The sequence below is a fragment of the Flavobacterium sp. W22_SRS_FP1 genome (assembly GCF_052113685.1).
Lineage (GTDB): Bacteria > Bacteroidota > Bacteroidia > Flavobacteriales > Flavobacteriaceae > Flavobacterium.
The window spans coordinates 57,672-107,380 of the sequence record NZ_JBGQOE010000011.1 but is presented as its reverse complement, the minus strand read 5'-3'; the positions used below and the strand labels follow the sequence as shown (position 1 = coordinate 107,380).

At 35.3% G+C, this 49,709-nt stretch carries 43 protein-coding genes, 1 tRNA gene and 1 pseudogene (1 of these 45 only partly in view); 25 read left to right on the top strand and 20 right to left on the bottom strand.

Annotated features, from left to right (window positions below; genetic code table 11):
* From ACEN2H_RS08470 to ACEN2H_RS08405, 14 genes and pseudogenes are all read right to left on the bottom strand, one after another.
* Positions 1-817 (bottom strand): carboxypeptidase-like regulatory domain-containing protein (locus tag ACEN2H_RS08470; RefSeq protein ID WP_441731899.1); only part of this gene is annotated, 817 nt, incomplete at its 3' end.
* 513 nt (positions 818-1,330) lie between these two features.
* Positions 1,331-4,159: a hypothetical protein gene (locus ACEN2H_RS08465; protein ID WP_441731898.1), complete on the bottom strand. Its 2,829-nt coding sequence runs from the start codon at positions 4,157-4,159 to the stop codon at positions 1,331-1,333.
* Between the two features lie 414 nt (positions 4,160-4,573).
* Positions 4,574-5,025, bottom strand: a pseudogene (locus ACEN2H_RS08460) (N-formylglutamate amidohydrolase).
* A gap of 76 nt (positions 5,026-5,101) precedes the next feature.
* On the bottom strand, positions 5,102-5,497 hold the full coding sequence (locus ACEN2H_RS08455; RefSeq protein ID WP_441731897.1) for a hypothetical protein: 396 nt from the start codon (positions 5,495-5,497) through the stop codon (positions 5,102-5,104).
* A 263-nt stretch (positions 5,498-5,760) separates the two neighbouring features.
* Entirely contained in the window at positions 5,761-6,417 is a 657-nt protein-coding gene (locus ACEN2H_RS08450) for a hypothetical protein (protein ID WP_441731896.1), read from the bottom strand.
* A gap of 93 nt (positions 6,418-6,510) precedes the next feature.
* Complete coding sequence (locus ACEN2H_RS08445) at positions 6,511-7,170, bottom strand: ATPase (protein ID WP_441731895.1); 660 nt, start codon at positions 7,168-7,170, stop codon at positions 6,511-6,513.
* Positions 7,154-8,005 carry a transcriptional regulator gene (locus ACEN2H_RS08440; RefSeq protein WP_441731894.1) on the bottom strand — a complete coding sequence of 284 codons (852 nt, stop codon included), beginning with the start codon at positions 8,003-8,005 and terminating at the stop codon, positions 7,154-7,156. The genes ACEN2H_RS08445 and ACEN2H_RS08440 overlap by 17 nt, the downstream gene beginning before the upstream one ends.
* 80 nt (positions 8,006-8,085) lie before the next feature.
* Complete coding sequence (locus ACEN2H_RS08435; protein WP_441731893.1) at positions 8,086-8,388, bottom strand: helix-turn-helix domain-containing protein; 303 nt, start codon at positions 8,386-8,388, stop codon at positions 8,086-8,088.
* 292 nt (positions 8,389-8,680) lie between these two features.
* A complete protein-coding gene (locus ACEN2H_RS08430; RefSeq protein WP_441731892.1) occupies positions 8,681-9,520 on the bottom strand; it encodes an RteC domain-containing protein in 840 nt (279 codons plus the stop codon).
* 115 nt (positions 9,521-9,635) lie between these two features.
* Complete coding sequence (locus ACEN2H_RS08425) at positions 9,636-10,880, bottom strand: site-specific integrase (protein ID WP_441731891.1); 1,245 nt, start codon at positions 10,878-10,880, stop codon at positions 9,636-9,638.
* 271 nt (positions 10,881-11,151) lie between these two features.
* Positions 11,152-11,239: transfer RNA gene (locus ACEN2H_RS08420), tRNA-Ser, on the bottom strand.
* 61 nt (positions 11,240-11,300) lie between these two features.
* On the bottom strand, positions 11,301-12,329 hold the full coding sequence (locus tag ACEN2H_RS08415; RefSeq protein ID WP_441731890.1) for an asparaginase: 1,029 nt from the start codon (positions 12,327-12,329) through the stop codon (positions 11,301-11,303).
* Positions 12,313-13,455 carry a 1-acyl-sn-glycerol-3-phosphate acyltransferase gene (locus tag ACEN2H_RS08410; protein ID WP_441731889.1) on the bottom strand — a complete coding sequence of 381 codons (1,143 nt, stop codon included), beginning with the start codon at positions 13,453-13,455 and terminating at the stop codon, positions 12,313-12,315. The genes ACEN2H_RS08415 and ACEN2H_RS08410 overlap by 17 nt, the downstream gene beginning before the upstream one ends.
* Positions 13,456-13,516: 61 nt before the next feature.
* Complete coding sequence (locus ACEN2H_RS08405; protein ID WP_441731888.1) at positions 13,517-14,284, bottom strand: TatD family hydrolase; 768 nt, start codon at positions 14,282-14,284, stop codon at positions 13,517-13,519.
* 93 nt (positions 14,285-14,377) lie between these two features.
* On the opposite strand from ACEN2H_RS08405, the gene ACEN2H_RS08400 reads away from it, so the two are divergent.
* On the top strand, positions 14,378-14,818 hold the full coding sequence (locus ACEN2H_RS08400; RefSeq protein WP_441731887.1) for a retropepsin-like aspartic protease: 441 nt from the start codon (positions 14,378-14,380) through the stop codon (positions 14,816-14,818).
* Positions 14,819-14,899: 81 nt separating this feature from the next.
* Here ACEN2H_RS08400 and ACEN2H_RS08395 read toward each other — a convergent pair whose 3' ends face one another.
* The 3 genes from ACEN2H_RS08395 to ACEN2H_RS08385 form a co-directional block, all read right to left on the bottom strand.
* Positions 14,900-18,499: a T9SS type A sorting domain-containing protein gene (locus ACEN2H_RS08395; protein ID WP_441731886.1), complete on the bottom strand. Its 3,600-nt coding sequence runs from the start codon at positions 18,497-18,499 to the stop codon at positions 14,900-14,902.
* Positions 18,500-18,879: 380 nt separating this feature from the next.
* Entirely contained in the window at positions 18,880-20,121 is a 1,242-nt protein-coding gene (odhB, locus tag ACEN2H_RS08390; RefSeq protein WP_441731885.1) for a 2-oxoglutarate dehydrogenase complex dihydrolipoyllysine-residue succinyltransferase, read from the bottom strand.
* A 182-nt stretch (positions 20,122-20,303) separates the two neighbouring features.
* A complete protein-coding gene (locus ACEN2H_RS08385; RefSeq protein ID WP_441731884.1) occupies positions 20,304-23,081 on the bottom strand; it encodes a 2-oxoglutarate dehydrogenase E1 component in 2,778 nt (925 codons plus the stop codon).
* Positions 23,082-23,197: 116 nt separating this feature from the next.
* Here ACEN2H_RS08385 and ACEN2H_RS08380 point away from each other — a divergent pair, with 116 nt between their 5' ends.
* On the top strand, positions 23,198-23,743 hold the full coding sequence (locus ACEN2H_RS08380; protein ID WP_441731883.1) for a hypothetical protein: 546 nt from the start codon (positions 23,198-23,200) through the stop codon (positions 23,741-23,743).
* 24 nt (positions 23,744-23,767) lie between these two features.
* Here ACEN2H_RS08380 and ACEN2H_RS08375 read toward each other — a convergent pair whose 3' ends face one another.
* Together ACEN2H_RS08375 and ACEN2H_RS08370 are read right to left on the bottom strand one after the other, a co-directional pair.
* Positions 23,768-24,121: a hypothetical protein gene (locus tag ACEN2H_RS08375; protein WP_441731882.1), complete on the bottom strand. Its 354-nt coding sequence runs from the start codon at positions 24,119-24,121 to the stop codon at positions 23,768-23,770.
* 45 nt (positions 24,122-24,166) lie between these two features.
* Positions 24,167-25,141: a polyprenyl synthetase family protein gene (locus ACEN2H_RS08370; RefSeq protein WP_441731881.1), complete on the bottom strand. Its 975-nt coding sequence runs from the start codon at positions 25,139-25,141 to the stop codon at positions 24,167-24,169.
* A gap of 158 nt (positions 25,142-25,299) precedes the next feature.
* On the opposite strand from ACEN2H_RS08370, the gene ACEN2H_RS08365 reads away from it, so the two are divergent.
* From ACEN2H_RS08365 to ACEN2H_RS08345, 5 genes are read left to right on the top strand one after another with little or no spacing between them, the layout of a single operon-like run.
* A complete protein-coding gene (locus tag ACEN2H_RS08365; RefSeq protein WP_441731880.1) occupies positions 25,300-25,824 on the top strand; it encodes a YceI family protein in 525 nt (174 codons plus the stop codon).
* A gap of 15 nt (positions 25,825-25,839) precedes the next feature.
* The gene (locus ACEN2H_RS08360; protein WP_441731879.1) at positions 25,840-26,439 is read left to right on the top strand and encodes a TetR/AcrR family transcriptional regulator; all 600 of its coding nucleotides are present in this window, start codon (positions 25,840-25,842) and stop codon (positions 26,437-26,439) included.
* Positions 26,439-27,782 carry a TolC family protein gene (locus ACEN2H_RS08355; RefSeq protein WP_441731878.1) on the top strand — a complete coding sequence of 448 codons (1,344 nt, stop codon included), beginning with the start codon at positions 26,439-26,441 and terminating at the stop codon, positions 27,780-27,782. The genes ACEN2H_RS08360 and ACEN2H_RS08355 overlap by 1 nt, the downstream gene beginning before the upstream one ends.
* A 4-nt stretch (positions 27,783-27,786) precedes the next feature.
* Positions 27,787-28,854, top strand: a complete 1,068-nt coding sequence (locus ACEN2H_RS08350) for an efflux RND transporter periplasmic adaptor subunit (protein ID WP_441731877.1) — start codon at positions 27,787-27,789, stop codon at positions 28,852-28,854.
* A 55-nt stretch (positions 28,855-28,909) separates the two neighbouring features.
* A complete protein-coding gene (locus ACEN2H_RS08345) occupies positions 28,910-32,083 on the top strand; it encodes an efflux RND transporter permease subunit (RefSeq protein ID WP_441731876.1) in 3,174 nt (1,057 codons plus the stop codon).
* 145 nt (positions 32,084-32,228) lie between these two features.
* Here ACEN2H_RS08345 and ACEN2H_RS08340 read toward each other — a convergent pair whose 3' ends face one another.
* Complete coding sequence (locus tag ACEN2H_RS08340) at positions 32,229-32,582, bottom strand: toxin-antitoxin system YwqK family antitoxin (RefSeq protein WP_441731875.1); 354 nt, start codon at positions 32,580-32,582, stop codon at positions 32,229-32,231.
* Positions 32,583-32,814: 232 nt separating this feature from the next.
* Here ACEN2H_RS08340 and aspS point away from each other — a divergent pair, with 232 nt between their 5' ends.
* From aspS to ACEN2H_RS08250, 18 genes are all read left to right on the top strand, one after another.
* Positions 32,815-34,560 carry an aspartate--tRNA ligase gene (gene aspS / locus ACEN2H_RS08335; protein WP_441731874.1) on the top strand — a complete coding sequence of 582 codons (1,746 nt, stop codon included), beginning with the start codon at positions 32,815-32,817 and terminating at the stop codon, positions 34,558-34,560.
* Between the two features lie 130 nt (positions 34,561-34,690).
* Positions 34,691-34,885, top strand: coding sequence for a cold-shock protein (locus ACEN2H_RS08330; protein ID WP_007137066.1), 195 nt, complete (start codon positions 34,691-34,693; stop codon positions 34,883-34,885).
* 241 nt (positions 34,886-35,126) lie between these two features.
* Positions 35,127-35,492: an NADH-quinone oxidoreductase subunit A gene (locus ACEN2H_RS08325; protein WP_441731873.1), complete on the top strand. Its 366-nt coding sequence runs from the start codon at positions 35,127-35,129 to the stop codon at positions 35,490-35,492.
* A gap of 77 nt (positions 35,493-35,569) precedes the next feature.
* The gene (locus tag ACEN2H_RS08320) at positions 35,570-36,118 is read left to right on the top strand and encodes an NADH-quinone oxidoreductase subunit B (RefSeq protein ID WP_441731872.1); all 549 of its coding nucleotides are present in this window, start codon (positions 35,570-35,572) and stop codon (positions 36,116-36,118) included.
* A 4-nt stretch (positions 36,119-36,122) separates the two neighbouring features.
* Positions 36,123-36,644, top strand: a complete 522-nt coding sequence (locus tag ACEN2H_RS08315) for an NADH-quinone oxidoreductase subunit C (protein ID WP_441731871.1) — start codon at positions 36,123-36,125, stop codon at positions 36,642-36,644.
* A 32-nt stretch (positions 36,645-36,676) separates the two neighbouring features.
* The gene (locus ACEN2H_RS08310; RefSeq protein ID WP_441731870.1) at positions 36,677-37,915 is read left to right on the top strand and encodes an NADH-quinone oxidoreductase subunit D; all 1,239 of its coding nucleotides are present in this window, start codon (positions 36,677-36,679) and stop codon (positions 37,913-37,915) included.
* Between the two features lie 83 nt (positions 37,916-37,998).
* On the top strand, positions 37,999-38,529 hold the full coding sequence (locus tag ACEN2H_RS08305; protein ID WP_441731869.1) for a complex I 24 kDa subunit family protein: 531 nt from the start codon (positions 37,999-38,001) through the stop codon (positions 38,527-38,529).
* A gap of 1 nt (position 38,530) precedes the next feature.
* Entirely contained in the window at positions 38,531-39,898 is a 1,368-nt protein-coding gene (nuoF, locus tag ACEN2H_RS08300) for an NADH-quinone oxidoreductase subunit NuoF (protein WP_441731868.1), read from the top strand.
* 74 nt (positions 39,899-39,972) lie between these two features.
* On the top strand, positions 39,973-41,016 hold the full coding sequence (locus ACEN2H_RS08295) for a 2Fe-2S iron-sulfur cluster-binding protein (protein ID WP_441731867.1): 1,044 nt from the start codon (positions 39,973-39,975) through the stop codon (positions 41,014-41,016).
* Positions 41,017-41,019: 3 nt separating this feature from the next.
* Positions 41,020-42,072 carry an NADH-quinone oxidoreductase subunit NuoH gene (gene nuoH, locus ACEN2H_RS08290; RefSeq protein WP_441731866.1) on the top strand — a complete coding sequence of 351 codons (1,053 nt, stop codon included), beginning with the start codon at positions 41,020-41,022 and terminating at the stop codon, positions 42,070-42,072.
* Between the two features lie 107 nt (positions 42,073-42,179).
* The gene (locus tag ACEN2H_RS08285; RefSeq protein WP_441731865.1) at positions 42,180-42,725 is read left to right on the top strand and encodes a NuoI/complex I 23 kDa subunit family protein; all 546 of its coding nucleotides are present in this window, start codon (positions 42,180-42,182) and stop codon (positions 42,723-42,725) included.
* The gene (locus ACEN2H_RS08280) at positions 42,725-43,237 is read left to right on the top strand and encodes an NADH-quinone oxidoreductase subunit J family protein (protein ID WP_441731864.1); all 513 of its coding nucleotides are present in this window, start codon (positions 42,725-42,727) and stop codon (positions 43,235-43,237) included. Before ACEN2H_RS08285 ends, ACEN2H_RS08280 begins: the two co-directional genes overlap by 1 nt.
* Position 43,238: 1 nt before the next feature.
* Positions 43,239-43,559, top strand: a complete 321-nt coding sequence (gene nuoK, locus ACEN2H_RS08275; protein ID WP_441731863.1) for an NADH-quinone oxidoreductase subunit NuoK — start codon at positions 43,239-43,241, stop codon at positions 43,557-43,559.
* Between the two features lie 6 nt (positions 43,560-43,565).
* Entirely contained in the window at positions 43,566-45,449 is a 1,884-nt protein-coding gene (nuoL, locus tag ACEN2H_RS08270; protein ID WP_441731862.1) for an NADH-quinone oxidoreductase subunit L, read from the top strand.
* A gap of 9 nt (positions 45,450-45,458) precedes the next feature.
* Complete coding sequence (locus ACEN2H_RS08265; protein ID WP_441731861.1) at positions 45,459-46,901, top strand: complex I subunit 4 family protein; 1,443 nt, start codon at positions 45,459-45,461, stop codon at positions 46,899-46,901.
* A gap of 13 nt (positions 46,902-46,914) precedes the next feature.
* Positions 46,915-48,285 (top strand): NADH-quinone oxidoreductase subunit N, encoded by a 1,371-nt coding sequence (locus ACEN2H_RS08260; protein WP_441731860.1) that lies wholly within the window; start codon positions 46,915-46,917, stop codon positions 48,283-48,285.
* A gap of 187 nt (positions 48,286-48,472) precedes the next feature.
* Positions 48,473-49,189, top strand: coding sequence for a DsbA family oxidoreductase (locus ACEN2H_RS08255; RefSeq protein ID WP_441731858.1), 717 nt, complete (start codon positions 48,473-48,475; stop codon positions 49,187-49,189).
* Between the two features lie 35 nt (positions 49,190-49,224).
* Positions 49,225-49,709, top strand: the start of a protein-coding gene (locus tag ACEN2H_RS08250; RefSeq protein WP_441731857.1) for a Gfo/Idh/MocA family protein. The gene runs 502 nt beyond the window's last position; 485 of the gene's 987 nt are visible here — the first part of the coding sequence; the start codon lies at positions 49,225-49,227; its stop codon lies beyond the right edge, outside the window.

Genomic DNA, 49,709 nt, shown 5'->3' with positions numbered 1-49,709 from the left:
TTGCATTTAATAAGCCTTCATTTAAAACCTCGCCATATTCAGCAGAGGTTAAATACTCCGGAAAAGAGGTGAAAGAAGTAAAAGTAAACTGATTGCTATAGGTAAGTTTTGGCTTTCCTAATTTACCCTTTCTGGTTTGAATTAAAACCACACCGTTACCACCTTGCACACCATAAATAGCTGCAGCAGCAGCATCTTTTAAAACCGAAATACTTTCAATTTCATTAGGGTCTAACTGATTTAAGTCACCAGGAGCTCCATCAACAATAACTAATGCACTACCAAAGTTTCTTACTTCAAAGCTTGAATTACTAAAACCAGGTTCACCAGAACCTTGTCTAACAAACAAACCGGATGCTAATCCTTCTAAAGCATTACTTAAATTTGCTACAGGCTGCTTTTTCAAAGCTTCAGTATCTACCGTTGAAATAGAAGAAATCAGTTTTGTTTTCGACTTACTTCCGTAACCAACCACAACAACCTCATCTAAAGTGTTTGTTGATTCTTTAAGTATTATGATTATGCTTGTTTCTTCAGTTAAAGTTACTTCCTTGCTGATAAATCCAAGATATGAAATAATAAGAATATCTCCATTTGTTGCTTCAATGGAAAAATTACCGTCAAAATCTGTCTGGGTATTTTTATTAGTTCCTTTTATAATGATACTGGCTCCTGGTAGGGGCTGCTCCCCTATATCATTAACTGTTCCTTTTACAGAAACCTGAGCCATACCGACTCCAAAACATAAAAATAAGGCTAGGGCAAGAAGTGTCTTTTTTCCTCGTTTTATTGAATAATTTAAAAGCTGTTCCTTCATAATAATTGGTTTTAATTTATTGGTTTTAGCACCTCAATAATTTGAGATATAATTAATCATGCATCGTCGGTTATCCAATACACGAATGATATTGTATTTTTTTATTCATTTTCGAATAGCTAATTCTATCGTGCTATATATTTCATAATGACTTATTACATTCTGCCCTGTGCCATAATAAAATTTTGTATCGAGTAACTTTTTGCTACTAGTCAAAAGAATCATTATTAAAAAAACTCGTCTCTTCAATATTTAGTTTTGAGTATAAATACGTTAAACATTTTTTGACTCTAATACGTATGGCATATATTTGAATAATCCTTAATGGAAAATTAAAAAAGATTTAGAAAACCTTTTTTTTACATTACAAATATTGATTAAATTTGGTTGAAAGCACGGTGATCATACACCTACAAAAACACATATTAAGCTATAAGCACCTCTACAAAACCTCTACAATTTTTTTTTAATTAATTGGTTTTAATATACTTAAGCATTTTTAATAGTGATGATTTAAAAGGTCTGAATGTAGTTTACTAAGCTCCCATCTTGGGGTAAGTTTAGCTTTTTTCTCAGGCGATAGCGACTTTGCTCAACACTTCTAATTGATATATGCATCAAGGAGGCGATTTCTTTTGAAGAAAGATTTAGTTTTAAGTAGGCACTTAATTTTATTTCAGCAGATGACAAATCTGGATGTTTATCTCTTAATTTTTTAAAAAAATCAGTATGTGCATTTCTAAAATTAAGTTCAAAAGTCAGCCAATCATCTTTATCTACAAGATGATAGTTAATTTTTTTAATTATTTTTTTAATAGGTGAGTGAAGTGATTTATTAAGTACTTCCTTATCAATTTTCTCTATATCTTCTATCAAGTTTAAAAGCAGTTCGTTTTTCTTAATATTATTTAGTGTGGAACTTGCTAATTCTGAATTTTTCTTTTTTATTTCAAGGCTTAAGTTTTCTTCTCCTAATAGCAGGATTTCTTTTTCTATTTTTAGCTTGTCTCTTTCAAACTTTTCTTCCTGGCGATTCCTTTTTTCTTCTTCTGCAGATTTCATCAAAGTGAGCTGTTTTTTATTCTTTTTTCTGAAATAATTTCGATAAAAAACATTAAATAATATAAGTAAAGAGCCGTATACAGCTAATGAGACATTACTAAAGTACCAAGGACGCAATACTTTAAATTCAAGTTTTACAATTTTAGAATTAATTGTATTTTCTCCTCTAGATCTTATCTCTAAAGAATAGCTACCAGGTGATAGACCAGGAAAAGTTAACTCAGTCATATAACCCCAATCAGACCATTCATTACTTAACCCGCTAAGTTTGTACTGAATCTTTAAAGAATTCGCAATAGGTGTTTTTGGTAGAGCTATTCCAATCGAAAGAAAACTATTTCTATATGGAATTTCTATTACTCCTTTATAATTGATTGGAGCAATGATGGTATCATTTGTACTGATCAATTTAACATAACGAATTGTTATTGGATCATTTTGCTTATCTTTTTGCTTATTACCAATATTATGAAAAACCAAACCATTACTGATACCGATAGCAAAAACAGAATCATTAATCCTCTCGAATTTGTTGAAGTCGTCAAGATGTTTTTTTCTAATCGAAAAAAACTGTTCGGTATAATTATTAAAACTAGTCCCGTTTCTAAAAACATAACCTACAGATTTTGGAGTAGAATACCAAAAGATGTTTTCACATTGAAAAACACTATTTATTCCCTTAATCCTTTTAAATAGCTCTGATGGATATTTTGACTTTGTGAATGTGTTTTCAATAGGGTCATAATTAAAATAACCTTTTGGGTTATAGAAAACTAAGTCATCGTCAATTTTACATAAATAGGCATTAATCTGTACATACTTATTGGTAACACCATAAAATTCATGTTCTTTTAGCTCCATACCATCTTCAGACAAACGTAAGCGATAATAACCTTTAGTTGGATGAGCGACCCACAATTGGCCATACTTATCAAATTCAATAAACCTAGAAGACTCGCCGTATGCATCCCATTTTTTTTGAAATTTCCATTCACCACCTATCATTTTAAATACAGCTATACCGGAATAAAAACCAACATACATTATATCGTCAAGCTTTGGATTTTTTATAAAATTCCAAGCGCCACCCTCAAGATGAACCACTTTAAGAGTTTTGTAATCGATTCTATAAACACCTTCATGCGCACCTACTAATAACTCGTTATTAACCTCTTCAATATCCCAGATCTGCCCAATTCCTTTTTCGATTAATTCTGGTTCAGATTTTAAATTTGTAATGTTCTTAACAAAAAGACCTTGATTAGTTCCTAAGTAAAGTAGAGAATCTTTTAAATAGCAGGTATAAACAGTTCCTAATTTACCTTCAGTATCAGTTAAATAATTTGTGTAACTATTCGCTTGGACGTAACTTATGCCCTTCTCCATTGCTAACCACAAATTATTGTTTAAATCAGCAAAGACCCTTTTCACAGCATTGTTTAATAACCCTGTATTTTTTTCTAAATGCAAAAGTATTTTTCCTTCAGAAGAGACAACATAAATACCATTTCTAACCGTACCAATTATAAGCTTATTCTTATCAAAGTCCTGAATATCGTTAGTCAGATATTCTTCAAGAATAGTATTTAAACCCCATTCCAATTTTGAAAATATTTCATTTTTCCATCGCCAAACTCCGTTCTCTTTAGTAACTATTGTCAACTCATTCAAACCGTTAACTGATACACCCGAAATATGAATATTTTGTTTCTCAGTACCTGCAATTAAAACACGACTATTTCCTTTTATCTCGAAAAGTCCCATCCCAGAGTCTTGGATAAATGCTCTCCCTTTTGATGAGAACAACAAATTAAATCCTTTATAAGCTGAAATCGAATCTAACTTATCAAGTAGTGGGTCATAGATAAATATTTGTTGAAAAGTTTGAAAATAAATTTTCCCATCAATTTCCGTAATTCTTGAAAAAACAGGAAGTAATGTGTCGTGCTTTAAAGGTTTCTTGAAAAATAAACTTCTGTATTTTAAACCGCCCTTTTCATTATTCGACCAATATCCAAAACCACCATGTCCGGAAGTATATATATGCTTATCATCTTTATAAAACACTGCACGCAAATCAGTTTCTTGGCCAGCAGTATAACTATTCCAACGAACTCCATCGTACTCTAGCAGAGCTTTCGGAGTTGCAAAATACATTATACCGTTTGCATTTTGTGACATGCCAAAAACTGTTAACTCATAATTCACGTCCTCTTCTGTGAAATTTTTTATGAATGGAATTCCAGGCATCTTGAAACCCTGCGCAAACGTAGAGTTCATAATCAGCAAACAAAAGACAAATATTAATTGCCTATTAATACTATTATTATTTCTATATTGAATATTAGCATTATACTTTTTAATAAACTTTATCAAATCCTCATTTTTTTTTAAATAAAATCAAATATAAACAAAAAAAAATGACAATATATTGTTAACAGATACTACAGAACATTACTCTTGTTTTATAGGTGTCAAGAGAAGGACAATCTCCCATTGAAATAGAAGCCCATTTAATCAATCGAAAGTCTCTATTTTAGAATTTCCGATAGTTTAAAGTCATGACTAAAAATTAAACTTTTACTTATATATAGTCCCATTCGATTTCTCTTTTCAGTACGGATTAAAAATCTTCTTTTTTATCATGCAATTATGAAACTTCTTCGCCCAAAATTCAGTTAAAATGTCATTGTCTCAAGACTCTTTTATTAAATTTTGAGGAGTATTAAAGCCATCCGTACCAATATTAAAATCAGGACGATTTGGATTTTGATCTAAATCGCGCACAACAGGATTTGAAGGATAGGATTGACAATCAACAATTGTTACGGTACTGTTTTTTGCCAATTGATTTTTCACGGCATCTGAAAACCGATTGTGATGTTTCCAATAATAATTGTCTACAACTTGAGTGCGCAACTCAGCAGTTACTTTTCTTAATGATTCTCCGGAATCTGTTTTTTTATATAAAACTCCCATACCGTATTGTGCCATCACTTCAGGCTGTCGTCGGAAAAGCGTTCAGTATCGCAAAATATTCTTAAAAAAGGAGCTTTGATGCTGGCATCTTCGTTATTTTCAAACAAGTCATCGGTACACCAGTCGGTGAGCTTGAGAATTTCCTGATTTAAAATAGTTTCAGACACCAAATAGCCTTCGGTGAGAGGAATATTCGTCGCAGCATGCGGAATATGTAAAATAAGTCATTTCATAGGTTTTCGCTTAGAAGTTTATTAATCTATAAAAACATTTTTTTCTTAATTCAATAGGTATATCGTGTCGTTGTCCATCATACATCCATATCGCTGTCTCTCTTATATTAGTTCTGATCAGATGCAGGTTTTGGTTTTGCGGTGTTATTTCGTATCGACGATACGGACAGTTGGAATCTGCTGATTTACATTTTACATATACTTCTTGTAATTTTACATCGAGAATATGGAGAATTTCGACAATAGTGCATTGTTTTACATCAATTGACAACTTTTCGAGTTCTTTAATAACTTCTTGGTACGAAGAATGTAGAGCTAATTCTTCTTTTACTTCTTCTTCAATAGCAAAGATTTTATCCATTAAAGAATGACTCATTCTACGGATGGGGTGGGCTCCAAATAACATATATGCTAAATTTAGGTTACTGATTAATTAGTTTTGGATTTTTATATCTTCTTGAAATAAGCTGCTTTTATTTATTCGAAAGAATGTTTGCAGAAAGGCTGGTGATACTATTGGTTTTGCTTTTTGATATTTTATAATTATTGAACATTGATAGTTGATATGATTTATAAAAATAAGTTATTAGTCCTTTTTTTGCTCTGGGCAAAAACTTTATTTTCCTATTAATAGAAAATGTGGAGAAAGGTAACCCATGGATCTGTTAATTATTTTTTGTCTATTTCATCAATGTACAATTGCAGTTCATACAAGTAGATCAATTGCTCATCATTATCCCGTATACCCTTTCTATGCTCTTTATCACTCGAGTGTGCCAGATGAATCAAATTGATATTTTGGTACAATGATTTTTCTCCTAGCAGATCTTGGAGAATGATAAAAATAGCTTGTTTTAATGTTTTGGTGTTACACTGCAAAGTGGTGTTTTTTAGAAAAATTATAATATCCAATTTGTTAGTATTTTCATCATATTCTAAAGTTATAAATTTGAGTTCACTTGCTTTTAATGTAATCTCATGGAAGATGTATGGTTCATCAAGGCCCTTCATGAGTTCCTCAATTTTCTCGGTTGGCTGGATAAACGCGGTGAATTTCCAATTTTTTAATTGTGGAGCTTTGTCGACTAAATCAATTACTTGATTAAAGTATTCTGGGTTGCCATTGGCGGTCATAATCAGTTCGATTTTTCCATTGCAGACTTTTGGATAGACAATCATAAAGTCGATTTCTTTGCAATAATAGCCAAGGTTTTTGCTTAGCCAAAAGCTGATGTGTTTTTGGTTTAAAGGGGTTTCGTTGATTAAGTTTTTGATGGTTTGATTGTTATCTTGGAACCAGTTCCAGAAGGTGTTGATTTTTTTCATTTAAATTTTTAATTTAAGAATTAGTCTTTACATCCTCAGCCGTCGGGCACTCCCCCTTGTAGAACCTGACAGGCTTTACGAAAGAGGGGAATGTCATCGTTTGTCTTTTGATGATGAGGTAAAGGCGATTAGGTTGAACATATTACGCATTCTTGAACGAACCCGGTTCCCGTATAAATCTTCCAATTCTGAGGCAGATAGGTTTGTGGTGGTGTGAGTGAAAGTATTATTTTCTACATAATGATCGTAACGGCTGAGGAGGATTTCGGCCATTACGTTACAGTCGTTTCCAAAATGTTTGATTTGTTTTTCGCTTCCTAAGTCATCAAAACAAAAGGAATTGAGCCGTTTTTGCAAAGGAGACTTATTGGTGTATGAACCTAGACTTTCAAATCCATTGGCTCCAAATTCAAAGGCAATTTCCCGACATGGTTTTACCTTAAATTCATATCCTCTTCGGGAAAATAAATTACAGAGATTCATCAATGTCGTTTTACCGCAGCCAACCGGGCCCGAAATCAAAAGTCCTTTGTTGATATTGAGGTTTAGTTTTTTGGCGTTTTCTTCATCTCTAATGCAATAAATTATCAATTTGTATATTAGTTCCATGTCCTCCGGAAAAGTCCTGAAATTAGCCCCATAAAGAAACTGTCCTTGTACTTCAAGAAATTGTACACATTTGCTGAAATCATAGATTTTTACGTTTTTTTGAATATGAAATGTTGACCGGATATCACTACAATGGTTCTGCATAGTTTTTGTGAATTGTGGTTTTAAGATTGCCCGGCGTTGGGGTGTTTTGTTTTGTTATAGAATTGAACTTTTGAGCATTAATTATCCAATTTCGCGCTGCCGCTTTCCAGTCTTTCATTTTTGATTTCCCTCCCACTAACCAGCCGTTACTTTGAAAATGATTGAAGAATTTTTCGGCTTCGATATTGGAATTATTTTTCTCTTTAAAAAAAACCAAAATATCAGTCCAATCTGGTGGGATTGTGTCCTTTTTTTCCCGTGCTATTTTTTTTGCATCTCCTCCCTCAGCATCTTCCTGGACACCTCGCCCGCTATCACAATCATCTTTCAAAATGAAGTTCGCATTTTCATTATTAAAATTTTGTGTCTGTTCATTTACGTTTAAACCGTTTATACTGTTTGTATTGTTTATACTGTTTATAGAAGATACCAGCGCTTGTTCAGTGCCTGTATCACTACTTGTCTGTTGCTTGTTTACTACTTGTTCAATTGTTTGTTCATTTTTTAACACTTTGCGGTCTTTTTTTTGAACTGGTTTTAAGTCATCTGAAAAATTGATCAGGTGCACTAGACTTCCGCGAAATGGATTATACGACGGCTCATATTTTAAATACCCTTTATCATGCATTTCTCTCATGCATTTGTGATAAGTTGCTTTAGAACATATTTTACTAATTCGCATAACCTCATCTCGGGTAATGCTGATGGGATTCTGAAAACGGTTGAGGTTCCAAAACTGGAAAATGGAAATGTACAGACTGATATGTGTAGGATTGAGAGAGTTGTCCGAGACAACTTTATCAAAAAATCCTGTTAGGTGTTTGATGTAGTTCATGTTTTTTTTTGTAGATAGTTAAAATTGCAACTGTATCGCAACTGCAGTCGCGATGACTGTGAAAAGTGAACGATTATAAGTTAAGGGCTAAGAATTTTCAAGATTTCCTCGTATTTGTAATAAATGATGCTGCCAATTTTGGTGAAGTTTAGTGTTCCGTTGATACGGAGATTTTGTAAAGTACCAGGAGAAATTTTGAGTAGTTTTCGGACTTCAGATGATTTTAACCATTGCGCCGGCTGTTCTTGCCTACCGACCATCTCTTTGATTTCGGAGAGCATCACATTACTGAAATTTAGCAGGTCTCTTTTGGTTATGGGTTGGTGGTTGAGTAGTTCTAAATTCTCTACTCCAGGAAATAATTTTTTAGGATGTAAGTTCATGTCTAAATGAATTAAATTGTTAGATCACAAATTAATTTCATTTGTTTGACATTTAAACCCAAGGTGAACCCAAGTTGGGTGCTATTTTACCTTAAATTACCTTAAATCCCTTTGTTTATAGTAGTTTTTTTTTCAAAACATGAAAAACTCCGTTTTAACAAAATTAGAAAATTAGTGGTTTTTGGGCCAAAAATGGTGTTTTTGGAGTATAAACCCAATACGACCCAAGCTTGGGTAATGAATTCTTACAAAACTAATATTTATCTAAAAAAAAGCCCTGCAATTGCTAGGCTTAGTCAAATTCGTTGTTGATATTTTCATCTAAATTCAGAGAAAGTCCGTTTAGAAACTTCCCTTTTGGATCAGGTCTGTTTTTAATGTCACTAAAGCAACGATAGATACTATTGTCCAATTGTATGTTGAAAGCTCTACTAAACTCTTCCGCAATTTCTTTAATTTCGACTTTTCCACCGTTAAATATTTTTTGGTAATATAGCGAATAAATCAATTCTACCATTTCAATTTTTGTACCCGTCCATATAAGTTTTGATTTTACTGCAGAATGCTTTGTATTACAACTGTTGCTTATTTGCTCAATTTTTTCTTCCAAGTAAATTTCTAGGATATCATTTGCGATGATAGTAGCCAATTTCAAATCATGAGACGTACACAATTTTTTATCGAAATTTATTAAAATTACATCTGAATTAATTATCTGTTTACCTAAGTTTCTTATAAAGTACAAATGATCATTGTAACTGCTACCAGATCGGAAATATTTATAAAATTCCTTGTCTTTTTTAGAAAATTGATAACAAATATCAAGTGCTTTTTTGAGATGCCGTATTTTAAGTTTTTTGCTATTGGAAGGAGATTTCAACTCGATTTCCAATATTTTTTTATACAAGATGTATTTTGAGGTAATCTTAATTTTTAGTTCTTTAAAAAAGTGAATTTCATCTTCAACAGAATTGAATATATATTTCTTCAACCATTTAAAAAGCTCTTTAAGCTTTAATTCAATATACTGAATTACTTCTTTCGCCTGACAGATAGGATCGATAGTTTTATTTTTAATTTTTTCAATCTCCAATTCAAATTCACAAAAGAAAGTCGAGCAATATATTTGCATATATACGTTTTAGTTTACAAAAATTAAACTAAAGTATACTATTATTGTAAAGTTAAATCTTATAAAAAAGTTAATTATTTGATAATACCTTACCGAATTTTAGTGATGTGTTGATTTAATTAGTCTTGTCGAGCTTTATTTGATTCGTGATTTTGAACTTTTCTTTTAGAATCATCATATCGCTACTAATTTTCTTATCCAGAATCTTAGCATAATGCTGAGTAGTTTTTAAGTTGGTATGGCCCAGCATTTTACTTACGGTTTCAATAGGTACCCCATTAGAAAGTGTTATTGTTGTGGCAAAAGTATGTCTGGCAATGTGAAAGGTAAGTTCTTTATTAATTTCGCAGACATCAGCAATTTCTTTTAAATAGGCATTCATTTTTTGATTGCTCAAAATAGGCAACAGTCTATTTTCATTTACACAGGTTGGATGATTTTTATATTTATCGACAATTTCCATAGCCATGGGCAACAATGGAATCTTAGACGTAATATCCGTTTTTTGACGGTTCTTAAAAATCCATTTGTCTCCATCTATACCCAAACTAATATGATTTTTAGTTAACTGTTTAACGTCAATATACGCCAAGCCAGTAAAGCAGCTAAAAATAAATATATCACGAACCATCGCTACTCGTTCTATTTTGAAATCCTTATTGATAATATTTTGAATTTCCTCTTCTGTCAAATATACCCGCTCCACTTCTTTAACCTTGGATTTGTAATTAAAAAACGGATCCTTGCTTAGCCATCCATTGGCTAAACATTGATTGATTATTTTGTGGAAGTTTTTGATGTATTTTACCGCAGTATTGTTCGCGCAATTCCGGACGCTTCGTAAATAAAATTCGTATTCAGTAATGAAGGCGTAATCTATTTTGGAGATTTCAATATCGGACACTTTGTATTTCCATAGTAAAAAGTCTTTGGTATGACTGAGGGACGTTTTGTATCGCTCCAGTGTGCCAGGTGCATATTCAATCCCGACAAGTTCTTTCATTTTACGATTGTGTTCTACAAAAATAGGAAGGAGCATTCGACCACGTTCTTGGATGCCCAGAAGTTTGTTTTTGAAGACTTCAATTGTGAGGATTTCATTTTGATGTATCAATTCCATTTGGATGTCGAATATTTTCGATTTAACCAAATTTAGATATTCATTTAATGAACGGGCTTCTTCCGTACTGCCCTTCATTTTTGACATTTCCGGAGACCATTTACTGGAATCAATAAATTTTTTGGTACTGAACTCCATTCGTTTGCCATCAACGGTTAATCGCACATAGATTGGCAACTGTCCAGCTGCATTAGGTTTTGTGCTCTTCGCATAAAAGTGCAATGTGATTTTTGTTTTCATAGTTGGTAACCTTTTAATTAGTAATCAATTTAAATTTCTATACCAAACCAAACAAGATGTTCAAATGATGAACACTTCAACAAACATGTTGCTGAACCCTTTATTTGTATGGCTTAAGCCAATTTAGCGAGACCCTAGATTGGATATTTTTTTGGGTCTCGATTTTGACTCTTAAAAGATGAGATTTGATGACTAATTTGACTATGTCGTAAAAGTAAAAACCCCGTAAATCATAAGATTTACGGGGTTTTTATACCATTTGTTTTTATATTGGTAGAGAGAAAGGGATTCGAACCCTCGATATGTTGCCATATACACGCTTTCCAAGCGTGCGCCTTCAGCCACTCGGCCACCTCTCTGTTTTTATTTCAGGATGCAAATAACACACAAAAAACTGACTTACAAAAGTAAAAAGCGATATTATATCATTTCTCCTCGCAAAGATGTTTCAAAGATCATTTTAAACTCGGTCGCAGCTATATTCTGGCCCAATAGATACATCAGTTTTGTAATTGCCGCTTCTGTCGTAATATCCTTGCCAGAGATGACACCTATCTCTTTCATCGCAGTACTAGTATCATACTGCCCCATGTTTACACTACCGGCAGAGCATTGAGTTACATTAATGATATATATGCCTTTGTTTATGGCCTTTAAAAGCAGCGATATAAACCAATCTTCTGTCGGTGCATTTCCAGAACCATAAGTTTCAAGTACAATTCCTTTTAAGTTCTGGATATCCAGAATTGCGGCTAGAACTGTTTTACTCATTCCAGGAAACATTTTAACTATAACTACGTTATTATCTAAGTTTTCATGAACTACCAATTCTTTGCCTTGCTGCATAGGCAACAACAATTCGCGTCTGATCTTTAGGTTGACACCGGACTCTACTAATTCAGGATAGTTTGGTGAAGTGAATGCCTTAAAGTGCTCCGCATTTATTTTAGTTGTTCTGTTTCCCCTATACAATTTGTATTCAAAATAAAGACAAACCTCAGTAACAACTGCCTGACCATTTTCTCGTAAAGAAGCAATTTGGATAGCTGTAATCAAGTTTTCTTTGGCGTCGGTACGTAAATCTCCAATTGGCAATTGAGAACCTGTGAATACAACTGGTTTTGATAAGTTCTCTAGCATAAAACTCAATGCAGAAGCTGAGTAAGACATAGTGTCCGAGCCGTGCAATACTACGAAGCCATCAAATCCCAAATAATTGTCTCCAATAACAGAAGCTATTTTAGCCCACTCTTGAGGGTTCATGTTAGACGAATCAATCGGCTCCTCAAATGAAATGGTTTCAATCTCGCACTCCAATTGTTTCAATTCAGGAATCCTATTCAATAACTTGCTAAAATTAAATGCTTTTAAGGCACCGGTATCAAAGTCTTTGCGCATCCCTATGGTACCGCCGGTATATAATAAAAGTATTTTAGCCTTTGAGTTCATTATGGTATTTTAATTTATTAACCACTGGATTAGCATACATTGACAGCAAGCCTTGCAACGCTATAGGGTTTTCTGCATCTATTCTCATTTCTAATCTACGCTCAAAAAGCGATTTTTCTTCTTCAGTATATAAATGGGAATACACAGCTCTATTATTCAAAATATCATAAGCGATATAATTAGTAGGCCATAACTTATAATTACTCAATATTGAATCATCAATTACTTGCGCCAAGGCCAATATTTGTTTATTAGGCTTATCAAATTCTTCTTTGATTTTATCAATTTCAGTATTTAGCACATCTCCTATATGCATGTGTATTCTTTTTTTCTGTCCCATCACACCACTAAGAAGCGTCATAAAATCTTCGTTTTTTTCCTTAATGTATATTTCATTATTAGCCTCGGCCAGTAATTGGGGGATTTTCAGGACGTCAGTAGGATCGTACTCATAGGATAGTGAAACCGGGACCACTTTGATGTTTTTGAAATAATCCATGAGATCCATTCCATCAGAAGCCATTCCTACCATTTTCAGAACTCCAGGATTCGTGGCGTCATTCCCGTCTTTAGTTCTTCCTTCACGTTGCGCAATCCAAACGGAGCGGCTTTCCTCTAATAACAAATGACGGATATATTCTGACAATGTCCTTGAACTTTCTAACATCTCTCTTGGTGTCAAGCCTCTTCTAACTAGAAAATTTCGATTCATCTTTGCCAATACGTTAAGAAAATCTTTTTTAACTAAATTATCACCAATCGCAGATGCAGTCATCACCAAGCCATGCTCAAATAATGCCGTATTTAACAGGGTGGTATCTAAAAGGATGTCTCGATGATTGGATACAAATAAATAAGATTTCCCCTTTTCTAATTTTTCAAAACCAGAAGTCGTCAAACCATCGGAACTTTTTTCAATGATTTTACGCATAGAGTGATAAATAAAATTACATTGAAAATCACGAATAGATTGCGTTTTTCTCAATTGCTCTTTCCAAACAGAATCTTCTACCTGCGGAAAAGTAAAATTCATCAACGCCTTCATCATAGGATGATTAATCACTTTCAATATGGCATCGTTTATTTCGGCATCAAAAAATGGCCGAATAGTATCAAATTTTTGCATTTTTAGTAATTTATGGTGCGCAAATGAACAAAAAAAATATTAAATTATAATGAATTCTGTTTTAAATACCGAAAATTTCCTTAGAATTTTCAGTTGTCGCAGTTGCAATATCTTCTGCCGAAAGGCCGTAAATATGGACCAACTTGTCCAATACATTAATCAAGTAACTACTTTCATTTCTTTTACCTCGAAATGGAACCGGAGCAAGATAAGGTGAATCCGTCTCTAAAACGATATGCTTTAAATCAATTTGGCTCAAAAACTGATCAATCTTTCCGTTTTTAAAACTAACTACTCCACCGATTCCCAATTTCATATTATAAGATATCGCCAACAAGGCCTGCTCATAAGTCCCAGAAAAGCAATGAAATATCCCAAACAAATCATTTGATTTTTCTTCCTCCAAAATCTCAAATATTTCATCAAAAGCTTCACGACAATGGATTATGATGGGGAGCTTATGTTTTTTCGCTAATTGAATCTGCTTTCTAAAAGCGTCTTGCTGTTCCTTCAAATGCGTTTTGTCCCAATATAAGTCGATCCCAATCTCACCGATGGCATAGAACTTTCTTTTATCGAGTTCCTCTTCTACATGTTGCAGCTCCTCAAGATAATTTTCTTTTACATAAGTAGGATGTAGTCCCATCATCAGGAAAACATTGTCTGGATAATTTTTTTCCAAATCATACATAGCTTGAGTACAAGAAGAATCTATCGCTGGAATAAAAAACCGAGTAACACCCGCTTGAATTGCTCTTTGCATCATTTCATCACGGTCCTGATCAAATTCCTCTGAGTATAAATGGGTATGCGTATCTGTAATTGTCATTGTTTTCATTTAAAGAAGCAAAGTTAGCATTTTGAATTGTTGTTTTTTAGATTCACAGTAATTTAGATTACTTTTGATTTTCAGCTTTGAATTATGAAAAACCTACACGAATTCCTCCAAAAAGAAAAATACAAAAAAATAAAATTTAAAATCACCAAGACACATCACCTTTTGATAAAAGCAAAAATCAATGGTGTGGTTGGTAAGTTCATCCTAGACACAGGAGCATCAAATAGTTGTGTAGGATTTGAAAGTGTAAGCTTATTTCAACTCGAAGCAGAAGATTCGAAAACAAAAGCCTCTGGTGCTGGTGCAACAGGAATGCAAACACAAACAGCTTCAAATAACACTCTTCAATTAGGTTTATGGAAAGATCTGGGATTTAATTTAGTGATTTTTGATTTGTCTCATGTAAACGAAGCATTAATTCAGCATAAATCAAAACCGGTACATGGCATAATTGGTGCCGACGTATTAATGAAAGGAAGAGCGATTGTAGATTATTACAATCATTACTTATACCTACTTAAATAAAATAACACTGAATAACTTATAAACAAAAAGCGCATCGGGTTATCGATGCGCTCTTTTGAACTACTACAAACTCTATTAAACTTATTCTTTTATTATTTTAGAAGCTGACACTTTTCCGTCAATTTCCGTTTTAACAATATATATTCCTTTTTGCAAGTTGCTAGTTTGCAAAGTTGCTGCATTAGCACTTGGTCTAGTTGTTAGAACTTCTTGACCTAGGATATTGTAAACAGAAACTCTTTCAATAGTACTGTTTGCTTCTATTGTCAAATTGTTTTTAACCGGGTTAGGATACATTTTTACATTCGAAATTTCAAATTTAGTAGTTCCTAAAGTAGTCTTACCTATCACAACTTTTCCTAATGCTGCTTCATCAGCAGGATTACCATTTAATCCTTTTATCGTAAAACCATACTGAACAATTAATCCTGCAGGAATAGCTGTAGTTGTCGTAATACTGAACGCTTGGCCAGCTATTAAGGGAGCCGTAATTCCAAGAACATCTGTATAACCATTGTTCGGATCTAATCCCTTTATAAAAGCAATTGCAGTGTACCCATCAGCTAAGGTATTACTAGCAACATCACCATTAAAAGTAAGTATTTGACCCGCTAATGCACTATTCTCAATAAATGAGTTTCCTTCTATTATTTTGTTCCCTTTTCCTGCACCGTCTGACCAATAAGAATCAGTTGCATTATATGTACTAAAGTTCGGAGAAAGCGAAACAGTATCAGCTGTAGCATCCGAAACAGTTTTTACGTCTGCTATACCCCACGCTGAACCACTAGCATAAGATCCGTCTTTGTTAAACCAATTTAAATATCCAGTTAATTCCGATGAACCGTCTATTGTTACTGTTGAGGATGGCTCAGACACAGCAATCTTACCTATCACAACTTTTCCTAATGCTGCTTCATCAGCAGGATTACCATTTAATCCTTTTATCGTAAAACCATACTGAACAATTAATCCTGCAGAAATAGCTGTAGTTGTCGTAATACTGAACGCTTGGCCAGCTACTAAGGGAGCCGTAATTCCAAGAACATCTGTATAACCATTGTTCGGATCTAATCCCTTTATAAAAGCAATTGCAGTGTACCCATCAGCTAAGGTATTACTAGCAACATCACCATTAAAAGTAAGTATTTGACCAGCTAATGCACTATTCTCAATAAATGAGTTTCCTTCTATTATTTTGTTCCCTTTTCCTGCACCGTCTGACCAATAAGAATCAGTTGTATTATATGTACTAAAGTTCGGAGAAAGCGAAACAGTATCAGCTGTAGCATCCGAAACAGTTTTTACGTCTGCTATACCCCACGCTGAACCACTAGCATAAGATCCGTCTTTGTTAAACCAATTTAAATATCCAGTTAATTCCGACGAACCGTCTATTGTCACTGTTGTTATGCTTTCACAACGATCACCAACAGTGTATTTGAAATTTTTAGTTTGAGCTACACCACCAGCTGCATATGGAAATTTAGCAGCTAAAGAAAGTTCTGCACCAGGATCCTGCCCCATTATAGTTACTGTATACTGCTGCCCAGAAACCAAGGTCATAGGAGTAAAGGTAGAAGGACTGCGAAACAATTCTACGTTAGCAATACCCTCTTTGTCAGTATCTAAAACCGTAAAAGTAATTTTCACATCAGTTCCATTTGCTAATGTTTCAAATTTATAGGTATAGCCCTCAGAAAATGACCCGTCAAAAGCTTCTTTAGATGTTCCCTCGCAATCTGTACTAGCGTCTAAAGTAAAAGACACCGTATATTGTGAAGTTATAGTTCCATCTTCCGATGTAACGACTACATTAGCATCCCCTGGAAGCGCAGATGCTTGAGTTATAGCTATCGATGCTAAACTATTTGTTGTTGTTACTGCAGTAATTTGCGGTATTGTTGTTGTCCCCTTTGGAAGTACCAAAGAATAATTTAATTTATCCGCTGCAAAACCAGCTACTGTTTGTGCATCAACTTTAAGGTCAGTTAACGTAGTAACTTTAACACCACCATTACCAGCACTGCAATTATCACCAACAATGTATTTGAAATTTTTAGTTTGAATTACACCTCCTTCTGCATATGGAAATCTACCAGCTAAAGAAAGTTCTGCGCCAGGAAGTTGCCCCGTAATAATTGCTGAATACTGCTGCCCAGAAACCAAGGTCATAGCAGTAAAGGTAGAAGGACTGCGAAACAATTCTACGTTAGCCATACCAGGCTTGTCAGTATCTAGCACCGTAAAGGTAATTTTTACATCAGTCCCATTTGCTAACGTTTCAAATTTATAGGTGTAGCCCTCAGAAAATGCGGTGCCATTAGTTGGCACCTCTTTAGATGTTCCTTGGCAAGCTGTACTCGCGTCTAAAGTATAAGACACCGTATATGTTGCAGTTACAGTTCCATCTTCCGATGTGACGTCTACCGTAGCGTCACCTGGAAGTGCTAATGCCTGAGTTATAATTTGCGTTGCGGCACTGTTTGTTGTTGTTACTGCTGTAATCTGAGGAATCGTTGTTGTTTCCTTTGGAAGTACTACAGAATAATTTAATGTACCAGCTGCAAAACCAGCTACACTTACACCGTCCACTTTCAAGTCACTTAAACTCGCTATTTTTACTGGATCTGCAGCAGCTGGCTTATAAAAATAAACATTGTCAACGTACATCGTAGTACCCGCATTTGTAACAGGAACAATCCATTTTAAATGAGCTAAATCAACTCCTGGGTACGTACTTAAATCCAAATCATAAGAATTCCATGCTCCTTGTGTTTTTGCACCGACAACTACTATCTCTTTAGCTGCCTTATTAACATCTTCAAACTTAATGCTGAGTGATGTAAAGTTTGGAGAATAAACATCTATGTGAAATTTTGTCATTGTCGACACATCAACATCTCCACCACCGATACCTGAGTAATTGTGATTCGTGTATTTTTTAACAGTATTACCGTCAGCTAAAATAAGGTCATCTATAGAAGTTGAAGTCCCAAATTTATCGAAAATAACTCCAGCTAAATTAGTGTATTGTGGAGCAACAGGACTTGCAATACCATTGTAAAATGATACGTAATCACTCGTGCTTCTTGCTGGTGGATTAGCTGGTCCAGCTGAAATTTCAGCTGCCGCTACAATAGCTGCTCCTGCTATAGCTTTAACGTTGTCAACATAAGTGGTTGTTACTGCTAGAGCGTTAAAACCACCACCAAGCTTCCACAACGGAAAGAAAAGTATTCTTGCATATTCACCATTTGCAACAGCTGTCCCATCTTTTGGAGCACTGAAATTAAAACTAAGTGTTTCCCAGCCACTACCGGTATGAGCAGCTTCTGCAGCAGACTCTGGACCTGATTTACCATCTACAACTTTCGCAAGCATAGCAAAAGCAGTAGTTGAATAAACATCAACAGTAACCACTTTAGTAGTGCTTAAATCAATATAATTTGACTGCATGTACAGTTGAGCGTTTTGCCACGGATTAGCACCTGCTGCATTAGAGGTGATTATTTTCCCTGCTAATCCATTAGGACTTAAAGTTTCTGTAGTAGCAGAACCTAATCCTTGATCTCCTTTCCAGTTTGAAGTAGTAATTCCAGAACTAAAGTTCTCTAGGACCACCTGCGAATATCCTAATGAAAAAGTCAAGAGGAAAAATAATAAAGTAATTTTTTTCATAATATTAAGTTATTGGTTCTTTCCAAATTTAGGAATGTTATACACTACTACTTTAAAAGTCAAGTATTTAAAAACTATACAATACTACGATGAAGCCGTTTTCTATTAGAAGCAGTAAATAAGCCTATTTGCATGCATTTACAATATTTAAAGCGAAGTGTTGAAAATGACAAGCAGCTTAAATGTTGTGGTAATGTAATGGCAGATTCTTATTTTTAAGCAATAAAATTTGCATCATTAATTATTTTTTAAGCACATAAAAATAAAAACCGCATAAAAAAAGATAAAAAATTACATTAATATTATTTATCAATTCAAAAAAAATCCCTTGTCAGTTTTATAACTGATAAGGGATTCATTAATTTTGAGGTCTTTATTGTTTAAAGCTCAAATGCTTTTTTAGGATTGTTGTCTAACAATAACTCCATTGGATTCTCTAGAGCATCTTTAATGGCAACTAGGAAACCAACTGACTCACGGCCATCAATAATTCTGTGGTCATAAGAAAGCGCCACAAACATCATTGGGTGAATTTCCACTTTTCCGTTTACTGCAATAGGACGTTCGATAATGTTGTGCATACCAAGAATTCCTGATTGAGGAGGGTTGATGATTGGCGTACTTAACATACTACCAAAAACACCACCATTAGTAATGGTAAAGGTACCTCCAGTCATGTCGTCAACGGTAATTTGACCGTCACGTGCTTTTATTGCTAATCTTTTGATATCAGCTTCAACACCACGGAAAGTAAGGTTTTCAGCATTACGAACCACGGGAACCATTAATCCTTTTGGTCCAGAAACCGCAATTGAAATATCGCAAAAATCGTATGCTATTTTATAATCCCCGTCCATCATAGAATTTACGTCAGGATACATTTTCAATGCTCTGGTAACCGCTTTTGTAAAAAACGACATATAACCCAGACCTATTCCAGCGTGTTTTGCTTTGAACTCCTCTTTATATTGATTACGAATCAAGTTAATTGGCGTCATATTAACTTCGTTAAAAGTAGTCAACATTGCAGTTTCATTTTTGGCGCTAACCAGTCTTTCTGCTACTTTACGACGCAACATCGACAGTTTTGAACGTACAGAACTGCGGCTTCCTCCTGTAGGAGTACCCATAGAGGGCGTTGCATTTACGGCATCATCTTTAGTGATTCTTCCTTCTTTACCAGTTCCTTTTACTGAAGCTGGAGCAATATTTTTTTCATCTAATATTTTCTTTGCCGCAGGAGATGGAGTACCTGAAGCATAAGTTGCTGCTGGAGCTGCTGGAGCCGGAGCTGCTTTTGGAGCTTCGGCAACTGGAGCCTTTGTTGGAGCCTCTTCCGCTGTTGGAGTCTCTTTTGCAGCTGCAGTTGAATCAGCTGGTTTAGTTGCAGATGTATCAATCAAACAAACTACAGCTCCTACTGCCACTGCATCACCTTCTTCTGCTTTTAATGTGATAGTCCCGCTTGCTTCAGCTGGTAATTCTAGTGTTGCTTTGTCAGAATCAACCTCGGCAATTGCTTGGTCTTTCTCTACATAATCTCCGTCTTTTACTAACCAAGTTGCAATTTCAACTTCCTTGATAGATTCCCCTGGTGATGGGACTTTCATTTCTAAAATCATCTTTTATAATTTTTAAATTATGAATTTTTATTTCCGAATTGTACTAAAAACAACTTCTTTCTTGTGCACTTCATTTTCTAGCCCCAATAGTGGCGGCGTATTCTTTTGTCTCACTTATTCAAAACCCAAAATAAAATTCTGGATATGGAAAATATAGCTAGCAATTAAAATAGCTGCTTATTTTATGAAAATAAGTTTTTGTCAAAAACCATTCTAATGGCATCTGCGTGACGTCTTTTAGCTCTTGTATAACTTCCTGAAGCGGAAGCGGAATAAGCTCTTAATGACGCAAGTCTAAACTTCACTAAATTGAAATTCATCGACATAAAACCATAAGCCCCCATGTTCTTGGGTTCCTCCTGTGCCCACACATAATCATCGACATTTGGATACCTAGCTATAATTGCTTTTAACTGCTCTACCGGCAAAGGAAATAATTGCTCTATCCTAACAACCGCAACATCATTACGACCAATATTTTCTCTTTCGGCAGTTATGTCATAATAGAATTTACCTGTACAAAATACCAGTGTTTTAACCTCTTCTTTATTCACTGTTTCGTCATCAAAGGTTTCCTGAAAACTTCCTGTTGCAAATTCCTCTACAGTTGAAACTACTCTTGAATCACGCAATAAACTCTTTGGCGTAAACACGACAAGTGGCTTACGGAATTTTGTTTTCATTTGTCTTCTTAACAAGTGAAAGAAGTTAGCGGGAGTTGTACAATCCGCAACAAACATGTTATGTCTAGCACAGAGTTGCAAATAACGCTCCATCCTTGCAGAGGAATGCTCAGCACCTTGCCCTTCATATCCGTGAGGCAACAGCAGTACGATTCCGTTCTGACTGTTCCATTTGTCTTCTCCACACGAAATATATTGGTCAATAATAATTTGGGCTCCATTACTGAAATCACCAAACTGAGCTTCCCATATGGTAAGTGTTTTTGGACTTGCCAAAGCATAACCATAATCGAAACCTAAAACTCCATATTCAGATAAAGGAGAATTGTAAATACTGAATTTTCCAGTATTCTGCCCTTCTAAATTATTTATTAAAATTACCTCTTCTTCAGAATCTTCGACTTTTACAACGGAATGACGATGTGAAAAAGTTCCACGCTCTACATCTTGTCCAGAAATACGTACGTCATATCCTTCCTTCATCAGTGAACCATAAGCCAAATGTTCGGCCATAGCCCAATCCAACTTGTCAGTTTCAAAAAACATGGTTTTTCTATCGTTTATCAATTTTTGAATTTTATTGATAAACTTCTTGTCTGTCGGCAAATTACCAACTGCATTCACAACAATCTCTAAATCTTCTTTTGGATAGGATGTGTCTACTTTTTCAAGCATTTGAGTGTCCGTAACTTGTACAAAACCCTCCCATTCATTTTCCATAAATGGAGTAATTATAGTAAGAGCTTTTTTACGGGACGCTTCCAAGTTTAACTCAAGATCAGATTTGTACTCCACCTCAAGTTCTTTTACAAAACCGATATCTATGACACCTTCCGACAATAATTTTGCAGCATATATATCTCTAGGATTTTTATGTTTTGCAATAATTTTATATAAAAGAGGTTGCGTAAAACGAGGTTCGTCGCCTTCATTATGTCCGTACTTTCTATATCCTAACAAGTCAATAAATACGTCACGACCAAATTGCATTCTGAAATCCAATGCAAAAGACATAGCATGGACTACTGCTTCGGCATCATCGCCATTAACATGCAAAACAGGGGAAAGTGTAACCTTAGCGACATCTGTACAATATGTTGACGAACGTCCGTCAAGATAATTAGTTGTAAATCCAACTTGGTTATTAATTACAATATGAATTGTTCCACCGGTTTTGTAACCCTCTAATTGCGCCATTTGCACAATTTCATAAAGAATACCTTGCCCTGCAATTGCGGCATCACCATGGACTGCAATTGGCAAGACTTTTGAAAAATCACTCGGAAAGTACTTATCCTGCTTCGCTCTTGTAATTCCTTCAATTACCGCGCCGACTGTTTCCAAATGCGAAGGATTTGGAGCAAGATTGATACTGATTTGTTTACCTGTACTTGTAGTTTTATCAGCAGTAAGACCTAAATGATATTTTACATCTCCATCAAAATACTCCTGATCATAATCTTTACCATCAAATTCACCAAAGATATCTTGAGTTGATTTGCCAAATATGTTTGCCAAAACGTTCAAACGACCGCGATGTGCCATTCCCATAACGAACTGCTCGACCCCTCTTTCGGCTGCTTTTTCAATTAGCGAATCAAGAGCAGGAATTATAGTTTCCCCTCCTTCCAAAGAAAATCGTTTTTGTCCCACGTACTTTGTATGAAGAAAACTCTCAAAGGCAACCGCTTCATTTAATTTATTAAGAATCGATTTTTTCTCTTCTGAAGAAAAATTAGGGTGATTGTCGTTTACCCCCAATTTCCTTTGAATCCAGTCAATAATCTCCGGTTTTCTGATGTACATATATTCAACACCAATGTGTTGACAATAGATAGAATCTAGGTGTTTTATGATCTCGGCCAATGTACAAGGTTCTTGCCCGATTATTTTAGCTGCGTCAAAAACAGTATTTAAATCTGCCGATGAAAGTCCAAAATTAGCAATGTCAAGATCTGGCTCGAACATCCTTCTTTCTCTTACTGGGTTCGTTTTTGTAAACAAATGTCCACGACTACGATAGCCTTCGACAAGCTTCAATACGTTAAACTCTTTGTGAAGTTTTTCAGAAATTTGGGAGTAGTCAGCATTGCCTGAAGTCGCACTAACTATGTGTTCAACAGGGTTTTCACCATTGTAAGTCTCAACCCCAAAGTCGAAACCTTGAAAGAAACTTCTCCAACTTGGCTCGACACTATCTGGGTTTTCTAAGTACTGATCGTATAATTGTGCAAAAAATTCTGTGTGTGCTGCGTTTAAAAATGAGAACCTATCCATAATTTTAGTTAATATACTTTTAGTTAAAATAGTTTGGCAAAAGTACAATAATCTACTAAATTTACATTTACTTTTAAACACTTTTATGTGCAAAAATGTTTAAAACCTTACTGTTTATGAGAAAAAATCAACATAAGTGTGTTTCAAAAATCATTTTGGCTCTTTTTATCTCATTAATTTCGAATGAGTTATTAGCACAACAACAAGGATTGTCCTCCAAATCGAATAGTGATTTCTGGAAAAACGTACAATTTGGCGGTGGCATCGGATTGGGCTTTGGCACCGGGTATACCGATATATCTTTAGCCCCTAGCGCCATTTATAATTTCAATGAATATGTAGCCTTGGGTTTGGGCGCACAATACACTTATGCAAAACAGAGAGCCTTCTACACTTCTAATTTATATGGTGGCAGCATTATCGCATTATTTAATCCCATAAGAGAAATACAAATTTCGGCAGAATTGGAAGAATTGAGAGTTAATGTGAACTTAGACGGCTCGAACAGCGACCCACAAGACTATTGGAACACAGGTTTGTTCTTTGGTTTAGGTTACAGAAACGGCAACGTTACGATAGGAGCACGTTATAATGTGTTGCAAGACGGCACAAAAAATGTTTATAGCCAAGCCTTCATGCCTTTTGTTAGGGTCTATTTCTAAAAATTTTATACATAGAAATTAAAATTAACGGTATTTGTTTTTAAACCACACTTTTTGCCATTCCCTTTTTAAAATCAAAAAAGAAACTTGTTCCGCCAAAACCACTAAATCCGAACCATCCATTTTTTTTACCTCGTCCTCAGAAACATCAATTATATAAAGAAGGTTAAGGTATTCAGCAAATTTATATTGAATCAATCTATAGATTTTTTCATGTAATTGAATTTTCAATTCATCAGGAGATATGCTCATTGGAAAATCAATTCCTTCATTGGCCAAATTAAAATCCTTATTTATTTGCTCAATTAACTTGAGGTATAAAGTTTCATTTTCTGCTTCAGAAAGCAATAAGTCGACGTTTTTTGGGGCTATAAACATGGCTTTTTTATTTTTAGTAGTTTGACACGAGATTTTTTGATGAGTTTAAACTTTTCGACTCATTAAGTTTTCTCCAAAAGCCTTTAATATTGATTTCTTATCTTCTTCAATATTCATTCTTTCTAAGGTTGCAAAAGCTTTATTGGTGTACTCTTTTATCGCTTGCTGCGTTGCTTTAGCAGCTCCAGACTTGTTAAAAATATTTTTTACCTTATGAATTTTGTCCGCATTGTCATCAAGCCGATCAGCAAACACTTGCATTAATTGCGATGCCTCATCTTTACTAGAAAAACTCATAGCTTTCAAATACAAATACGTCTTCTTGTTTTCAATAATATCACCTCCCACTTGCTTTCCAAAGGTTTTAGGGTCACCAAAGGCATCCAAGTAATCATCTTGCAGTTGAAAAGCCAAACCTAAATTCAATCCAAAATCATATATTAAATCAGCATTCTCTTCAGAGGTTTCAGCAATTATAGCACCCATTTTCATGGCGGCTGCTACAAGAACCGCTGTTTTATACTCAATCATTTTGAGATATTCAGGAATAGTTACATCATCCCGAGTTTCGAAATCAACATCCCATTGCTGCCCTTCGCAGACTTCAAGAGCTGTTTTACTAAACAACTTCGCCAATTGCATAAAAGTCTTTGGTTCATATTGTTCGAAATATTGATATGCCAAAATAAGCATCGCATCACCAGACAAAATCCCAGAGTTAACATCCCATTTCTCATGAACGGTTTGATGTCCGCGGCGTAAGGGCGCATCATCCATAATGTCATCATGAACCAAAGAAAAGTTATGAAAAACCTCAATAGCCATAGCAGCTGGCAGCGCTTTTTTGTAGTCAACATTAAAAACTTCTGTAGTCATCAAAGTCAAAACTGGACGTATCCGCTTGCCGCCTAAACCCAAAATATAGGAAATAGGCTCGTATAGGTTTTTCGGCTCTTTGCTACTGAGATGATTTTCTAAATAGATAATGAAGAAATCTTGATACTGATTAATGGCATGCATGAAAGTAAATTTTTTGCTAATTTAATGCATTCAACCGTGATTACAAACACCGTTTCTTAACGAAATGTTAAATGTGTTAAAATACAATGGAAACTATTTTAGTATTTAAAGTTTCCGTATTACTTTTGCACACAAAATTAAAATTCGCAATTAAAACAATGAATACTAGCCTACCAATATCAACAACAAAATGGACCATTGATTCTAATCAATCTGACATCCTCATTAAAGCAAGACACTCTTTGATTGCTTACATCGCAGGATCCGTAAATAAATTTAAAGGACATGTCAATATTCATGAAGATACAATAGAAGATGCTTCCATTGAATTTTGCTTGGATGTAAATAATACGGCTTATAAACCTGGAAAAAAAAACTCAGAGATAAGACCAACTGATTTTCCATATGTTAATTTTAAATCGACTTCATTCCAAAAAATAAACAACAATATTAACTTTCTAAAAGGAGAATTAACGATTGATAACATAACAAAAGTAGTAGAGCTAGATGCTGAGTTTATCGGAATAAAAACCTACGATGGAGTTCATAAAGCAGTGTTTGAGGTAGTCGGACAAATAAACCGAAAAGATTTTGGACTGTCCTCAAATGCTACGAAACAAACAAGAGGATTGAGCTTCGGTCGAGATATAAACTTGATTGCCAGTTTGGAGTTTTCAGTCTAAAAGAAGTAGAAAAAAATGAAAGAAAAGATAATCACAAAAGCAAGCGATATGTTCTTAAAACTAGGTTTTAAGAGTATCACAATGGACGATATTGCGAGCGAAATGTGCATTTCAAAAAAAACGATTTACAAGTTTTTCTCTAACAAAGAACTGTTAATACGAGAAAGTACAACGCACATACATAAAGAGCTGCACGAAACAATAAATAGTGTTTTGAAAATGAATCACACTGCTATCGAAGAAAATTTCAAAATAAGAAAAATGTTCCGTGAGATGTTTAAATCGTCCGTAGACAGTTCCTCAATCTATCAATTAAAAAAACATTACCCAGAGGTTTATGAAAAAGTAATGTTACGAGAGATAAACGAGTGTTCGATGTGGTTTAGAGAGAACATTTTAAAAGGAATAGAAAATGGGCTATATAGGCCAGATTTAGATGTAGATATCTATGTGAAATTTTACTATACCTTAATATTTAACATCAACGAAAACACAAGCTCTGAAAAAGAAGCGCAAAAACTAGAACTTGAAGCATTAGAATACCACACCAGAGCCATGGCGACTCCAACAGGAATTATAGAACTCGAAAAACATTTACTAAACCCTAATACATAATGAAGAAAATAATTTTAATGACATTCTTGATATTTGCAATAACCGCAACGTCTCAAGAAGTCAAATCGCTAGCATTAAAAGACGCGATTACCTACGCTTTAGAAAATAAAGCAGATGCCAAAAAAGCACAATTAAAAGTAGAAAACAGTAAGTATCAAATTGAGGAAGTACGATCCAGAGCATTACCTAAAATATCTGCGAATGCCAGTCTAACTTTTAATCCTATTCTACAGACTACTTTTCTTGATTCAGGCTCCTTTGGCGGAGAACCAGGCAACGTAATACAGGCTACTTTTGGTCAAACATGGAGCTCTGTTGCAGGAATTTCGCTAACACAAACCCTTTTTGACCAATCCGTATTCACCGGTTTGAAAGCGGCGAAATCAACTAGAGAGTTTTATCAAATCAACCAGCAATTGACTGAAGAACAAGTAATCGAAAGGGTAGCAAACAATTATTACCAGGTTTATGTTCAACGTCAAAACCTAAACGTTTTGGACAGCACCTATATCAATACTAATAAAGTAAAAAATATTATCAAAGGTTTATTTGATAACGGACTAGCCAAAAAGATAGATTTGGACAGGATTTTAGTAAAAATTTCAAACATTGCTACACAACGCCAGCAGGTTTTAAATGCAATACAAGTTCAAGAAAACACATTAAAGTTTTATATGGGAATGCCGATAGAAACTAAAATTGAAATCCCTTATGCAGCATTTGAGGTTAGCCCGCAAGCTTTTTCAGAAGTTCCAAACACTGCAACCAGAACAGAATTTTTGCTTATGGAAAAACAAGAGCAACTATTAGAAATTCAAAAGAAATCACTGATAGCAGGCTACTATCCGAGCCTATCTCTTTCGGCAGGCTACAACTATATAGGTCAAGGACCGCAAATTCCCTGGGGAGCAAAACCAGCTGACGGAGTTTTTTGGACCGATTTCTCTTCAGTAGGATTGAATTTGAAAGTACCCATTTTCTCTGGGTTTGAGACTAGGACAAAAGTTAGTCAAGCAGATGTGGCATTGAGATCAATGCAAGAAGACATAAAAGACACAAAATTGTCGCTTGATTTAGCGTACGCTAATGCTAAAACACAAATTGACAACAGCATGATCATCATTCAAAACCAAAAAGGAAATGCCAAGTTAGCGAAAGATGTTTTAAGTAACACTAAAAACAATTATTTACAAGGCTTAGCTTCTTTGACAGATCTATTAGATGCAGAAAACGCTCATACCGAAGCACAAAATAACTACACCTCTGCCATATTAGGTTACAAGCTAGCAGAAATACAATTAATTAAATCAAAAGGCCAACTAGGAACACTCATAAACAACTAACAAAATGAAAAGAAATATAATAACAATAGCAGTAATACTGGGTTCTTTAGGGCTTATCGCTTTCACCTTGATGAATAACAAAAAAGAGAATGAAGCAAAAACAGCTATAGTTGCAGAAAAAAATGCAAGTATAAGTGTCAGAATAAACCCTGTAACAACAGAAGAAATTTCATTAGATTTTTCAGTAAATGGCAACTTTGAACCAGTCCAAGAATTAACTTTTTCAGCAGAAAAATCTGGAAAAGTGATTACCGTCTTAGCAAATGAGGGCGACTATGTGAATGTAGGCCAAACATTGGTCATTGTTAGAAGTGACGTTGTAAATGTAAATGCCCAGACAGCTAAAGCGATTTATGATAACGCACAAGCCGACTATTCCAGGTATGAAAATGCGTTTAAATCAGGGGGAGTAACCAAACAACAACTAGATCAGGCAAAATTAGCTTTGACGAATGCTGGATCTAACTTAAAGACAGCTAATATTAACGTAGGTGATACCAGAGTAAAATCACCAATAAAAGGATTTATCAACAAAAGATTCATTGAGCCAGGTTCTATGCTGGCAGGTATGCCAGCAACCGCTATGTTTGAAATTGTAAATGTTTCTTCCTTAAAATTAACAGTTACAGTAGACGAAAGTCAAGTTGCCAACTTAAAATTAGGAAGCCCGGTTGAGGTTAAGGCAAGTATTTATCCCGATGTTAAGTTTACCGGAAAAATCACTTTCATCGCACCAAAAGCAGATTCAACTTTGAATTTTCCAGTAGAAATAGAAATCGCCAACACATCATCAAATGATTTAAAAGCAGGAATGTACGGAACAGCTTTATTCGCATCAAAACAGCAAAAACAATCTATGATGGTTGTACCTAGAAATGCGTTTGTAGGTAGCGTTAGTAGCAATCAAATTTTTGTGGCTGAAAACGGAACGGCTAGATTAAAAACTGTAACTGCGGGAAGAATTCTGGGAGACAAAGTAGAAATCCTAAACGGACTTTCAAATGGAGAAAGCGTTATCGTAACTGGACAGATAAACCTGCAAGACGGAAATAAAGTGGATATAATAAAATAATTTTAAATGATGAGTTTAAAGTTTTAAATTCATTTCACGACTTACAATTAAACATATGAAATTAGCAGAAATATCCATAAAACGTCCCTCATTAGTAATTGTATTGTTTACAATTCTGATTCTTGGTGGACTCTTTAGTTATAGTCAATTGGGCTATGAATTAATTCCAAAATTTGAACAAAACGTTATTACTGTTGCCACAATATATCCTGGAGCATCTCCATCTGAAGTTGAAAATACGGTAACCAAAAAAATTGAGGATGCGATTTCCTCTTTAGAAAATATAAAAAAAATTGACTCTAAGTCTTATGAGAGTTTATCAACGGTATCTATAACACTAAACTCAGCGGCTAAAGTTGACGTCTCATTAAATGATGCACAACGTAAAATAAATGCGATAATAAGTGACTTACCAAAGGACGCTAAAGCTCCATCATTGAGTAAATTCTCTTTAAGCGATCTGCCTATTATGACTATCGGCGCTAATGGAGAAATGGATGAAGTGGCATTTTATGACTTAATGGATAAAAAAATAGCCCCAATCCTTTCACGTGTTGCCGGTGTTGCTCAAATAAACATTATTGGAGGTCAAGAACGTGAAATACAAGTTAACCTTGATGCTCTAAAAATCGAAGGTTACGGACTTTCTGTTCCACAGGTACAACAAGTAATTCTCTCCTCAAATTTAGACTTCCCTACGGGAAATATAAGAACTAGAGATCAAAAAATTCTTATTCGATTAGCTGGTAAATATAAAAATGTTGACGAACTACGAAACCTAATAGTATCTTCAAAGAACGGAGTTCAAGTTAGGCTACAGGATATTGCTGATGTTCAGGATAGTCAAAAGATTGCAGAAAAAATAGCTCGTGTCGATCAAAAAAGTTCTATTATTTTACAAATTATTAAACAATCTGATGCCAATGCTGTAGCTGTAAGTGAAGAGTTGCTAAAAACCATCACTAAATTAGAAACCGATTACAAAACTAGCCAACTGGAACTGAATGTAGCTAAGGACACTACTGTTTTTACATTAGAAGCTGCAGACTCTGTAGTTCATGATTTATTGATTGCAGTATTACTTGTAGCATTTGTGATGTTGTTTTTCTTGCATAGTATTAGAAACTCACTGATCGTAATGGTTTCTATTCCGGCATCGTTAATCTCAACATTTATTGGAATATACCTATTAGGATACACCCTAAACCTGATGAGTTTATTAGGATTATCGCTGGTTGTAGGTATTTTAGTCGATGATGCGATTGTTGTTCTAGAAAATATTTACAGGCATATGGAGATGGGTAAAAATCGAGTGCGTGCAGCCTACGACGGAACTGCCGAAATTGGTGGGACGGTAACTTCTATCACCTTAGTAATTGTGGTGGTGTTTCTACCAATCGCGCTGAGTTCTGGTTTAGTTTCAAACATAATTACACAATTTTGTGTTACTGTAATTATTTCTACATTGTTTTCGTTATTAGCCTCTTTTACAATAATTCCGTGGTTGTCTTCTCGTTATGGAAAACTGGAACATATAGAAGGTAAAAACCTTTTTGGAAGAATTATTCTTGGATTCGAAAGCTACTTGACACGTTTTATAAACTGGGTTTCTGGTTTATTAACATGGTCATTAGATCACTATAAAACAACATTAGCAATTGTTCTATTACTGTTTTTTAGTTCTATAGCGCTTATTCCAGCAGGTTTTATTGGTGGGGAGTTTTTTGCATCTTCGGATAGCGGCGAGTTTTTAGTTCAAATAGAGATGCCAAAAGATGCTTCTTTAGAACAGACCAACTTTATGACACAAAAAGCGGAAGCATTTTTAAAAACCCAAGAGTATGTGCAAACACAAATTACTACTGTAGGTCAAACTAGTGAAGGACTAGGGTCTTCACAGGCAACTGCTTACAAAGCTGAAATTGACGTGAAAATGGTTGACCAGAAAGACCGGACCGATGGTGCCTCAGTATATGCCGCAAAAATAAAGCGTAAACTTCAAAATGTTCTAGTTGGGGCCAAAGTGAAAACTGTTCCCGTAGGTATATTAGGAACAGCGGAAGATGCTACACTAGGCTTGATAGTAACCGGTTCGTCACTAGAAAGCGCTATGGCTTTTGCAAAGCTGGCTCAAGCAGAGTTATACAAAATACCTGGTGCAACAGAAATTAAACTATCTGTTGAAGCAGGAAATCCTGAAATTAATGTTAAAGTAGATCGGGACAAAATGGCTTCACTCGGACTTTCACTACAGACAGTAGGAATGACAATGCAAACCGCCTACAGTGGAAATACCGATGGCAAATTTAGAGCTGGAGAATACGAATATGACATTAACATTAAATACAATGCATTTGACAGAAAAAGCATGAACGATGTTAGTAATCTGATTTTCATGAACGGCAGAGGAGAGCAAATAAAACTTTCACAATTTGCAAGTATAAGAGAAGGCTCTGGACCTAGCCAATTAGAACGTAGAGACAAAACAGCTTCCGTTACAGTAAAAGGTCAAAATGTAGGAGTTCCCGCGGGAACTATTGTAGGCCAATGGCAAGAAAAAATTGATAAACTCGAAAAGCCCGCTGATGTGAATTACATCTGGGGAGGAGATCAAGAGAACCAAAGTGAAGGTTTTGGAACATTAGGTATCGCCTTATTGGCTGCTATCATACTTGTATATCTTATAATGGTTGGATTGTATGACAGTTTTGTCCACCCATTTGTGGTATTGTTTGCCATTCCACTTTCTTTTATTGGAGCCTTATTAGCCTTAGCTTTAACTAACAATACTTTAAATATATTTACCATCCTTGGTATAATTATGCTGATTGGTTTGGTCTGTAAAAATGCGATTATGTTAGTCGATTATACGAATCAGCGAAGAGCAGCGGGAGAAACGATAAGAACAGCTTTAATTCAAGCTAATCATGCTCGCCTTCGCCCCATTCTAATGACAACTATAGCAATGGTCTTTGGTATGTTCCCGATCGCATTAGCTACAGGCGCAGGCGCTGAATGGAAAAATGGTTTGGCTTGGGTAATCATTGGTGGATTAATAAGTTCCCTTTTCCTTACTTTAATAGTCGTACCTGTTATCTATGAAATAATGGAGAAGTTAATTCACAAGCTTACAAAGGGAAAAGAAACAGATTATGAAGCTTTGATGGTAGAAGATTATGAGCATAAAGCACTAAATGAGGATAACCTAAATGCTGAACCTAAGCTTTAATTATAAGTTCAAAACAAAAAAAGCTGCCTATCCAAGCACAGGATAGGCAGATTTTTAATTTAAAAATGGTACTTCACATGTTATTAGTGCCAATAAAAAAGGCTTCCGTGCATTACGGAAGCCTTTTTTATTAAAGTAAATTTTACTAATCAATATTAGCTATTGCGTCACGTTTCCAGTTTTTTACTGCGGCAACCCTGTTGTCAGAATAGTCCACTTCGCTTAGAACTGAATCATTCCAGAAAAACCACTTTCCTACTTTTTGTCCTTTGCTGTATTCTGCAACAGCGGTCTTATTACCGTTTACATCATAAGAAACCCATTTTCCTTGTAGTTTTCCATCTTCATAAAACCCTTCTTGTTTTACCTGACCATTATCGTAAAGGAAAGTAGCCTTAACGAAGTTTCCAACTACTTCTAATTTTGGTTTTACATTAGTGTTTTGAGCGAAAATCATTCCTGTGATTAACATTGTACCGATAACTATATATTTTTTCATCTTGATAGGTTTTTAATTGTTTGCTCAACAAATATATATAATGTTTTTACATTAAAAAAACTATTTGGTAACAATTTGGTAACATTGGACTAAAATTTAACATTTGAGATTCAAAACATATCTATTTTACCAAAGTAATAAACCGGTTTTCTCAATTCATTGTTCATAATAAGTTATAAATTTGCAGCCAAGTCCAAAGGGCCAAAACATAGAATAACCTAAATTTTTGATAATGTATAGAAGTCATAATTGCGGCGAATTAAACGCATCACATATAAACGCTGAGGTAACACTTGCTGGTTGGGTTCAGAAATCTCGTGATAAAGGTTTTATGAATTGGATTGATTTGAGAGATCGTTACGGAATTACACAATTGATTTTCGACGAAGGTCGCACCGAAAAAACGGTATTTGAGCTGGCTAAGACTTTAGGCCGTGAATTTGTGATTCAAGTAAAAGGAACGGTAATCGAGCGTGAAGCTAAAAACAAAAACATTCCCACTGGCGAAATTGAACTTTTAGTGACTGAACTAAACATATTAAACGCTGCCTTAACTCCTCCTTTTACAATTGAAGATGACACGGATGGCGGAGAAGACATAAGAATGAAATACCGTTACTTAGACATAAGAAGAAATCCGGTGAAAAATAGTTTGCTGTTTCGACACAAAGTAGCAATGGAAGTACGTAAATATCTTTCGGATCTTGATTTTTGTGAAGTAGAAACACCCTACTTAATAAAATCTACTCCAGAAGGGGCTAGAGATTTTGTTGTCCCTTCTCGAATGAATGCAGGCCAATTTTATGCTTTACCACAATCACCACAAACCTTCAAACAATTATTGATGGTTGGCGGCATGGATAAATACTTCCAAATCGTGAAATGTTTTCGTGATGAAGATTTGCGTGCAGACAGACAACCCGAATTTACACAAATCGATTGTGAAATGGCTTTTGTGGAACAAGAGGATATTTTAAATGTATTTGAAGGATTAACTAGACATCTTTTAAAAGAGATAAAAGGAATAGAAGTGGATAAATTCCCTCGTATGACCTACGAGCATGCCATGAAAACCTATGGCAATGATAAACCAGACATTCGTTTCGGAATGGAATTTGGTGAATTGAATGAAGTGGCTAAAAACAAACACTTCCCTGTATTCAATATTGCCGAATTAGTTGTTGGAATTGCCGTTCCTGGCGGAGGAAGTTACACAAGAAAAGAAATAGATGCTCTTATTGACTGGGTAAAACGACCTCAAGTGGGTGCTTCCGGAATGGTTTACGTAAAATGTAACGAAGATGGATCTTACAAATCATCGGTGGATAAGTTTTACGATCAAGATGATTTATCGAATTGGGCAAAAACAACCGGAGCAACAGCTGGCGACATGATTTACATATTGTCTGGTCCTGCCGATAAAACAAGATCCCAATTAAGTGCTTTGCGAATGGAATTAGCAACACGTTTAGGATTACGAAACCCAGCCGATTTTGCCCCATTATGGGTGGTTGACTTCCCATTACTAGAATTTGACGAAGAGAGCGGTCGTTATCACGCAATGCATCATCCCTTTACCTCGCCAAAACCAGAGGATATACATTTATTAGAAACAAATCCAGGAAAAGTTCGTGCCAATGCATATGATATGGTTTTGAACGGAAATGAAATTGGAGGAGGCTCTATTCGTATTCATGATAAAGCAACACAACAACTAATGTTTAAATATTTAGGCTTTACTGAAGAAGAAGCCAAAGTACAATTTGGATTCTTAATGGACGCGTTCCAATTTGGAGCACCTCCACATGGAGGTTTAGCATTTGGTCTAGACCGATTAGTGGCAATCTTAGGTGGTCAAGAAACCATCCGTGACTTCATCGCATTCCCCAAAAATAATTCTGGAAGAGATGTAATGATAGATGCGCCATCAGTAATTGATGAATCCCAATTAAAAGAGCTTCACATAAGATTAAATTAAGGCAGTTAATCGGATATATTTACCGGAAAACGTTGAATATCAATTATTTTAATAAAAAAATTCACATTGATAGTATTCGTGTTATATTATATATTATATTTGCCCATTATAAATTATTATTACTATTACAATGCGTACAGGTACAGTTAAATTTTTCAATGAGTCAAAAGGTTACGGATTCATTACAGACGAAGAAACAGGAAAAGACATTTTTGTTCATGCATCAGGAATCAACGCGGAAGAATTACGCGAAGGTGACAGAGTTAGTTATGAAGAAGAAGAAGGAAGAAAAGGGAAAGTTGCTGCGAAAGTAGCAGTTATCTAAGCAAAAAATTATCATTTTTGCCTACGAATGTTTAAAACGTTTCGATTTATTTCGAAACGTTTTTTTTTGGTTATACCCGAAATACCAAATGATAAAAGCCAATTCAGATATCTTATTTATAATTATTCAAAATTAAAAGTTAATTCTCTTTATGCTATAACTAAATTTCAAATTACACTTGTGTTTTAAATCCTTGCAACCTATCTTTGTGGCTTATTTTAGCCTAAAAAACACTTTAATTATGCAATCTGATCAATTAAATTATATCCCTATTTTATTACAGTTTTTATTAGCTGCTGGATTTGTTGTCGGAACCATTATAGTTTCAGGTAAGTTAGGACCCAAAAGAAAATCAGAAATTAAAGGTAAAAACTTTGAATGCGGCGTCGAAGGTATAGGAAATGCACGTATTCCATTCTCAGTAAAATACTTTCTTGTTGCCATATTGTTTGTATTGTTTGATGTCGAGGTGATTTTTCTTTATCCTTGGGCAATCAACTTTAAGGAATTAGGAATGGAAGGCATGGTTAAAATGGTCATATTTATGGTTCTCCTTTTGGTGGGGTTTTTCTACATTATCAAAAAGAAAGCGCTAGAATGGGAATAAGAAATTATTATAAACATTGAATTGAAAACAACCTATATGGTTAACGATTCAAATTTTCTAATTCAAAATATAAAACGATGAGTAATTCAAGCATAAAAATAGTTGAGCCGCCAGACGGTGTTGTTGGAGAAGGATTTTTCGCCACAACACTAAATGATGTTGTAGGTATGGCTCGCGCCAATTCACTTTGGCCATTGCCATTTGCAACTTCTTGTTGCGGTATTGAGTTCATGGCTACCATGGCCTCACATTATGACTTGGCTAGATTTGGATCTGAACGTGTTAGTTTTTCTCCCCGTCAAGCCGATATGTTAATGGTAATGGGAACTATTTCTAAAAAAATGGCCCCTATTTTACGCCAAGTATACGAGCAAATGTCAGAACCAAGATGGGTTATAGCTGTTGGCGCTTGTGCTTCCTCAGGAGGTATTTTCGACACCTACTCTACTCTTCAAGGAATTGACAAGGTTATACCCGTTGACGTTTACGTGCCAGGGTGCCCTCCTAGACCGGAGCAAATAGTAGATGGAGTAATGAAATTACAAGAATTAGTTAGAACGGAAAACGTAAGACGAAGAAGTTCACCTGAATACCAAGAATTATTGGCATCTTATAATATCAAATAACATCATGGCATTAGAAAACACAGTAATTCAAGATAAATTAACAGCAGCGTTTGGCGAAAATGTGCTTCACTTCAAGCAAGAAAAAGATATCTTTTCGTTTGAAATTCCTGCTGACAAAATTACAGCGATTGTTCTCTTTTTAAAAAATGACCCTTTACTACGTTTTAATTTTTTGACTGACTTGTGTGGAATACATTATCCTGATAATGAAGTTGACCGACAATTTACAATCGTATATCATTTGCACAATTGGTATGAAAACAAACGTATAAAGATCAAAACATATATCAATGGTGAAAAGCCAGAGATAAAAACAATCTCTAACATTTTCCTCTGTGCAAACTGGATGGAAAGAGAGACCTATGATTTTTACGGTGTAGATTTTATTGGACACCCACAATTAAAGCGTATTTTGAACATGGATGAAATGGTTTCGTTTCCCATGCGCAAAGAATTTCCTATGGAAGATGGCGGACGAACCGATAAAGACGATCGCTTTTTCGGCAGAACAATCGACAATTGCTAAAAATAAAATTTATAATTTTTCACATTCAATAAATGTCAGAACTATTATTACCCCCAGAGCATCGCTATGCTAAAATAATGAAAGAGAAGATAAATGAAGATGGAAGCGAACTTTCCATATTAAATTTAGGTCCTACTCATCCTGCTACGCACGGAATTTTCCAAAACGTTTTATTGATGGACGGGGAACGTATTTTAGAAGCCGAACCAACCATTGGTTATATACACCGCGCTTTTGAAAAAATTGCAGAAAACCGCCCTTTTTACCAAATAACTCCACTTACAGACCGAATGAACTACTGCTCCTCTCCCATCAATAATATGGGATGGTGGATGACTTTAGAAAAACTACTCGATGTTGAAGTACCAAAACGTGCTCAGTATTTAAGAGTTATTGTGATGGAATTAGCAAGAATTACGGATCATCTTATCTGTAATTCTATTTTAGGAGTGGATACTGGTGCTTACACTGGATTTCTTTATGTTTTTCAGTTTAGAGAAAAAGTATATGAGATTTATGAAGAAATTTGTGGAGCTCGACTGACTACTAATATGGGAAGAATTGGTGGTTTCGAAAGGGATTGGTCACCAGAAGCTTTTAGAAAATTAGATGTGTTTTTAGAAGAATTTCCAGTAGCTTGGAAAGAATTCGAAAATCTATTTGAAAGAAACAGAATTTTCATGGACCGAACAATAAATGTAGGTGCAATTTCTGCTGAACAAGCAATTTCATATGGTTTCACAGGACCAAACCTACGTGCAGCAGGAGTTGATTACGATGTACGTATCGCACAGCCCTACAGCTCTTATGACGATTTCGATTTTATAATCCCTGTTGGAACATCGGGAGACACCTATGATCGTTTTTGCGTTCGTAACGCTGAAGTTTGGCAAAGCATAAGTATAATTCGTCAAGCATTGGAAAAAATGCCTGAGGGAAATGAATTTCATGCTGACGTACCTGACTATTACCTACCTCCGAAAGAAGATGTTTACACAAGTATGGAGTCTTTAATATACCACTTTAAGATTGTAATGGGTGAAATTCCTGTTCCAGTTGCAGAAATATACCATCCTGTAGAGGGAGGAAACGGAGAATTAGGATTTTATTTAGTAACTGACGGGAGTCGTACTCCGTATAGACTACATTTTAGAAGACCTTGTTTCATTTACTATCAAGCGTACCCAGACATGATAAAAGGAGCACTGCTATCAGATGCGATTGTAATCTTGTCAAGTTTAAATGTAATCGCAGGAGAATTAGACGCTTAAATAAAATTATAAATGATGAATTTTAAATTAGGAATAACTAGAAGCAGTTAAATTTTATAATTCAAAATTTGAAATAATAAAAAATGGAACGTATACATTACAAACAAGAAATAAACATGACCGAAACATTGATGAATCGCATCAATGAATTAATGAGTCATTATCCTGCTGACAAGAAAAAATCAGCTTTATTACCCATTTTACATGAAGTACAAGATGCCCATGAAAATTGGCTAAGTACTGAGCTAATGAACAAAGTTGCCGAAATTCTTGAGATTTTACCTATTGAGGTTTACGAAGTAGTCTCGTTTTACACCATGTACAATCAAAGACCTATTGGGAAATACATGTTTGAATTCTGTCACACTTCTCCTTGTTGCTTAAATGGAACCGAAGACCTGATGGATTACACTTGTGAAAAACTAGGCGTAAAAATAGGCGAAATAACTACAGACGGTCTTTTTGAAGTAAAAGGAGTGGAATGTTTAGGAGCTTGTGGCTATGCGCCAATGTTGCAATTAGGTGATTTTTACAAAGAGAACCTTACCGAAGATAAAATTGATCAGTTAATCGCTGACTGCAAAGAAGGAAAAGTAATATTACAAGATAAATAATATGTCAAAAAAGATATTATTAGATAAAATAAACGTTCCGGGAATTAAAACCTACGAAGTATATCGCCAAAACGGTGGTTATGCGTCGGTAGAAAAGGCAATGAAAGCAATGACTCCTGATGAAGTTGTTGAAGAAGTGAAAAAATCAGGACTTCGTGGTCGTGGTGGTGCCGGTTTCCCAGCTGGATTGAAATGGAGTTTTATTGACAAAAAATCAGGAAAACCGAGACATTTAGTTTGCAACGCAGATGAGTCTGAACCAGGAACGTTCAAGGATCGATACTTGATGGAATTTATTCCTCATTTATTAATTGAAGGAATGATCACTTCTAGTTTTGCTTTGGGAGCAAACCTATCCTATATCTACATCCGCGGAGAATATATGTGGGTTTACAAAATTCTAGAAAAAGCCATTGCCGAAGCGAAAGCAGCTGGTTGGTTAGGAAAAAATATATTGGGTACCGGATACGACTTAGAACTATATGTTCACATTGGTGCTGGTGCTTACATCTGTGGTGAAGAAACCGCTTTAATTGAATCATTGGAAGGAAAAAGAGGAAACCCTCGTATCAAACCACCATTTCCTGCAGTGTCTGGATTATGGGCAAATCCAACTGTGGTAAACAATGTAGAAACAATCGCGTCAGTGCCATGGATTGTAAACAATTCAGGTGATGACTACGCGAAAATAGGAATTGGAAGATCAACCGGAACTAAATTAATTTCTGCTTCAGGGCATGTAAAAAATCCTGGTGTTTATGAAATTGAATTAGGATTATCCGTTTATGAATTCATGAACTCTGACGAATATTTAGGCGGAATGAGTTCCGACAGACCATTAAAAGCTTTGGTGCCTGGAGGTTCATCTGTACCAATCTTACCTGTCGATTTAATTTATAAAACAGCAAATGGCGATGATCGTTTAATGACTTATGAGTCATTGAGTGATGGTGGATTTGCAACAGGATCCATGTTAGGTTCAGGAGGATTTATCGTTTACAATGATACCTCATGTATTGTTCGTAATACTTGGAACTTTGCTCGTTTTTACCACCACGAAAGTTGTGGACAATGTTCTCCGTGTCGTGAAGGAACAGGATGGTTAGAAAAAGTACTGTGGCGTATTGAAAACGGTCAAGGACGTGAAGAAGATATTGATTTACTTTGGAGCATTCAAAGTAAAATTGAAGGAAACACGATCTGTCCATTAGGTGACGCAGCTTCCTGGCCGGTAGCAGCAGCTATTCGACATTTTAGAAACGAATTTGAATACCATGTTCGTTTCCCAGAAAAAATAAAGAACAGAAACCATTTTGTTGCTGAGCCTTTTGAAAAAGTAAAGCATTTAGTTTCTAAAGTAATAGTTTAAAAATAGTTCAATGTTTAAAGTTTATACGGGAAGTTTCAATAACGTTAAACCTTAAACAGCCAAACAAAAATACGATGAAAGTAACAATAGACGGTCAAGAAATTGAAGTTGAAGCAGGAACAACCATACTGCAAGCGGCACGTATGATTGGAGGAGAATCGGTTCCCCCAGCAATGTGCTATTACTCTAAACTAAAGGGGAGCGGTGGAAAATGCCGTTGTTGTTTAGTCGAAGTAGCTAAAGGAAGTGAAGCAGATCCAAGACCAATGCCTAAATTAATGGCTTCTTGTGTAACAGGCTGCATGGACGGGATGGAAGTGAATAGCAAATCTTCGGAAAGAGTGCGGGAAGCGAGACAATCTGTAACCGAGTTTTTATTGATCAATCACCCATTAGATTGTCCGGTTTGTGACCAAGCGGGAGAATGTGATTTACAAGATCTGAGTTTTGAACACGGAAAAGGTAAAAGTAGATTTGTAGAAGATAAAAGGACTTTTGAACCTGAAGATATTGGACCAAATATTCAATTACACATGAATCGCTGTATCCTTTGCTATCGTTGCGTCATGGTCGCTGATCAATTGACAGATAATCGTGTACATGGAGTGATGGATAGAGGGGATCATTCTAATATTTCGACTTGTATTTCTAAAGCGATCGACAATGAGTTTTCAGGAAATATGATTGACGTTTGCCCTGTAGGTGCGCTAACCGATAAAACATTTCGATTTAAATCACGCGTTTGGTTCAACAAACCGTATACTGCACATAGAGATTGCGATAAATGTTCCGGCAAAACAACCCTTTGGATGTTTGGAGGCGAAATTCAAAGAGTAACAGGTCGTAAAGATGTGTATCATGAAGTTGACGAATTTATATGTAACGGATGTCGTTTTGACCACAAAGACCCAGCCCACTGGGTTATTGAAGGTCCAAGAGCTTTTGACAAAGACTCCGTTATCAATCAAAATAACTACACTCAAAAATTAGAGACAGTTGTAATAGATACCGAAGATTTTATATTAAAAGGTAGAGAACAAGACCGTTTAAAAATAAGTATGCCTGCTATCCCCTTGAATAAGGAAGAAACAGAAGATTTTAAACTTGGTAACATTTAGAATATGGATAGTAGTATAATTATAGAGAAAAGTGTCATCATATTGGTGGTTTTTGGGATCACTATGTTAATGGCAATGTATTCCACTTTAGCTGAAAGAAAAGTAGCCGCTTGGCTTCAAGATCGTGTCGGTCCAAACCGAGCAGGTAAAGGTGGTTTACTACAACCTCTTGCAGATGGATTAAAATTGTTTGCTAAAGAAGAATTTGAACCTGATACCCCAAACCGCTTTTTATTCTTTACAGGTCCCGCGATTGCGATGACTACCGCTTTAATGACGAGCGCTGTGATCCCTTGGGGTGATCGATTTCATCTTTTCGGTAAGGATATCATATTACAAGCAACTGACATAGATGTTGCTTTACTATATCTTATTGGAGTAATGTCAATAGGTGTTTACGGAATTATGATTGGTGGATGGGCTTCTAATAATAAATTCTCACTAATTGGGGCTGTACGTGCCGCTTCTCAAATGATCTCATACGAAGTAGCAATGGGTCTTTCATTAATCGCCTTATTGATGATGACCGGTACCTTAAGTTTACGGGAAATATCTGCACAACAATCTGGAATGAACTGGAATGTTTTTTACCAACCATTATCATTCCTAATATTTTTAATCTGTGCGTTTGCAGAAACTAATCGAACTCCCTTCGATTTAGCAGAATGCGAAACAGAATTAATTGGTGGATACCATACAGAGTACTCCTCTATGAAAATGGGTTTCTATTTGTTTGCTGAATACGCCAACATGTTTATCTCTTCTACTATACTTGCTGTTTTATTCTTCGGTGGCTATAACTATCCTGGAATGAGTTGGGCAGTAGAAAACTGGGGTGTAAACTTGGCCAATATATTAGGTATAGTAGCTTTATTTATAAAAATATGCGGATTCATTTTCCTTTACATGTGGGTGAGATGGACTATTCCAAGATTTAGATACGATCAGCTGATGCATTTGGGATGGAGAGTATTAATACCATTATCTATCGTAAATATCATTATAACGGGGATTGTGATGTTGAGAGCAGAAATAGCAATTTACTTAGGATTTTAAATAGCACTTAAGAATGTCTAGGCCTGAACGCACTGAAAAATGCATCTTGCTTACTTTACTAAGATGAACTTTAACGAAAAACAGAAATAGCTTCAAAAAAATAAAAAATGTCGATAGAAACCATATCCTTATCTGGACGAAAAAAATTAGTCTCTCACAAAGAGATGTCTTTTTTAGAAAGAATGTACCTACTTGCGATTGTCAAGGGAATGATCATCACAATTAAACACTTGTTTACAAGAAAAGTTACAATTCAATACCCTGAACAGGTTCGTGAGCGGAGTCCAGTTTACCGTGGTCAACACCAATTAAAACGTGACGAACAAGGTAGAGAAAACTGTACCGCTTGTGGATTATGCGCTTTATCATGTCCTGCAGAAGCAATTACCATGACAGCAGCAGAACGCAAACCAGAAGAAAAACATTTGTACCGGGAAGAAAAATACGCGTCTATATATGAAATTAATATGTTACGTTGTATATTTTGTGGATTGTGCGAGGAGGCCTGTCCAAAAGATGCTGTTTATTTAACAACCTCTAAGGAATTAGTTGCTTCAAGTTACGAAAGAGAAGATTTTATTTATGGAAAAGATAGACTAGTCATGCCTTTAGATATCGCAATGAAAAATGCACAACTTAAAAACGCTAACTAATGTCAACAATACTAATCATATTTTGTTTTTTAGCTGCAGTTACTTTGGCGACTGCCTTTTTAACAATCTTTAGCAGGAACCCTATTCACAGCGCACTTTATCTTGTCGTTTGTTTCTTCTCAATTGCTGGACATTACCTACTGTTAAACTCTCAATTTTTAGCTATAGTTCATATCATTGTTTACTCAGGAGCGATTATGATTCTGTTTTTATTCACCATCATGTTAATGAATTTAAATAAAGAAAATGAAGTTCACAAACCAAGAATCACACGTTTAGGCGCTATCGTTTCTTTTTGTTTGATTTCTCTTGTGTTACTTGCCGTTTTCATGAACTCTAAACCAATCACTGGAGCATATGATTTTACTGGTCAGGATTACCAATCTATAAAAGTTTTAGGGAAAGTACTTTTAAACGAGTACATGGTTCCTTTCGAATTTGCATCAATATTGCTATTAGTGGCAATGATTGGAACTGTTCTATTGTCTAAAAAAGAAAAAACAGAAAAATAAAATGAACAATATTTTAAATGAAATAGGAATCGAAAACTATATCTTCCTTTCTGTGATACTTTTTAGTATTGGGGTTTTTGGAGTGTTATACAGACGAAATGCAATCATCGTATTTATGTCGGTCGAAATCATGCTTAATGCAGTCAATCTCTTGTTTGTTGCTTTTTCAACATATCACCAAGATGCACAAGGACAAATTTTTGTGTTTTTTTCCATGGCTGTGGCTGCTGCCGAAGTCGCCGTAGGGTTAGCCATTCTAGTTTCGATATTTAGAAATTTAGGTTCGATTGACATCAATAATTTAAAAAACTTAAAAGGATAAATTTCAATGGATACAAGTTTAACTTTACTCTTATTATTAGCTCCTTTTTTAGGGTTTTTATTTAATGTTTTCTTCGGCAAAAGTGTTGGGAAATCAGCTTCTGGAATTATAGGAACACTTACTGTCGTAGTTTCATTTGCAGCTTCTGTTTATTTTTTCATGCAGATTAACCAAACGCAACAACCCATACGTATTTCTTTATTTGATTGGATTCAAATCAGCAATTTCAAAGTCGAATTTGGTTTTCTATTAGATCAATTATCAATTTTATGGTTACTGTTTGTAACAGGAATTGGTTCGTTAATTCATATGTACTCGATCAGCTATATGAGTGATGATGAAAATATGCATAAGTATTTTGCTTATTTGAACCTGTTTATCTTCTTTATGATCACTTTAGTGATTGGAAGTAACCTATTGGTATTGTTCATCGGTTGGGAAGGTGTTGGACTTTGTTCTTATCTTCTTATCGGCTTCTGGCATAAAAACCAAGAGTTTAATGACGCAGCCAAGAAAGCGTTTATCATGAACAGAATAGGAGATCTTGGATTGTTAATCGGGATCTTTATCATAGGTTCTTTGTTTTCTACACTAGATTATGATACTTTAAAAACAGCAATCTCAGGAGCTACAGATCTTAATATGTACTGGATTTCTGCAGCCGCTTTTGCCTTGTTCATTGGAGCTTGTGGTAAATCAGCACAAATTCCATTATACACTTGGTTGCCAGATGCTATGGCAGGTCCTACACCAGTTTCAGCATTAATACATGCTGCAACGATGGTAACTGCCGGTATATTCATGATTACGAGATTGAATTATTTATTTGATTTAGCTCCAGACGTTCAAAATATTATTGCCATTGTTGGTTCTGTTACTGCCTTGGTAGCTGCAACTATTGCATTGGTTCAAACCGATATCAAAAAAGTACTAGCCTACTCTACTGTATCTCAACTAGGTTTAATGTTCTTGGCCTTAGGTTTAGGCGCCTACGAAGTAGCGGTTTTCCATGTTATTACGCATGCGTTCTTTAAAGCTTGCTTGTTCTTGGGCTCCGGTTCAGTAATACACGCTTTACATGGCGAACAAGACATGCGCAAAATGGGTGGTTTGAAAAAAGTTATGACTATTACCTTTGTAACTTTCTTAATCTCTTCATTAGCAATTTCAGGAATACCTCCTTTTTCAGGGTTCTTCTCGAAAGATGAAATCTTAATGGTCGCCTTTGAGCACAACAAAATACTTTGGTTCATCGCTTCATTGGCATCGCTGATGACAGCTTTCTATATGTTCCGTTTATTATATCTTACCTTCTTCAAAGAATTTAGAGGAACTGCAGGACAAAAAAGTCATTTGCATGAAAGTCCTGCCCTCATTACATTTCCGTTAATTGTATTGGCTATACTGGCAACCTTGGGAGGATTGATAAGTTTACCAACAAATAGTTGGTTGAATGGCTACCTAGCGCCATTATTCACGAAAGCAGCTACAGAAGAACACCACTTAGGAACATCAGAGTATATGTTGATGTTAGTTGCAGTAATTGGAGGATTAGTTGGAATTGGAATTGCCTATTCTAAATACATCAAACAGAGCCTCGTTCCTGAAGCAGATGAAAAAATCACTGGTTTTGCCAAAGTGCTTTACAATAAATACTATGTTGATGAAATTTACGATTCCATTTTCGTGAAATCAATAAATGGATTGTCAAAATTCTTTAGAGATAACGTAGAAACGACTTTATCATCTTTAGTTTTCGGATTAGGAAAAGTAACCAACGAAATAGGTTTTCAAGGAAAAAAATTACAAAGCGGAAGCATAGGCTTTTATCTTTTCGCTTTTGTTTTAGGCATTTGTGCCATCATAACCTATTTATTTTTAGCTCAATAATTTTATACCATGAATGTATCTCTAATATTAATTATACTTTTAGTTGGCGCTTTTGCAACTTATATCGCTGGTGACAAACTGGCTTCAAAAGTGGCTTTGTTCTTTGGATTATCAGCATTAGGATGTTCGATTGTATTATTAAACCACTTTAATTTGGGCGAAAACATTAGCTATTTAAGCAAATGGATCAACCAACCTAATGTTTCATTTGCTTTAAAGGCAGATGGATTATCAATTGCCATGCTTTTATTGACAACGGCATTGACTCCCATAATCATATATACTTCATTTGGGGCTGACTACAAAAACGCAAAAGCTTTCTATTCGTTAATCCTATTTATGTCTTTCGCAATGGTTGGAACCTTCCTTGCTGCAGATGGATTACTATATTACATCTTCTGGGAATTATCTTTAATCCCAATCTACTTTATCGCTTTAATTTGGGGTAATGGTGATACAGAAGAACGTAAAAAAGCAGTGGTAAAATTCTTTATTTATACTCTAGCAGGTTCATTGTTTATGCTTATTGCATTAATATATCTATATCAAAAAGCAGGAAGCTTCTTGATTGAAGATTTATACAAATTGAACTTATCCTCAACGGAACAATTATGGATATTCTTGGCCTTCTTCTTAGCCTACGCTATTAAAATACCAATTATTCCTTTCCATACTTGGCAAGCAAACGTGTACCAGAAAGCACCGGCTGTAGGTACAATGTTGCTTTCTGGAATTATGTTAAAAATGGGGCTTTATAGTATCATTCGCTGGCAGTTGCCAATCGCTCCTCAGGCAGCAAAAGAATACATGTATATCTTCATTAGCCTTGGAATTGCTGGAGTCATTTATGGTTCTATTGTAGCTTTGAGACAAAAAGACTTAAAGAAATTATTGGCTTACTCTTCATTAGCACACGTCGGACTGATTGCAGCAGGAACTTATACACTGACAATTGATGGATTACGCGGTGCAGTTTTACAAATGATCGCACACGGATTTGTAGTGGTTGGATTGTTCTTTATCGCTGAAATCATTTTTAGAAGATATGAAACGAGGACAATTGCTGAAATGGGCGGTATTCGTACACAAGCACCAAAATTCGCTTCGATGTTCTTGCTTTTAGTTTTGGCATCAGTAGCATTACCTACCACTTTTAACTTTGTCGGCGAGTTTACAGTATTATATAGCCTTTCCCAGGTTAATGTTTGGTTTGCCTTTCTTGGAGGAACAACAATTATCTTGGGCGCTTACTACATGTTGAAAATGTACCAACAAGCTATGCTGGGAGAAACAAATACAAAAGTATTTGCTGATGTAACTTTCAAAGAAGGATTTGCTTTGGTTCTTATCCTCGCTGTATTATTCTTTTTCGGAATGTATCCTAAACCAATTACGGACTTGATCACACCAAGTCTTGAAGAGATTTTAACTCAAATTAATAGAATTAACTAGTCAAATAAAAAAAATGAATACATTAATAGCTATAATAGGATTAGGTGTTTTATGCCTTTTATTTGAAATTATCGAATTAAGGAAAGCAATCGTCCCTATAACAATTATTGGATTATTGGCGGTTCTTGGCCTGAACATATCTGAATTTAATTCTCCAGAAGCTTATTACAACAACATGATTATTGTAAATAAGTTTTCTACTGCATTCTCCGGTTTGTTTATCATATTAACCATATTCTTAGTGGCCTTGAGTCATAAAGTATATGAAAACCATCAAACTAAAATATCCGATTTCATCGCCATAAAAGTGTTTTTACTGGCAGGAACGGTAGCCATGGTTTCTTTTGGAAACTTAGCGATGTTCTTCTTGGGAATCGAAGTGTTGTCTATTGCACTATATATTTTGGCGGCAAGCAACCGATTGAGTGTCAAAAGTAATGAAGCAGGATTGAAATATTTCCTAATGGGATCTTTCGCTTCTGGAATAATCTTGTTTGGTATTTGTTTAATTTATGGAGCTATGGGAACATTTGATGTTACCGAAATAAGCGAATTATCTCGTTCAGCCGAATTACCAGTTTGGTTTCCAATTGGGATTGTTTTAGTGACAATCGGAATGTTTTTCAAAATAGCGGCTGTACCATTTCATTTCTGGGCACCTGATGTCTACGAAGGTTCACCTGCTTTGACAACTGCTTTAATGAGTACTTTAGCAAAAGTAGTAGCTATCGCAACCTTATTTAAATTATTGAATGTTATGAACGCAGACCTATCTGCTTCGTTCCAAATTATTGTTGTAATCATTTCTATGGCTTCAATGACTGTGGGTAATATCATGGCGTTGCGTCAAGTTAATGTAAAACGCATGTTAGCATACTCTGGTATTTCGCATGCAGGATTTATGTTGATGACTTTGCTAAGTGTAACCAATGCTGCAGGAAGTTTATTGTATTACACTTCGGCTTATGCCTTAGCTGGAATCGCTGCGTTCAGCGTGATTCTTTATGTTTGTAAGGACAGTGAAAATGAAGACATCACAAATTTCCATGGATTAGGAAAAACTAACCCATTATTAGCCGCTATCCTAACTGCCTCTTTATTGTCTATGGCTGGTATACCGATATTCGCAGGATTTTTTGCAAAAATGGTTTTATTTAATCAAACGATTCAAGCTGGTTATATTGCTTTAGTTATAGTTGCTGTTATAAACTCAATTATAAGCGTAGGATACTACTTTAAATTGATTCTGGCGATGTACACCAAAGAACCTAATGAAGTCAGAACAGGAACTCCTTTTGTTATTTATGCAGTTGCCGTAATTGCAATTGTTTTGAATATCGCTTTGGGTTTATTTCCTTCTTTAGTTTTAGACCTGCTAGCATAACAATTCAACACGACACAATACGAAAACCCATCAATATAAATTTTGATGGGTTTTTTGCTTTTAAAGAAACCCATGTTCTTTGTACCCTTTCCAATTCCCAATTAAAAGATAAACCCTGTAGAGTTCCCAAGAAGATTGATTACATTTGTATATACAAACAATTGAAAATCCAATAAATAGATACACAATGGAAAATAAATTAAAAATACAAATCTGGTCGGATATCATGTGTCCTTACTGTTACATAGGAAAAAGAAGAATTGAAGGGGCTCTGGCACAATTTGAACACAAAGATGCCGTTGAAATCGAATGGAAAAGTTTCCAGTTGGACTCCAGCTTCGTTGCATCGGACGATGACGATATGGTTGAACACTTAGCAACGAAATACCAAAAAGACAAACTCTGGGCCCAGGAAATGATGGACAGCATGACGCAAAACGCCAAAAATTCAGGATTGGATTTTCATTTTGAAAAAGCGGTTATGGCCAATTCATTTAATGCACATCGTTTACTACATTTAGCTAAGAAACACAACTTATCAGACGAGTTGGAAGAACTGTTGTTTAAAGCCTATTTAACAGAAGGTAAAAACATAAATGATTTACTAAGCTTAAGCAAGTTAGGATTAGAGGTAGGACTAGACATTAAAGAAATTGAAGCCGTTTTACAATCTGATGTTTACGCAAAAGAAGTAAAAGAAGATATTCTTGAAGCACAATCAATCGGCGTTCAAGGCGTTCCATTCTTTGTTTTTGACAATAAGTACGCAGTGTCTGGAGCCCAACACGTGGAAACTTTCGTGAAAACTTTAGAAAAAGTATGGGAAGAAGGCAAATTTATCTTAAAACCAAAGCTCCTCAACACAACTGATGGGGACAGTTGCGGAATAGACGGATGTGACTAGACATAATAAGAGCTAACTTGATATAAGTTTAAAACATGAGCAAGAATAATACAATCATTCGCTGGGGAATATTAGGATGCGGCGATGTTACCGAAATAAAAAGTGGTCCGGCATACCAAAAAACAGAAGGCTTTAAAATTGAAGCTGTTATGAGGAGAGATGTTCTTAAAGCTGCTGATTACGCGAAACGACACGGAATAACTAAGTACTATACTGATGCCGATGACTTAATCAATGATCCTGAAGTCGATGCCATTTACATTGCCACTCCCCCAGACACGCATAAATACTATGGACTAAAAGTAGCATTAGCGGGTAAAATCTGCTGTGTGGAAAAACCGTTGTCACCAAGTTATCAAGACAGCTTAGCAATCTACGAAACTTTTAAAGAAAAAAACATCCCTTTATTTGTTGCTTATTACAGACGTAGTTTGCCACGCTTTTTACAAATAAAAACGTGGCTTGATTCAGGTAAAATTGGTGAAGTCAGACATATAAGGTGGCACTTAAGCAAGCCCAC

Bases quoted from the DNA above. Each gene is read 5' to 3' on its own strand.
- ACEN2H_RS08355 (WP_441731878.1), top strand. From the start codon at position 26,439: ATGAAGAAAATAATTTTAATGACATTCTTGATATTTGCAATAACCGCA.
- ACEN2H_RS08435 (WP_441731893.1), bottom strand. From the start codon at position 8,388: ATGAACTTACATCCTAAAAAATTATTTCCTGGAGTAGAGAATTTAGAA.
- ACEN2H_RS08440 (WP_441731894.1), bottom strand. From the start codon at position 8,005: ATGAACTACATCAAACACCTAACAGGATTTTTTGATAAAGTTGTCTCG.
- ACEN2H_RS08455 (WP_441731897.1), bottom strand. From the start codon at position 5,497: ATGTTATTTGGAGCCCACCCCATCCGTAGAATGAGTCATTCTTTAATG.
- ACEN2H_RS08385 (WP_441731884.1), bottom strand. From the start codon at position 23,081: ATGGATAGGTTCTCATTTTTAAACGCAGCACACACAGAATTTTTTGCA.
- ACEN2H_RS08345 (WP_441731876.1), top strand. From the start codon at position 28,910: ATGAAATTAGCAGAAATATCCATAAAACGTCCCTCATTAGTAATTGTA.
- nuoL (WP_441731862.1), top strand. From the start codon at position 43,566: ATGGATACAAGTTTAACTTTACTCTTATTATTAGCTCCTTTTTTAGGG.
- ACEN2H_RS08380 (WP_441731883.1), top strand. From the start codon at position 23,198: ATGAGAAAAAATCAACATAAGTGTGTTTCAAAAATCATTTTGGCTCTT.
- ACEN2H_RS08325 (WP_441731873.1), top strand. From the start codon at position 35,127: ATGCAATCTGATCAATTAAATTATATCCCTATTTTATTACAGTTTTTA.
- ACEN2H_RS08340 (WP_441731875.1), bottom strand. From the start codon at position 32,582: ATGAAAAAATATATAGTTATCGGTACAATGTTAATCACAGGAATGATT.
- ACEN2H_RS08395 (WP_441731886.1), bottom strand. From the start codon at position 18,499: ATGAAAAAAATTACTTTATTATTTTTCCTCTTGACTTTTTCATTAGGA.
- ACEN2H_RS08305 (WP_441731869.1), top strand. From the start codon at position 37,999: ATGGAACGTATACATTACAAACAAGAAATAAACATGACCGAAACATTG.
- ACEN2H_RS08350 (WP_441731877.1), top strand. From the start codon at position 27,787: ATGAAAAGAAATATAATAACAATAGCAGTAATACTGGGTTCTTTAGGG.
- ACEN2H_RS08310 (WP_441731870.1), top strand. From the start codon at position 36,677: ATGTCAGAACTATTATTACCCCCAGAGCATCGCTATGCTAAAATAATG.
- ACEN2H_RS08330 (WP_007137066.1), top strand. From the start codon at position 34,691: ATGCGTACAGGTACAGTTAAATTTTTCAATGAGTCAAAAGGTTACGGA.
- ACEN2H_RS08410 (WP_441731889.1), bottom strand. From the start codon at position 13,455: ATGCAAAAATTTGATACTATTCGGCCATTTTTTGATGCCGAAATAAAC.
- nuoK (WP_441731863.1), top strand. From the start codon at position 43,239: ATGAACAATATTTTAAATGAAATAGGAATCGAAAACTATATCTTCCTT.
- ACEN2H_RS08255 (WP_441731858.1), top strand. From the start codon at position 48,473: ATGGAAAATAAATTAAAAATACAAATCTGGTCGGATATCATGTGTCCT.
- ACEN2H_RS08370 (WP_441731881.1), bottom strand. From the start codon at position 25,141: ATGCATGCCATTAATCAGTATCAAGATTTCTTCATTATCTATTTAGAA.
- ACEN2H_RS08315 (WP_441731871.1), top strand. From the start codon at position 36,123: ATGGCATTAGAAAACACAGTAATTCAAGATAAATTAACAGCAGCGTTT.
- ACEN2H_RS08415 (WP_441731890.1), bottom strand. From the start codon at position 12,329: ATGAACTCAAAGGCTAAAATACTTTTATTATATACCGGCGGTACCATA.
- ACEN2H_RS08425 (WP_441731891.1), bottom strand. From the start codon at position 10,880: ATGAAAACAAAAATCACATTGCACTTTTATGCGAAGAGCACAAAACCT.
- ACEN2H_RS08400 (WP_441731887.1), top strand. From the start codon at position 14,378: ATGAAAAACCTACACGAATTCCTCCAAAAAGAAAAATACAAAAAAATA.
- nuoF (WP_441731868.1), top strand. From the start codon at position 38,531: ATGTCAAAAAAGATATTATTAGATAAAATAAACGTTCCGGGAATTAAA.
- ACEN2H_RS08365 (WP_441731880.1), top strand. From the start codon at position 25,300: ATGAATACTAGCCTACCAATATCAACAACAAAATGGACCATTGATTCT.
- ACEN2H_RS08465 (WP_441731898.1), bottom strand. From the start codon at position 4,159: ATGAACTCTACGTTTGCGCAGGGTTTCAAGATGCCTGGAATTCCATTC.
- ACEN2H_RS08430 (WP_441731892.1), bottom strand. From the start codon at position 9,520: ATGCAAATATATTGCTCGACTTTCTTTTGTGAATTTGAATTGGAGATT.
- ACEN2H_RS08320 (WP_441731872.1), top strand. From the start codon at position 35,570: ATGAGTAATTCAAGCATAAAAATAGTTGAGCCGCCAGACGGTGTTGTT.
- ACEN2H_RS08265 (WP_441731861.1), top strand. From the start codon at position 45,459: ATGAATGTATCTCTAATATTAATTATACTTTTAGTTGGCGCTTTTGCA.
- aspS (WP_441731874.1), top strand. From the start codon at position 32,815: ATGTATAGAAGTCATAATTGCGGCGAATTAAACGCATCACATATAAAC.
- ACEN2H_RS08360 (WP_441731879.1), top strand. From the start codon at position 25,840: ATGAAAGAAAAGATAATCACAAAAGCAAGCGATATGTTCTTAAAACTA.
- ACEN2H_RS08445 (WP_441731895.1), bottom strand. From the start codon at position 7,170: ATGCAGAACCATTGTAGTGATATCCGGTCAACATTTCATATTCAAAAA.
- odhB (WP_441731885.1), bottom strand. From the start codon at position 20,121: ATGATTTTAGAAATGAAAGTCCCATCACCAGGGGAATCTATCAAGGAA.
- ACEN2H_RS08295 (WP_441731867.1), top strand. From the start codon at position 39,973: ATGAAAGTAACAATAGACGGTCAAGAAATTGAAGTTGAAGCAGGAACA.
- ACEN2H_RS08450 (WP_441731896.1), bottom strand. From the start codon at position 6,417: ATGAAAAAAATCAACACCTTCTGGAACTGGTTCCAAGATAACAATCAA.
- ACEN2H_RS08260 (WP_441731860.1), top strand. From the start codon at position 46,915: ATGAATACATTAATAGCTATAATAGGATTAGGTGTTTTATGCCTTTTA.
- ACEN2H_RS08280 (WP_441731864.1), top strand. From the start codon at position 42,725: ATGTCAACAATACTAATCATATTTTGTTTTTTAGCTGCAGTTACTTTG.
- ACEN2H_RS08375 (WP_441731882.1), bottom strand. From the start codon at position 24,121: ATGTTTATAGCCCCAAAAAACGTCGACTTATTGCTTTCTGAAGCAGAA.
- ACEN2H_RS08405 (WP_441731888.1), bottom strand. From the start codon at position 14,284: ATGACAATTACAGATACGCATACCCATTTATACTCAGAGGAATTTGAT.
- nuoH (WP_441731866.1), top strand. From the start codon at position 41,020: ATGGATAGTAGTATAATTATAGAGAAAAGTGTCATCATATTGGTGGTT.
- ACEN2H_RS08285 (WP_441731865.1), top strand. From the start codon at position 42,180: ATGTCGATAGAAACCATATCCTTATCTGGACGAAAAAAATTAGTCTCT.